The organism is Acinetobacter sp. GD03645, assembly GCF_029845285.1.
GTDB lineage: Bacteria > Pseudomonadota > Gammaproteobacteria > Pseudomonadales > Moraxellaceae > Acinetobacter > Acinetobacter corruptisaponis.
Map to the genome: position 1 here is coordinate 1 of NZ_JAOCLL010000020.1, position 57,671 is coordinate 57,671.

At 40.4% G+C, this 57,671-nt stretch carries 52 protein-coding genes, 1 tRNA gene and 1 pseudogene (1 of these 54 running past the window's edge); 45 read left to right on the top strand and 9 right to left on the bottom strand.

Annotated features, from left to right (window positions below; all coding sequences use genetic code 11):
• From N5J47_RS14795 to N5J47_RS14835, 9 genes and pseudogenes are all read left to right on the top strand, one after another.
• Positions 1 to 444: pseudogene (locus N5J47_RS14795) on the top strand (hypothetical protein); the annotation flags it as partial.
• The gene (locus N5J47_RS14800; protein WP_279960627.1) at positions 438 to 6,056 is read left to right on the top strand and encodes a BapA/Bap/LapF family large adhesin; all 5,619 of its coding nucleotides are present in this window, start codon (positions 438 to 440) and stop codon (positions 6,054 to 6,056) included. The pseudogene N5J47_RS14795 and the gene N5J47_RS14800, both read left to right, overlap by 7 nt.
• Positions 6,057 to 6,209: 153 nt before the next feature.
• Positions 6,210 to 7,865, top strand: coding sequence for a poly alpha-glucosyltransferase (locus N5J47_RS14805; protein WP_279960626.1), 1,656 nt, complete (start codon positions 6,210 to 6,212; stop codon positions 7,863 to 7,865).
• Positions 7,866 to 7,892: 27 nt separating this feature from the next.
• Complete coding sequence (locus N5J47_RS14810; protein WP_279960625.1) at positions 7,893 to 11,081, top strand: CapA family protein; 3,189 nt, start codon at positions 7,893 to 7,895, stop codon at positions 11,079 to 11,081.
• Between the two features lie 38 nt (positions 11,082 to 11,119).
• Positions 11,120 to 12,883 carry a hypothetical protein gene (locus tag N5J47_RS14815; RefSeq protein WP_279960624.1) on the top strand — a complete coding sequence of 588 codons (1,764 nt, stop codon included), beginning with the start codon at positions 11,120 to 11,122 and terminating at the stop codon, positions 12,881 to 12,883.
• Positions 12,880 to 13,245: a capsular biosynthesis protein gene (locus N5J47_RS14820; protein WP_279960623.1), complete on the top strand. Its 366-nt coding sequence runs from the start codon at positions 12,880 to 12,882 to the stop codon at positions 13,243 to 13,245. The genes N5J47_RS14815 and N5J47_RS14820 overlap by 4 nt, the downstream gene beginning before the upstream one ends.
• A gap of 10 nt (positions 13,246 to 13,255) precedes the next feature.
• Positions 13,256 to 13,966: a capsular biosynthesis protein gene (locus N5J47_RS14825; RefSeq protein WP_279960622.1), complete on the top strand. Its 711-nt coding sequence runs from the start codon at positions 13,256 to 13,258 to the stop codon at positions 13,964 to 13,966.
• 4 nt (positions 13,967 to 13,970) lie between these two features.
• Positions 13,971 to 15,545, top strand: a complete 1,575-nt coding sequence (locus N5J47_RS14830; protein ID WP_279960620.1) for a hypothetical protein — start codon at positions 13,971 to 13,973, stop codon at positions 15,543 to 15,545.
• Positions 15,546 to 15,629: 84 nt separating this feature from the next.
• A complete protein-coding gene (locus N5J47_RS14835; RefSeq protein ID WP_279960619.1) occupies positions 15,630 to 16,328 on the top strand; it encodes a hypothetical protein in 699 nt (232 codons plus the stop codon).
• A 35-nt stretch (positions 16,329 to 16,363) separates the two neighbouring features.
• Here the strand turns inward: N5J47_RS14835 and N5J47_RS14840 are convergent, their stop codons facing one another.
• The 6 genes from N5J47_RS14840 to tssH are packed head-to-tail and all read right to left on the bottom strand — an operon-like array spanning position 16,364 to position 23,894.
• Entirely contained in the window at positions 16,364 to 17,299 is a 936-nt protein-coding gene (locus N5J47_RS14840) for a M15 family metallopeptidase (RefSeq protein ID WP_279960618.1), read from the bottom strand.
• 3 nt (positions 17,300 to 17,302) lie between these two features.
• Positions 17,303 to 17,887: a hypothetical protein gene (locus N5J47_RS14845; protein WP_279960617.1), complete on the bottom strand. Its 585-nt coding sequence runs from the start codon at positions 17,885 to 17,887 to the stop codon at positions 17,303 to 17,305.
• Between the two features lie 10 nt (positions 17,888 to 17,897).
• Positions 17,898 to 18,707: a type IVB secretion system protein IcmH/DotU gene (gene icmH / locus N5J47_RS14850; protein ID WP_279960616.1), complete on the bottom strand. Its 810-nt coding sequence runs from the start codon at positions 18,705 to 18,707 to the stop codon at positions 17,898 to 17,900.
• A gap of 10 nt (positions 18,708 to 18,717) precedes the next feature.
• Complete coding sequence (gene tssK, locus N5J47_RS14855) at positions 18,718 to 20,082, bottom strand: type VI secretion system baseplate subunit TssK (protein ID WP_279960615.1); 1,365 nt, start codon at positions 20,080 to 20,082, stop codon at positions 18,718 to 18,720.
• Between the two features lie 16 nt (positions 20,083 to 20,098).
• Complete coding sequence (tssA, locus tag N5J47_RS14860; RefSeq protein WP_279960634.1) at positions 20,099 to 21,199, bottom strand: type VI secretion system protein TssA; 1,101 nt, start codon at positions 21,197 to 21,199, stop codon at positions 20,099 to 20,101.
• A 25-nt stretch (positions 21,200 to 21,224) separates the two neighbouring features.
• Entirely contained in the window at positions 21,225 to 23,894 is a 2,670-nt protein-coding gene (tssH, locus tag N5J47_RS14865) for a type VI secretion system ATPase TssH (protein ID WP_279960614.1), read from the bottom strand.
• Positions 23,895 to 24,268: 374 nt separating this feature from the next.
• Here tssH and N5J47_RS14870 point away from each other — a divergent pair, with 374 nt between their 5' ends.
• From N5J47_RS14870 to N5J47_RS14955, 18 genes are all read left to right on the top strand, one after another.
• On the top strand, positions 24,269 to 24,961 hold the full coding sequence (locus N5J47_RS14870) for a hypothetical protein (RefSeq protein ID WP_279960613.1): 693 nt from the start codon (positions 24,269 to 24,271) through the stop codon (positions 24,959 to 24,961).
• A 19-nt stretch (positions 24,962 to 24,980) separates the two neighbouring features.
• Positions 24,981 to 25,484, top strand: a complete 504-nt coding sequence (gene tssB, locus N5J47_RS14875) for a type VI secretion system contractile sheath small subunit (protein WP_279960612.1) — start codon at positions 24,981 to 24,983, stop codon at positions 25,482 to 25,484.
• Complete coding sequence (gene tssC / locus N5J47_RS14880) at positions 25,477 to 26,958, top strand: type VI secretion system contractile sheath large subunit (RefSeq protein ID WP_279960610.1); 1,482 nt, start codon at positions 25,477 to 25,479, stop codon at positions 26,956 to 26,958. Before tssB ends, tssC begins: the two co-directional genes overlap by 8 nt.
• Positions 26,959 to 27,056: 98 nt before the next feature.
• The gene (locus tag N5J47_RS14885; RefSeq protein WP_005015188.1) at positions 27,057 to 27,560 is read left to right on the top strand and encodes a type VI secretion system tube protein Hcp; all 504 of its coding nucleotides are present in this window, start codon (positions 27,057 to 27,059) and stop codon (positions 27,558 to 27,560) included.
• Positions 27,561 to 27,635: 75 nt separating this feature from the next.
• On the top strand, positions 27,636 to 28,112 hold the full coding sequence (gene tssE, locus N5J47_RS14890) for a type VI secretion system baseplate subunit TssE (protein ID WP_279960609.1): 477 nt from the start codon (positions 27,636 to 27,638) through the stop codon (positions 28,110 to 28,112).
• 12 nt (positions 28,113 to 28,124) lie between these two features.
• Positions 28,125 to 29,933, top strand: coding sequence for a type VI secretion system baseplate subunit TssF (gene tssF, locus N5J47_RS14895; RefSeq protein ID WP_279960608.1), 1,809 nt, complete (start codon positions 28,125 to 28,127; stop codon positions 29,931 to 29,933).
• Positions 29,897 to 30,892: a type VI secretion system baseplate subunit TssG gene (gene tssG / locus N5J47_RS14900; RefSeq protein ID WP_279960607.1), complete on the top strand. Its 996-nt coding sequence runs from the start codon at positions 29,897 to 29,899 to the stop codon at positions 30,890 to 30,892. Before tssF ends, tssG begins: the two co-directional genes overlap by 37 nt.
• Entirely contained in the window at positions 30,892 to 32,319 is a 1,428-nt protein-coding gene (locus N5J47_RS14905) for a hypothetical protein (RefSeq protein WP_279960606.1), read from the top strand. The genes tssG and N5J47_RS14905 overlap by 1 nt, the downstream gene beginning before the upstream one ends.
• A gap of 28 nt (positions 32,320 to 32,347) precedes the next feature.
• Complete coding sequence (gene tssM / locus N5J47_RS14910; protein WP_279960605.1) at positions 32,348 to 36,166, top strand: type VI secretion system membrane subunit TssM; 3,819 nt, start codon at positions 32,348 to 32,350, stop codon at positions 36,164 to 36,166.
• A 37-nt stretch (positions 36,167 to 36,203) separates the two neighbouring features.
• On the top strand, positions 36,204 to 37,163 hold the full coding sequence (gene tagF, locus N5J47_RS14915) for a type VI secretion system-associated protein TagF (RefSeq protein WP_279960604.1): 960 nt from the start codon (positions 36,204 to 36,206) through the stop codon (positions 37,161 to 37,163).
• Positions 37,160 to 37,933, top strand: a complete 774-nt coding sequence (locus N5J47_RS14920; protein ID WP_279960633.1) for an OmpA family protein — start codon at positions 37,160 to 37,162, stop codon at positions 37,931 to 37,933. The genes tagF and N5J47_RS14920 overlap by 4 nt, the downstream gene beginning before the upstream one ends.
• 27 nt (positions 37,934 to 37,960) lie before the next feature.
• Complete coding sequence (locus N5J47_RS14925; RefSeq protein ID WP_279960603.1) at positions 37,961 to 38,515, top strand: PAAR domain-containing protein; 555 nt, start codon at positions 37,961 to 37,963, stop codon at positions 38,513 to 38,515.
• An 11-nt stretch (positions 38,516 to 38,526) separates the two neighbouring features.
• Positions 38,527 to 39,141 carry a hypothetical protein gene (locus N5J47_RS14930; RefSeq protein ID WP_279960602.1) on the top strand — a complete coding sequence of 205 codons (615 nt, stop codon included), beginning with the start codon at positions 38,527 to 38,529 and terminating at the stop codon, positions 39,139 to 39,141.
• Positions 39,138 to 39,626 (top strand): hypothetical protein, encoded by a 489-nt coding sequence (locus N5J47_RS14935; RefSeq protein WP_279960601.1) that lies wholly within the window; start codon positions 39,138 to 39,140, stop codon positions 39,624 to 39,626. Before N5J47_RS14930 ends, N5J47_RS14935 begins: the two co-directional genes overlap by 4 nt.
• Positions 39,627 to 39,633: 7 nt before the next feature.
• Positions 39,634 to 39,849, top strand: coding sequence for a hypothetical protein (locus N5J47_RS14940; protein ID WP_279960600.1), 216 nt, complete (start codon positions 39,634 to 39,636; stop codon positions 39,847 to 39,849).
• Positions 39,850 to 39,869: 20 nt separating this feature from the next.
• The gene (locus tag N5J47_RS14945; protein WP_279960599.1) at positions 39,870 to 40,316 is read left to right on the top strand and encodes a hypothetical protein; all 447 of its coding nucleotides are present in this window, start codon (positions 39,870 to 39,872) and stop codon (positions 40,314 to 40,316) included.
• Positions 40,317 to 40,343: 27 nt separating this feature from the next.
• A complete protein-coding gene (locus N5J47_RS14950) occupies positions 40,344 to 40,790 on the top strand; it encodes a hypothetical protein (protein ID WP_279960598.1) in 447 nt (148 codons plus the stop codon).
• A gap of 492 nt (positions 40,791 to 41,282) precedes the next feature.
• A complete protein-coding gene (locus tag N5J47_RS14955; protein ID WP_279960597.1) occupies positions 41,283 to 41,693 on the top strand; it encodes an NF045616 family extracytoplasmic (lipo)protein in 411 nt (136 codons plus the stop codon).
• A gap of 187 nt (positions 41,694 to 41,880) precedes the next feature.
• On the opposite strand, the gene N5J47_RS14960 is transcribed toward N5J47_RS14955, so the two are convergent.
• Positions 41,881 to 42,324 (bottom strand): helix-turn-helix domain-containing protein, encoded by a 444-nt coding sequence (locus N5J47_RS14960; RefSeq protein WP_279960596.1) that lies wholly within the window; start codon positions 42,322 to 42,324, stop codon positions 41,881 to 41,883.
• Positions 42,325 to 42,492: 168 nt separating this feature from the next.
• Between N5J47_RS14960 and N5J47_RS14965 the strand changes: the two genes are divergently transcribed.
• From N5J47_RS14965 to N5J47_RS15000, 8 genes are all read left to right on the top strand, one after another.
• A complete protein-coding gene (locus N5J47_RS14965) occupies positions 42,493 to 43,359 on the top strand; it encodes a metal-dependent hydrolase (protein ID WP_279960595.1) in 867 nt (288 codons plus the stop codon).
• Between the two features lie 40 nt (positions 43,360 to 43,399).
• Complete coding sequence (locus tag N5J47_RS14970; RefSeq protein ID WP_267981078.1) at positions 43,400 to 43,834, top strand: PaaI family thioesterase; 435 nt, start codon at positions 43,400 to 43,402, stop codon at positions 43,832 to 43,834.
• A gap of 89 nt (positions 43,835 to 43,923) precedes the next feature.
• Positions 43,924 to 44,604 carry a glutathione S-transferase family protein gene (locus tag N5J47_RS14975; protein ID WP_279960594.1) on the top strand — a complete coding sequence of 227 codons (681 nt, stop codon included), beginning with the start codon at positions 43,924 to 43,926 and terminating at the stop codon, positions 44,602 to 44,604.
• The gene (locus tag N5J47_RS14980) at positions 44,601 to 45,374 is read left to right on the top strand and encodes an SDR family NAD(P)-dependent oxidoreductase (protein ID WP_279960593.1); all 774 of its coding nucleotides are present in this window, start codon (positions 44,601 to 44,603) and stop codon (positions 45,372 to 45,374) included. The genes N5J47_RS14975 and N5J47_RS14980 overlap by 4 nt, the downstream gene beginning before the upstream one ends.
• Before the next feature lies 1 nt (position 45,375).
• Positions 45,376 to 46,065 (top strand): oxidoreductase, encoded by a 690-nt coding sequence (locus tag N5J47_RS14985; RefSeq protein WP_279960592.1) that lies wholly within the window; start codon positions 45,376 to 45,378, stop codon positions 46,063 to 46,065.
• A 174-nt stretch (positions 46,066 to 46,239) separates the two neighbouring features.
• Positions 46,240 to 46,647, top strand: a complete 408-nt coding sequence (locus N5J47_RS14990) for a J517_1871 family lipoprotein (protein WP_347815013.1) — start codon at positions 46,240 to 46,242, stop codon at positions 46,645 to 46,647.
• Positions 46,648 to 46,699: 52 nt separating this feature from the next.
• Positions 46,700 to 47,323, top strand: a complete 624-nt coding sequence (locus tag N5J47_RS14995; protein ID WP_279960591.1) for a MarC family protein — start codon at positions 46,700 to 46,702, stop codon at positions 47,321 to 47,323.
• A gap of 218 nt (positions 47,324 to 47,541) precedes the next feature.
• A complete protein-coding gene (locus N5J47_RS15000) occupies positions 47,542 to 48,063 on the top strand; it encodes an acyl-CoA thioesterase (protein WP_279960590.1) in 522 nt (173 codons plus the stop codon).
• A 135-nt stretch (positions 48,064 to 48,198) separates the two neighbouring features.
• On the opposite strand, the gene N5J47_RS15005 is transcribed toward N5J47_RS15000, so the two are convergent.
• On the bottom strand, positions 48,199 to 48,399 hold the full coding sequence (locus N5J47_RS15005) for a hypothetical protein (protein ID WP_279960589.1): 201 nt from the start codon (positions 48,397 to 48,399) through the stop codon (positions 48,199 to 48,201).
• A 486-nt stretch (positions 48,400 to 48,885) separates the two neighbouring features.
• Here N5J47_RS15005 and N5J47_RS15010 point away from each other — a divergent pair, with 486 nt between their 5' ends.
• The 7 genes from N5J47_RS15010 to pgaD all read left to right on the top strand — a co-directional run bounded on the left by N5J47_RS15010 (position 48,886) and on the right by pgaD (position 55,622).
• Positions 48,886 to 49,887: a GTP-binding protein gene (locus N5J47_RS15010; protein ID WP_279960588.1), complete on the top strand. Its 1,002-nt coding sequence runs from the start codon at positions 48,886 to 48,888 to the stop codon at positions 49,885 to 49,887.
• Positions 49,888 to 49,975: 88 nt separating this feature from the next.
• The gene (locus tag N5J47_RS15015) at positions 49,976 to 50,506 is read left to right on the top strand and encodes a YaeQ family protein (protein WP_279960587.1); all 531 of its coding nucleotides are present in this window, start codon (positions 49,976 to 49,978) and stop codon (positions 50,504 to 50,506) included.
• A 30-nt stretch (positions 50,507 to 50,536) separates the two neighbouring features.
• Positions 50,537 to 50,878, top strand: coding sequence for an FKBP-type peptidyl-prolyl cis-trans isomerase (locus tag N5J47_RS15020; RefSeq protein WP_004674912.1), 342 nt, complete (start codon positions 50,537 to 50,539; stop codon positions 50,876 to 50,878).
• Positions 50,879 to 51,256: 378 nt separating this feature from the next.
• Complete coding sequence (locus N5J47_RS15025) at positions 51,257 to 51,658, top strand: hypothetical protein (RefSeq protein ID WP_004760963.1); 402 nt, start codon at positions 51,257 to 51,259, stop codon at positions 51,656 to 51,658.
• A gap of 247 nt (positions 51,659 to 51,905) precedes the next feature.
• Entirely contained in the window at positions 51,906 to 53,903 is a 1,998-nt protein-coding gene (pgaB, locus tag N5J47_RS15030; protein ID WP_279960629.1) for a poly-beta-1,6-N-acetyl-D-glucosamine N-deacetylase PgaB, read from the top strand.
• 13 nt (positions 53,904 to 53,916) lie between these two features.
• Entirely contained in the window at positions 53,917 to 55,173 is a 1,257-nt protein-coding gene (pgaC, locus tag N5J47_RS15035; protein WP_279960586.1) for a poly-beta-1,6-N-acetyl-D-glucosamine synthase, read from the top strand.
• Positions 55,174 to 55,205: 32 nt separating this feature from the next.
• Positions 55,206 to 55,622, top strand: a complete 417-nt coding sequence (pgaD, locus tag N5J47_RS15040; protein WP_279960585.1) for a poly-beta-1,6-N-acetyl-D-glucosamine biosynthesis protein PgaD — start codon at positions 55,206 to 55,208, stop codon at positions 55,620 to 55,622.
• Between the two features lie 137 nt (positions 55,623 to 55,759).
• Here the strand turns inward: pgaD and N5J47_RS15045 are convergent.
• Positions 55,760 to 55,845, bottom strand: a tRNA-Leu gene (locus N5J47_RS15045).
• Between the two features lie 364 nt (positions 55,846 to 56,209).
• Here N5J47_RS15045 and N5J47_RS15050 point away from each other — a divergent pair.
• The 3 genes in view from N5J47_RS15050 to N5J47_RS15060 are tightly spaced (at most 10 nt apart) and all read left to right on the top strand, a layout consistent with a single transcriptional unit that may run on beyond the window.
• Entirely contained in the window at positions 56,210 to 57,112 is a 903-nt protein-coding gene (locus N5J47_RS15050) for a WYL domain-containing protein (protein ID WP_279960584.1), read from the top strand.
• 10 nt (positions 57,113 to 57,122) lie between these two features.
• Entirely contained in the window at positions 57,123 to 57,305 is a 183-nt protein-coding gene (locus tag N5J47_RS15055; RefSeq protein ID WP_279960583.1) for a hypothetical protein, read from the top strand.
• 2 nt (positions 57,306 to 57,307) lie between these two features.
• Positions 57,308 to 57,671, top strand: the start of a protein-coding gene (locus N5J47_RS15060; protein WP_279960582.1) for an ATP-binding protein. Its footprint extends 707 nt past the window's final position; 364 of the gene's 1,071 nt are visible here — the first part of the coding sequence; it begins with the start codon at positions 57,308 to 57,310; its stop codon lies off the right edge, out of view.

The window sequence follows — 57,671 nt, forward strand, 5'->3', positions numbered from 1 at the left end:
CTGACTCAGACAGCGACTCCGACTCCGATAGCGACTCCGACTCAGACTCCGATTCAGATAGCGACAGTGATTCAGACTCCGACAGCGACTCAGATAGCGATTCAGATTCCGACAGTGACTCCGATTCCGATAGCGATAGCGACTCAGACAGTGATTCAGACTCAGACAGTGATTCAGACTCTGACAGTGACTCCGACTCTGACAGTGACTCAGATTCCGACAGCGACTCAGATAGCGACAGCGATTCCGACTCCGACTCAGATTCTGACAGTGACTCAGATTCAGACAGTGACTCCGATTCCGACAGCGATTCAGATTCCGACAGCGATTCAGATTCTGACAGTGACTCTGATTCCGACAGCGACTCCGATAGCGACTCAGACAGTGACTCAGACTCCGACAGTGATTCCGATTCCGACAGTGATTCCGATCATGACTTGCTAATTGACATCACGATTGATACTGATCTGAATGCCAATGGAACAATTACAGGACATGAACTCAATGGCAGTGCCAATGTTCAGACGCATATTGGACTTGGAGATGACGCTTATGAGGGAATGCAGGTTCAAGTGACCGTAACTGGTCCTGTAGCAGGTGGTACAATTACGATCAATCATACGGTTACAGCAACTGATCTTGCAAACAACTCATTCCCAATCACAATTCCAACGATTGGTAGTGGCGCAATTACAATTGGAGCAACAACAACCGATACAGATGGTCATACTGATACAGTAAATGCAGGTGTAATCGTTGCACCACAGGACATGATTACCAACATCACGGTGATTGATGATCTTGACCATAACAACCTGATCAATGCCGCTGAGCTTGGTTCAGATGGAACATTCAATGTTCAGGTTGGTTTGGGTGCCGATGCCTATGATGGCATGGTGGTAACGGTGAATGGTCAATCATATACAGTCAACTCAACCGATCTACAAAATGGCTATATCGTAGCCAGTATTGTCGGTGTCAATCAGTTGATGAATATCTCTGCACAGGCACATGATGTCTGGGGTAATCTTGACTCCGCAGCAACATGGATTGGTGTGGATACCATCCCACCAAGTACGGATGGCACAGTCATTACGATTGATCCAATCACTGGTGATGACATACTGGATGCACTTGAAGCAGGCGGCACAGTGACTGTGACAGGTACATTGACAGGTGTTACAGGAGAGGCTGCGAACTCGGCCAATACCCATGTGACTGTAACGATCAATGGTGTGGATTATGACGCGACCGTGAATTTCACGGGTACAAATGCAACATGGACTGTCAATGTTGATGGTGGTGATCTCGCACTTGATGATGATCTCACCGTTGATGCAACAGCAACCTTTACCGATGCGGCAGGTAATAGTAGTTCAATTACTACGGCACATGACTATGCGCTGGATGTTCAGGACCTGATCACTACGATTGATGTTGTGGCAGACCTCAATGGTGATGGTGTTATCAATCTGGATGAGCTTGGTACAGATGGCGTGTTCGATATCCATGTGAATCTGGGTGTTGATGCGGTTGATGGTACTGTGATTAATGTCAATGGTACGCTTTACACTGTCAATTCAGCAGATGTGGACAATGGTTATATCACCGTCAGTCTTCCAGCCTCTGCGGCGGTCAATGGTGTTGTGAACATTGTGGCAACGGCAACTGATGGATTTGGTCATATCGATACTGCAAATGCGCAGATCGGAATTGTGGTTGATCCATTATTGCAAATACATGCCTTTGACAATCTGGCAAACGCTTATATCGATGTTGTTCCACAACAACTGTTCGATAATGCCAATCTGGGTAGTCATGGTTATCTCGCAATGGTGGGCATCGCAAATCTTGATCTACAGGCATTAAGATCAGATGCGATCAACTTCAATGTTGCAGGTGGCACTGTAGATAACGTCACATTCAGTTATAGCTTGCCACTGGGTGCGGGTGTACTTGATGATGTCAAACTCGTGGTTCAAAAACTGGATGCGTCAGGGCATTGGGTAGCGGTGCAGGGCACAGGCGATGCTGACTTCCTGAATCTAGATGTACTGTCAGGCAACAGTGTCACACTGAACAACCTTGCTGCTGGTACATACCGTGCATTCCTGGCCCATGAAGGAGCAGTCATTGATGTAAGCTTGCTTGGAACATTGTCCGCAACCGCAGATGTTTATAGCACAACCCAAGTGAACTATGTGGTAACGGCCGCAACGGGCAATGTGATTGAAGATGTAGGCTTGCATGGTACAGAGGTTGATGTGCTTACCGCGACCACTGTTCTACAAAGTGTCACTTTCAATGGCACAACCACAGACATGACAAGTGCTGGCCTGACGATCGTCGGTCATTACGGTACGCTACAGATCGATGAGCATGGTGAATACACCTATACACCAAATGCAAATAGTGCAGGTCTAGGTCTGGTTGATCAGTTTACCTATACCTTGCATGACCCAGCGACTGGCATGAGTTCATCAGCAACCTTGTACTTCCATTTGGATAGTCATCAGGTGGATATGACATGGGGCGATGCAGATCACCCTGCACAACCTGCAACCATCGATTTCAACGCCGTTGATGATCTGGTGACCGCAGCGATTAACCCATCCTTGTTACAAGTTGGCGATGATGTGGACTTTGGTGGCCATAGTTACCTTGCACTGGTTGGTCTATCAGATCTTGACCTGTCATTGCTTGATAACGGCGACATTAACTTCACCGTGGCAGCAGGCGAAAGTGCCGATGTGACATTCTGTTACAGCGCTCTGGCAACTGTTGGTGTCCTCGGTGATGGCTATGGTGTCCTTGTCCAAAAATTCGATACAGCCACTAACCAGTGGGTCACTGTCAACAATGCGATGACAGATGGCTTCATCAGTCTTGAGTTGCTTGCCTCTGGACAGGTTGCTGCAACCATGCATGGCCTAGGTGAAGGTACATACCGTGCATTCATGACTTATGACAGTTCTCTTGGTGAGGTTGGCTTACTTGGTAACCTGACCGCAACAGCCGACATCTACGATCTGGATCAAATTGCCCAACCACAATATGCGGTGGCTGAACATGATGCGGTTCTTGGCAGTCATGGATACCTCGCTCTTGTTGGCTTGCTTGGTCTGAATGCTGCAATCATTGGTAGCAACAGTGTTGGCTTCAATGTCAATACCGCAACAGGTGATGTCACCTTAAGTTACAGCACCTTGATTGGTGCAGGCGCATTGAGTGATTACCAACTGGTGATTCAACATAAAGATGCATCAGGTAACTGGGTGGCATTGAATGGTTCTGGTCAATGGAATGTGCTGGATCTACAACTGCTCAACTCAGGTGCGGGTGTCACACTGACTGGTCTGGCAACAGGTGAATACCGTGCCGCGATGGTTTACACAGGCGTACTTGGTGGTGGTTTAGGAGGCACGTTGACCGCAACAGCCGACCTTTATGATCTAAACACCATTGTCAATGGCTACACCTCAGTGGCTGTTCATGGCAACGTGCTTGGTGATGTGGGTGTTACAGGACATAGTGATACCACCACACCATTTACAGTGGTCCATTCCGTGACTTATGGCGCGAATACTGTAGATATCGGAGCGAGTGGTGTCATCACCATCAACGGTCAATACGGTACATTGGTGATGTATGCAAATGGCAGCTATACCTATACACCAAATGCGGATAATGCTGGTCTAGGCCAGGTTGAACACTTCACCTATAACATTGTTGACCCAATAGGCAATGACTATCAGGCATCTGCCCAATTGATTATCCATATCGATAGCGATCTTGTGGATATGACTTGGGATCCGATGAATCCATTGGCACCTGCAACCGTTAATATCGCGGCTGATGCAGATGTTGCAGTGGCAGGAATCGACTCTGGTGCATTGCTGGTGGGCAATGACCTGATAATTGGTGAACAGGCCTATACTGCATTGATTGGTGTTGCTGGTATTAATTTACCAATCCTTGGAACACCAGCCATGAGTTTCACGGTAGCGGATGGACATACACAAAATATGACCTTTAGCTACAGTACGGCAGTCAGCCTAGGTATCTTGAATGATGACTATAAAGTTGTGGTTCAAAAACTGGTCAATGGCGAATGGGTGGCCGTAGCAGGTTCTAACACCAGTGGCATTATTAACCTTGATCTGCTTGCAAATGGTCAGGTTGTGGCTACTGTGAATAACCTCGATGCAGGTCAATACCGTGCATTCATGGCATACGATGGTGTTGGTGTAGGTCTGGCAGGTAAACTGACTGCAACAGCAGATGTATACGATCCAAGTCAGCATGCAGTTCTACCAGTGACAGGCAATGTTCTTGCAGATGACAGCGTGACTGTATTTACCAAAGTCACCAGTGTTGACTTCAATGGACAAAGTGTGGCTGTCAATGAAATGGGTGCGACCACCATTCACGGTCAATACGGTACATTGGTGATCTCTGCCAATGGTCACTACACCTATACACCGTACACAAATCTGGTAGGTCTAGGTCAGGTGGAAACATTCACTTATCATGTGACTGACCCAACAGGTATTGACTTTACTTCGTCAGCCACCTTAACCATCACCATCGCGGGACAGGATATGAATCCAGCCATCCTTGCGGTTGCAGACAACTTCGGTGCGGAACAGGGTAATGTGTTCAATGGTGGCTCAACCGATGACACCACACCGACTTTCTATGGCGTGGCAGAGGCAAACAGTACAGTGACCCTGTTTGCCAATGGTACGGAAGTGGGTACAACCACCGCAGGTGCCGATGGTAAATGGAGTCTCACTACAGCACCAATTACCAGCCTGGGTCAGTATATCTTTACTGTTGAAGCAACCAATACCGCAGGCCATACTTTCACCAGTGCTGAGTTTGATCTGGATATCATCGCTTCTGTAGGCCAACAAAAACCAGAGGTGGCATTAACCAATAATGCATTGTTGGGTCTCGTGGGTGCAGATGTGGCTGGCTTGATCACCCTGGATCAGCAACCACTCCTTGCAGTTGATGTCAACAACGACATTAAACGAGTTGAGATCGAATACAACTCAGGTATCGTTGGACTCAATGTCATTAACCTCTTAACAACATTGTTGGGCGGTAATGGCGTTGGATTCGCATACTCACAAGGTCTGGCAGCAGAGTTTGGCCTAAATGTGGATGTGACTGACAGATTGCAGGGTATCAGCCTCTTCGGCAGCGATTCGATGAAAATTATCATCACTGCTGCGGATAATGGAACCATTGACAATCAAAAACTAATGGAGTTCATGGCAACGATTCATGCAAGTAAGGATTTGGTACAGTTGAACCTTGCTGATAGCGTAACCGTCACTGCCTATGACAGCGTACATGCGCAACCGACAGTACAAAGCCTGGCTCAACTGCTTGATGTGGGTCTGTTAAGCAATCTACTGGGTCATGGTACAGCAAGCTATGTTGTTGAAGGTGGAGCGACTGCTGATGTGATTGATCAATCCGCAGTAACCGACCACAACGTGAGAATCTATGGTTATGATGGAGATGACACACTCACTGGTGGTCAATGCAACGACATCATTCGTGGTGGTGCAGGCAATGACAAACTGTTTGGCAATGCAGGCAATGACTACCTCGATGGTGGCACTGGCAATGATGAACTTCATGGTGGCGCAGGCAACGACATCCTCATTGGCGGAGCAGGCAATGATACCTTGGAGGGTGGAGCAGGTTCTGACACAGCGATCTACCAGTTACTCGTTGCAGGTGATGCAACAGGTGGCAACGGTACAGATACCTGGACTGACTTCCATGTGGGTCAGGTCGGTGTCGATGCCGAGGCTGACCGCATAGATGTCCGTGATTTGCTCAGTGGTTCTGGTGCAAATGCAGGCAATATTGAACAGTACCTATCTGTCCAATATGATGCAGATAACCATACAGCAACTGTGAAAATTGATCGAGATGGCACAGGTGGTGCGGATTCAACTAACTTGCTCATCCTGACCAATCAAACCAATGAAGTGACACTTGCTGAATTGTTGCATAATCAGCAAATCCTGTTCTAACCTAGTTTAATTAAAACCCCAAAAAACCGCCTCATGAAAACATGGGGCGGTTTTTCTTTTTCACAAAACATACAGTTTATTCATTTCAAAACAAAAGCATATACGATATAGTTTTTTAAAAATCCTTATAATGACTAGAAACGGAATAAATATATGCAGAGCTATAATGAATTACAGCATTTAAAATTACAGTTAACAAAATGGCTAGAAAATACGATTCAGGAAAAACAGGTTAATGAAAGTCAAATATGCATTTTTTTGTCCTATGGTCAAATTTCAAGTCGATGCCAGGTATGGAACAGCAGTGATGTGGAAAGTTCCAGGGTCATCAAGCGACTGATAAATTTTGTTGAAAAAACCTTTGAAAAGAACAAAAACCTATTGGAAATAATCAAGCTTGATATTGCTTACCAGATTCAAAAACAGCCCTGGAAAAATGTGGTCTATGAAGTATCACACCAACAGCACAATAATCATTACCGAAAGGGCTTAAGTCTGGATGAAAATTTTGAAGTCGCATTTCTGGAACAGGAGGTTTATGGTCGGGCAATTATCAAGGGACTAAAATATGATGAACCCAATTTTTTTGATGAGGCAAATTTTAATGCTGCTATTCAGAAAAAATATCCAAACATAAATAAAACCGTTGTATTGGATACACTTGAGCATATTTGGACATTTGAAACCTATGCTGCAATCTATGAAGATGGTCAATTTATTCCGCTACAAAGTGGTGGCTGTCAAAATGGAGTTCGTGAACTACAAGGCGATAAAAAAGAACATCTTAAACAACTGATTAAAAAAGATGCAGATTTCTTATATCGGCAAATCCATGACAATGGACGTTTTGTTTACGGTTATTTTCCTGCCTATGACCGAGAGCTAAAAGGCTATAACACCGTGCGTCACTGTACTTCTATCTATGCATTACTGGAAAGTTTTGAGGTAGAGGAAAACGACGAGTTTTGGCCCAAAATTCATAGCTCCATACAATATGCAATTGATACGTTCTACAGGGAAAAACAAGGCAAAGTTGCCTTTATGATTGATGGGGAAAAGAATCAGGAAATTAAGCTGGGTGCAAATGCAGCGGCAATTTTAATGTTTAGCAAATATCAGGAACTCACCAATGACAAGAAATACCTGAAATATGCTGAAGCAATTGCCAATGGTATTTTGGAAATGGTTGATGCCGAGGGACAAACCACCCATGTACTGCATTATCCAAGTTATGAGCTAAAAGAAAAGTTTCGCATTGTCTATTATGATGGTGAGGCTGCACTTGCCTTACTTCGCCTTTACCAACTCAATCATGATAAAAAACTTTTGGCGACAGTAAAGTTAATGTTTGAGCATTTTATAACGAAAAAATATGATAAATATCATGATCACTGGTTAAGTTACTGTACCAACGAACTTACCAAAATATGCCCAGAAGAAAAATATTTTCAGTTTGGCCTAAATAATTATCTACAGCATATGGACTTTATTAAAAATAGAAAAACGGTCTACGCCACCTTTCTGGAAATGCTGATGTCAGCATATAAAATGGTAAATCGCCTGAAAGAGCAGGGATATGAAGAACTTTACCAGCAAGCCAAGTTTGACAAACTGCAAGAATTGATTGAACTACGCAGTGAGTTTCAGCGTAATGGGTTCTTCTATCCTGAAGTGGCAATGTATATGGCGCGGCCAGACAAAATCTTAAATGCTTTCTATGTGCGACATGATCGATTCAGAACCCGAATTGATGACCAGGAACATAACTTGTCAGGCTATATTGCTTATGTGAATTATTTTAATAACTAATTTCTTGAAATTTATATGGTAAATAAAATGATTATAACAAAAGAAATAATAGAAAAAATAATGCCAGGAAAATGGTATATAGAACCTGAAAAAGAGTGGTCCGCTTACCATATTTCAGAAAATAAACTGAACTGTAAAAAAGGAGAAACATTATTTATAGCAATGGACAAGGAAACATGGTTAAAAGGAACCTCAAATAGTGGGGTATATGCAAACTGGGAAGATACACATAAATTAGTTCATAGTTTTTCAGAAAATATACAGGGGATTGTAGCCCAATATCCAATAGAGAATTTACCGAGAAAAATACCACAATATATTGTAGATAATTCTTATAACTTTATTAGCCAATGCGCTGAATATGTGCGAGATAAAATTCAAAGTAAAGTCATTTCAATCACAGGAACGGTAGGGAAAACCAGTACTAAGGATTATCTAAAATTATTATTAAAAGAGTTCGGCACAAGCTACGCGACTCATGGTAATCATAACTCTAGAACAGGTGTTAAACTTACCTTATCTAATGCAATATCTAACCCAGATTATTTGGTTCTAGAAACAGCCATGACTGCACTCACCATGAAAACTGGAGGAATTAGTCAGATATCGCGCCCAGATATTGCCATCATTACCCAAATAGGAGTAGGACAAAAAGGATATGATGAGGATCAAACTGCTGATTTCAAAAGTAGGATAGCTGATGGCTTAAAAAAAGATGGTGTGGTTATTATTAATCGGGATATTAGAATTTATGATCAATTATGTGACTATGTAAAACGTTATCATAATAATATTTTAAGTTATGGGAAGCACCCAAGTGCAGATGTCTGTTTTCAACGAAATGAGAAAGGTTTTAGTGTTACAACTAAAAAATATAAGTATGAGATTAATTTAGATAAATTTTTTGATGATGGCACATTAAGCAATATGGTTGCAGCAATTGCAACATTATCTTATTTAGATTTGGATATTGCAAAGGTACAGCATTTATTCAATACATTTTCTAATAAATCATCTACGTTGGAAGTTGACTATCTTGAAGAAAAACAGATTCATGTTATAGATGATACCTATAATGCAGAATATTTATCCATGGTAAATGCCTTTAAATATTGCAATGAAAGGTTTAAACAGAATCGCAAAGTTTTGATTATCGGAGATATTATCAATCTAGAAAAAAAGTCTAAACAGGTACATGAAGAGCTATTACAGCCTATTTTGGAAAATGAATTTTCATTGATTGCAACTTTTGGTAAAGATACGAATTATTTAAACCACTTACTGCCTAAAGAAAGAAATTTAGGGCATTATACGGATGAAAAAAATTGCATAGAGCGGGTTGGAAATCATCTTAAACCAGAAGACGTGATTCTAATTAAAGGTTCGCGCAGAAACTCAACCATTCACTTGATGCCCAAGCTATTAAAAGAAAAATTATTGAGTGCATCAAAATATAAGCCTGGACATCAGTATGTTGTCACATCACTCAATAATGCTGACTTTAGTGAAAATATTTGGTCTACTACAACTGAATATGGTATTGCACCACTCTTATTGACTTATTTGGCTCTTAGAAAATATGCATTGGATGAAATCCAGCTTGATACCCTATATAAAGTGACTCTGAATGTGAGTAAAGAAGGGCAGCATTCAAATAGTTTAGGTTTGTTAGAGGGCGAGCAATATAGTTTTATGCAGTTAATGCAATATACGATTTTAACACAGAAACCAGACTGTATCCTGGCTTTGGCTGAGCAGCTTTATCAGACAACCTCCCAAGCGCTTAGCTCTATTAAGAGTGAAGCGGAAAATCTAGGTATAGATCCTGAGAAAATTTTAAATGTGACGGGTCGTAACTATAAAGATCAAGTACAAAATAAAACATTTAGAGATATTTTCTCTATTGCAAGGAATATATTTAATCTACCTATCTACTTTAGAGAACCCTTTTTAGTTGCACTTGCATATTTCAAGGGTAAAGTTCTTGAACCAATTTCTCCTGTTGCCTATACTGGACTATTAAATGGTTTCTTGTTTATAGGAGACCAATATAGGCGAACCTATATTGCATATCGTGAGAAAGAACAACCACAAATCAGTATTTTTTCAATAACTAGTAATGAACAACGTATTGAATATTTACTGCCGTATTATCAAGTGTTTACAGATTTACCTAAAAGCAAAAGGTTGACTGCAAAAACTCCCATTATAAATATATTAGGTGATACTTATTTTGGTGAAGCTTATACCGAGGTCCGTGAAAAAAGAGGAGTAAAGGATGGATTACAACAATATGGCTATGGGCATTCATTTAAAAAAATAGCCAACTTCTTTAACCCTGATGATATTAATATCGTTAACTTCGAAGCTGTTTTCTATGATGGTAAACAGGTTTCACCACTGGATCAAATTAAACCCTTTATCTTGGGGGCGAATGCTAAAAAAACAATTGAAGAATTTAAGAGTAGAAATATTAATTGTGTCGTGTTAGCCAATAACCATTTGAAAGACTATGGTTCAGATTATTTAATTTCAACATTGGAACATTTTAATCGAGCAGATATAAAATATATTGGTGCAGGACGTGATCAAGAAGAAGCACATCATTTCTTCGAAGTGACCTGGCAGGATAAAACCTATGCTATTTTTAATGGTTATTGGCATCGGGATACTGCCTATAAAAAATTCGATTTCTATGCCTTAGGACATAGAGCTGGTGTTGCCTGTAGTCATGGTTTACTTTTAGGACAAATTCTACAATATAAAAGGCTTCATCCCCAAAATAAAATTATTGTAATTAACCACTGGGGGATTGATTTTAAACCTATTCATTCTGAACAGGAAAAGCTTGCCTATACACTGACTCAGCTAGGTGTAGACCTTATTATTGGGCATGGGCCTCACACTATACAGCCAATCAAGTATATTAATGGAAAACCTGTTATTTTTAGTATTGGTAATGGTATTTTCAATAGTAATGGAGAGTATGATAAACATCAGGCTATGCCATACGGATGTATTGTTAGACTGAATATTGACGAAATTAAGCTTAGAATTTATCCAATTTATACCAATAACCTGAAAACATTTTGGCAGCCGTATCTTGTGGGTGAAGAGCAGTTTAAACAGGTAAAAGAATATTTAACTGATTTAGTAGATAAGCAATTTATTTTTGGTAATGATAATTTAGGAAAATTTATAGAAATTTTATTTTGATAATGTAAGTTTTTTAGAAGAATAGAGTGGTGAATATTGTGAATAATGGAAATAGATTATGGGTTGTAATATGTGGAAATATTCGTGATGAGCTAGATTTTAAATTAACCTTGACCAGAATTCTTGAGCTAAGAAGTTTAGGAAAAGTTGATCATATCGTGTTCTCAACTTGGTTTGGAGAAATTGATAAATATGATGGATTAAGGGAGCAATTAAAAGCACTCCGAGTTTATGTGCTAGAGGGGGAAACCTTGACTCCAGAGGCAGAAAAAATACCTAGTAACTCTGTAAATTATTGGCGTCAGGCGAGGCAACTATTAAGTGCTCTAGATATCATACCTAAGACTGACTTTGTATTAAGAGTAAGAACAGATCGTAGCCTAAATTATATAAACTATATGGATAAACAGGGTGTATTTGAAAATTACAAAATAAAAGTAAAAAAGATTGGAAATTTTCCAAAAATATTAGATTGCCAAATCATTGTTTTTCGTCCTCGTACGGTTAGATTGTTTCAAATGACAGATTTTGTGCTGTTAGGACAAAATAAAGATTTACATAAACTTATAAATTTTGATTTTTATGATCTCTATTTTCAAAAAGGAGTGGTTGCAAATATTCAATGGTACGCTTATCCATTTTTTAAGGAATTTCCTGTACTAAGGGATTATATGCGTTTTACTCGATATACACAAATAGTTCCTATGCTCAAAGAGTATGTTGATAAAAACAAAGAAAAATCTATATTTCCAGAAATTTATTATAAAGTTTATGCGATATATTTACTTATTTTAAATAGTCATTTTAATATTATTAGCCATGAAGAATTTGGTGAAAAAAATCGTGACAATATAAGTTTTTATCACTTTTTTTCAGGAAGTCCTAATAAAGGGCTTAAATATCAAAGTTTAGGAACAATTATTATAGATAAAGAATTGGTAAGAATGGCTATTCACGGTGAGTTAATAAAAACGGATGCTTATGATAGTTTTCTAACTTATGTTAAAAGGGCAATTAATAATGATGAGAATGATGAAATTTTTGTGCTTACACATAAGGAATATAAAGAGATTGTAAGTTTTTTTGATAAAAACCTCTTTCAATGTTCACCAGAGTTGGTGTGGCTTAAAAAAATAAGAAGATATCCATTGGATATAAGTAAATTATATTGTTATGAGAATGTGAAAAGTGAAGATAAACTTAATTGTTTAAATGTAGATAAAAATGACTGGAAGAAATTGAGCTACACGGAGCTGATAGAAAATGATTTGTATAAATTATGGTTGAAATATGAAAATGTTGAAATTGAGACAACAGAGAAAATGTTATTACCAATTGCTAGAACAGGCAATGAATGTGCAATTTATATATTGATTGATATGCTTTATAATAAATTAATTTTAGCAATAAATTTTAATGAAATTATAAGAATTACTTTATTTTATCTCGATATCAGACTAGGTTCTAAGGTTGTAACGAATATTACTGTTTGTATTGTATTAGTCTTAATAAAACTTTATGATGAACAAAGAATTGAGTTGAAAAAAATTAATTTAATGGTTGGTACAGTGCTTTCTAAAACTATGAATGAAGAAGAAATAGAGAAAATACTTCTCCAGCAACAAGGTCAATATACAAAAAATATATATAATATTTTAATTTGTAAAGAAGAATTTATACATAAACTATGGGTGTCAGTTATAAATAATCAGAAACTAAATGGAAATATTTTAAGTAAGATCAAAGGTGATGAGCTTATTGTTGCAAATAAAAAATGGTTAAGAATAAAGGATACTATATGAAAAGATTGATATTGGATATAGATGATACAATTTGCACAACCGAAAATGGTGATTATATAAATGCAAGGCCTAATCTTGATATGATTGAAAAAATCAAACAATATCATAATGATGGTTTTGAGATATGTTTTTATACCAGTAGAAATGTAAGAACTTTTGAAAATAATGTTGGAAAAATCAATGCCCATACTTTACCTATTATTATTGATTGGTTAAAAAGGTATAATGTGCCATTTGATGAAATACATTCTGGAAAACCCTGGTGTGGTTTCGATGGTTTTTACGTGGATGACAAGGCAATAAGACCTAATGAATTTATCAATCTAAGCTATGAAGAAATTTGTCAGCTTATAAAAAAATAAAGAGAATATTATGATTGTGATTCCTATGGCTGGTTTTAGTTCTAGATTCTTTAATGCAGGTTATATCGTACCTAAATACATGCTTGACTTAAATAACCAGACTATATTCGAATGGTCACTTTCATCATTTAAGACCTATTATGAGAAAGACCTCTTTTTATTTATTATTTTTGATCATTATGATACCTATAATTTTGTTGAAGCAAAAATTAAAAAACTGGGTATAGCTAATTATAGAATAATAACCTTAAAGGATCGTACACTAGGGCAGGCAGATACGGTTTATCAAGGTGTAAAAAATATACAGTATGATGATGAAATTTATATTTTTAACATTGACTCAAGATTAGTGGAATTTAAAAAATTGGATAGTTTTCCTGAAAAGGATGGGTATTTAGAAGTCTTTAAGGGAGAGGGGGAACATTGGTCTTTTGTTCTACCTGGAATAGGAAATAAGGTACTCAAAACCACAGAAAAAGAAAGAATATCAAATCTATGTAGTAATGGATTGTACTATTTTAAATCTCTGAAGCTATATCAGGAATATTTTAAAAAAGAATTAAGTTTGAATTCTGGTAAAGAACTCTATATTGCACCAATGTATAACTTGTATATAAAAGATGGAAAAGAAATTCTTTATAAGCTTGTGGAGTTTTCAGATATTGAGTTTTGTGGTACACCACAAGAGTACATAGATACTTTAAACAAAATAAGAGTATAAGATTATGATTTTAATTACTTCTGGTGCATATGTGGCATCTGAGTTTCAGGTAGAGTTGGGACGTATTCCACCATGTTTATTACCTATCGCCAATAAGAAATTAATTGAGCTGCAAGTATCACAACTGAGATCAACTTTTGAAAATGAAGAGATTTTTCTCACTTTACCTGAAAGCTATCAATTGTCTAATGCAGAAACAAGAATTTTGTCCACTTTGGATGTAAATATCGTTTTTATTCCTGATAATTTCAAACTGACGGAATCAATCCTTTATGTACTGAATACTAATGAATGTCTACATAAGAATGAGGTTCTTTATTTGTTGCATGGTGATACTTATTTCCTAAATTTTAATGAACTTGTTCAAGCTGATATTCTTACCGTATCCAAATCATTTAATAGTTATAACTGGGAGGTTGTGCGAAGTAACAGCCAACATGCACTTGTTTGGAGTGGATTTTTTTCATTTTCTTCAATTAGTTATCTGCTCAAATCTTTAACCCTGAAAAAAGAGGGCTTTGTTGAGGCAATTAAGTTTTACAGTGAAAGTCATTATCTAAAACAATTGGAAGTACAAGACTGGTTTGATTTTGGCCATGCAAACACCTACTTCTCTTCAAGGGCAAACATTACCACCCAAAGGGCTTTTAATGATTTAAAAATACAGGATGGTGTTGTAAAAAAACAAGGAAAACCAAATATCAAGATTGAAGCAGAAGCATTATGGTATATCAATGTACCTAGACGGATAAGAAAATATATACCCGTGTTATTGGATTTTAATAACAAGAATTCTGATACTTACTACTGTTTAGAATATTTACCTTATATTCCATTGAATGAATTGTTTGTCCACGGTAAAAATGAGGTGTTACAATGGAATAAGATATTCGATAAAATATTTGAATATATAAAAGCCTCTAAAGCAGTAGATGGAGAAATTACTGATTTTTTACCTATTAATGAAAGTATTGTAAATTTATATACCCAAAAATCTAGAGATCGTTTTATCCAGTATTTGGAAAGTGAAAATATTAGTGTGGAAAAAGAGATTCTTTATAGAAATAAAAAGTTGCCAAAACTAAAAAATATATTGGAAGACTGTATAGCTAAAGTTATCAATCTCAAAATGATATATGGAGTAATGCATGGTGACCTATGCTTTAGTAATATGCTATTTGATTCAAGAGGGGATCGAATTAAGGTACTAGATCCAAGGGGACTGAATTATAAGAATGAGTTCTCTTTGTTTGGCGATCTGAAGTATGACTTTGCTAAATTAACTCATTCTATTGTGGGTTTTTATGATTTCATTATTTCTGGTTATTATAAAATTGAAGAGGAATCAAATGGTTCTATTCAAATAATTTTTGACATTGATGATCGTACTCAAGCAATATCTCAAAACTTTATCAATGATTTTATAATAGAAGAGATAACTGTTAAAGAAATAATGCCACTCGTTGTTTTACTTTTTTTATCAATGTTACCTTTGCACGATGATCGGCCTGATCGACAAAAGGCTATGTTTTATAATGCCTTAAGATTATATTTTGAGTATTGTGGTAAAACCTTGTAATAACTTGAATCGATTTTTGTGACTTTGGTGGAATTTTCAAGGTTATCATAATATGTAGGTGACCTGTGAAATTGGTGGGCTTTTATGAAAAGACATCTTTTGGGAGGTATGGTTGGCTTGTTAGCTGTATCTAATACCTTAGCAGTACAACCTTATGATGTTTTTGATCTACATTTTGTTATCATTACGCCAAACCCTTTAGCTCAGTCATTTGTTACCAAAGAGCAATTAAAAAAAGAAGTGGATATATTAAATACATATTTTGTTAAAGAAGATCGTTCTCCAATTATCAAGTTTAGATATAAAAGTGCATCTTTTTATCGAGATATTAAAAATTCAACCTGTTCTTTTGTTGCCTTAAATAGTGGCACAAAAGTATATGATTCCGAAGTATGGGCAACGTACTTCAATCAATGTATTGACCTAAAAGTAAAAGACCCTAATGCGATAAATGTTTATATTTATGATAGCTATACCTTGAAGCAGGGTTTCAAGAACCGTGATGGACATGGAAAAAGAAATGGAAATCAACCTTTTATTTTCTTGGATTGGGAAAGATTAAATCATAATGTTCAGGCACCTGAGGAACATGAAATGGGACATGCTTTTGGTCTTAATCATTTCTGTGCATTAGGTGCAAACCCTAACTCTTCAACTAATATTATGTCATCTTCTTGTATAGGTGGTTCTACAGGGAAACGAGATATGGGTTTTAATGCTGAACAGGTTAAGACTATTCTGCATAATGCATCCTTGATAAAGTCAAAATTGGCAAAGCAATAATACGATTCTAATTATTATAACCAATTGAATGATTTCTAAATCTCAGCAATCAACTGATCTGCCATTTCCCTAGTTTTTTTCAAACCTGGCATACGATATTCCGTATGACCATAGTCCTTGATTGATTTCCAGCGACCACCCCAGGTCAAACCCACTGATTCAGCAACCTGACCATATAACTCATAGCCTCGCATTGCCCAAGGGTCGCGTTCTGTGATCACAACTTTACCGTTGCGTTTAAAGGCAACATCAGCCGCCAGCCCAAACTGATGGTAACTTTGGTAACCTTTTGCACGAGTTGTATTGGGATTACCAGCCAACATATTTTGACGGTCAGGGCTACGATAACCCTCAAGTAAAACCAGCTCATAACCATGTTGCTCTTTCATGATCTTAAAAACCATGAGCAGACGTTGTTTATAACGTGGATTAATTTTGTCCCATTTACGATCAACTGAGGCGGTGTCTAGGCTACCATGCGTATGCATAGGTGGCACCTCAATCGGGGAAGCATTGATACTGGTATTATGCTGTGCCTGATAGGCCTGTTCCAGTCGGGTTGCTTCCACAATCGCATACTGAATCAGGGTTTCATCAACTTGAGGTGGTGGACTGAGCATTTCACCATTGAGCAAGGCATAAATTTGCGGATCAGTTTCTTTTAAATATTCAGCTTCAATCCGTGTTGAATTAATGGGACGGGTAAAAGCAAAAATCAGGATACTGGCAAATAGGAAAAAACCAGCAATCAATATCCACCATTGCTGTAAGTGCCAATGTGACTGTAACTTTTGAGGTGAGGCAGCCTGATACATATTCTCGGCAAATTGCATCACATGAGTGATTTTTCTCCGTCCGCTTGGAAGTACAGATTGTAGGAGTTGTGTGCATTTAAAGCGTAGTTCATAGGACATAAGCAGTCCAAGCCCTAGAGCAACAAAAACAAAGCAGGGAAAAATCAACCAAATCATGGATTATTTGAGTTCATTTACAGCAAAGGCTTTTTGGGTGATTTTAATCTGTACCACTGCGTCAGGTGTGTCCGCTTCAGGTTCTGCTTCTTTCGGTGTCACCACTTGTTTAGATGGTATGGCAGGTTTTACGGCCTTATTGGCAGGGGCGGCCTCATTTTTAGTATTTGAGTTTTTAGCTGCAACTGGCTGGGCTGGTTTAGCATTCGGTTCATTGGCAAAAGGAGAGACCCGTTGCTGTGAATGTGGTGCAGGAATGGGGGTGTGTTGGAAAAACTTGTTTAAATCACTGCTTTGTGGCTGGGCAAAATTATTGTCCTCAACAGTTTCAGTTGATTCCTGATGGGAGGTTTCTACTGTATAAACATCTTGGGCATTTTGTCTGCTTATGGGGGAAACAGGTTGTTCCTCTGGGCTTGTTATACTGTTTGAATCAGGATTTGCCTGTAACTTGGAAAATAGAAAGAAAGCAAATAGGCTGAATGCAATGCCTGAAATAAACCCAATCAACAAATAAATGGTAGGCGCTAACGCTTTCTTTTTATTGCGCTGTAATATGCGTAGAGAGGTTGGCTTTTCCTGAATCATGCTGTATCAACTAAGGTAAATGAATGGTGATATGCGCTTCTTCTGCTGGTGCAGAAATGATATTTTGATAAGCGGCCAAGGCATTTTGATTCTGTTGGGACAGCATAAACCTGAGTCCAGCAAAGGTGAGCGCACTAAACATCAATAAGAAGATCAGAATCCAGAAAAAGGGTAGTTCATGATGGATGATGTGTTTAATCTGGTCTGGAATGGCGGCAAAAGGTGAGAAAGCAGCTTTTTTACCTTTGAGATAGTCAATCTCATCGCCTACACGTGCAACCAGATGATTCAGGCTTTCAATCGATTCTATGCGGTATTTGCCCTGAAAACCCAAAAGTAGGCAGTAGTGAAACACTTCAAGTGAAGCCAAACGTTCCTTGCCACGGCTACGCAACTGTTCCAGCATTTCAAAAAAACGATATCCTGCAAGTTGCGAACCAAACAGGCTCAGTTGCAGTGGACTGATAAGCCAGTTATTTTGCAGGTTAAAATAGGCGGCATCCTGCTGGGTGGCAATAGTTTCGTCAATCAAGGCGCAAAATGCATATTTGGCATCATGAATGTCATCGGCAGAAAATTGTAGCCGTTTCGCCTGCTGCTCAAAGCGATTGAGTAGGTCCAGAATCTTTTCACGGAAATTGCTTGGGTTGGACGGAATGTAACGGTTGCGGATCAGGAACACCAGATAAAATCCATCGTGCATCAGGTCAATCAAGTTGACAGTTTGCGACTTATTTTGAGACTGATCGGTAATTGCCAGGCCTGAACCAATTTGTCCATCATCAAATAATGAGGGAATAGCTGTTGGATGCTGAGTCATTTTATTTCCCTTAACTATTCATTACGGCAATCAATTCAATACTAATGTCCTGAAAACCAGCAGGGACATAGACACAGATCGTTTCTGATTCAAGCATACGTTGATAGAGTTCGTGGTGGGGTTCGATCTCAAAATAACTCACACCCGAGCGCACAGGGATTGCGGTCGGCACCTGCATGAGATGGTGTAGGGGAACGGCGGGAAGTGCGGCAATCACACGCTGTTCCACATCAACGGTGCTGCCCACCTTAAAGCGTAATGGCACAATCTGAATAAGTTCGTGGGTTTGCATCATGCTGCTGGAGACTGCAATATAAAGACGCGTATCACGAGTGATTTTGTCCGATTCCAGACTACCGACCCAATACGATGGTCGAATTTCCTTGAGTGCAATACTGAAGTAACGACTGGAAATAATGGTATCCAGTAGTTCCCTTAAAATAAGGTCAAGCTGTTGAAAACTGTCCTGAAGCTGGTGATGCTTATAGTGAGGGAGATGATCAACATCATAGGCGGTTGAAAAGGTCAGCAATGAGCCCGTCAAACGTAATAATTCTGAAAATAGGCGTTCTGGATGAATCTGGGGATATTGCAATAAATGGTTTAGTCCCGCATAGGCAGTGTTCAATGCATTGATGAGCCAGAATGAGACAATATCACCCGAACGGAACTCGATAAGCTTTTGTTCATTTTCACGGTTGTTGCTTTGAATGGTTTTAATCTTGGCCTTAATCACGTTGAGGGTACGTTTTAAGTTGCCGATTAGAGACTCTGAAGCCGCAATATGCAAAATCGGTGGAATAAATTTCGCATCAAGTTCAAAACTGCCTGAACTTTGACGTTTTAATTTACCCACAGCCAAATACAGGAATCCATCCAGGTTTTGACTTGGTTGAATATGTGGTTCCAGTAACTTGAACTCTGCACGGCGTCGTAACAGGTTAAGCTCAGCAGGGCTGGCATCGGTAAATAAATCATGGGTTTCAGCCAGGTAATTATGGTAACGGCTGGAAAGGGAACGTATCTCATCAGCAATATTTTTCTTGTTGGCCTGTAAAATTGGCAAAGCAAGATAAACAATCATTTCACCTTTTAGGTTTAAGTCGTCCAGTAATAACGGTTCAGGCAAAAGGTCCTGGGCTGGCGCATGATAAATTTCACCATCCTGCCAGATGATTTCAACTTCCTCCAAAGCCAGAATATGGGTGGAAAGCTGAACCTCATCAAACCTTAATTTCTGTACCCCATAGGCATAGGGAATCATTGCCCGAACCGTATGGTTCAGTCGTTGTTCATGATAGGTATCCTGAATCTGGAAATGTTGCGGGCGTAGGAACAGCCCTTCTCCCCAAAGAATTTTCTCTGCTTTAAACATATTTATTTACCAGTCATTACTCATATTCATTCTTTGGCTGTACGCCCAGCATGTCCTGTAACATCTGTAATGGATGCTCATCCTTGATTACGTGCATCAACCATTCATGCAATGGCATCTGGCTCCATTTAATGGTTTTTTGCAGCATATAACTGACAGGACTGTGAGGCTCATTTTTCTCAAAATAGCTGGCAATGTCCTGTAGAACACGCATGGCCTGTTCCCGATTTTCAACATGCGATTGAACCTGTGGCTGAAAGGACAGTTGGTTTTGAGGAGGCATATGTGGAATGGTGGTTGACTGGATCACAGGGGAAATCGATGTGTCGATTTCCATCGTGTCAGAGGTTTGGGTTGACTGAACAAAGCGATCAGTTTCATAAATCTTTTTCAGGCTCAGGTGAATGTGGTCCAGACTGGAGTCAATTGCGGCAAAACTTGGTGAATCCAGCCCAAGTAAGCCATCCAGAACATTTTTCAGTACAGACCATTGCTGGAGAATGTCATTAAAATATTGATAGTTTTGATACTGAAAGTTTTTATCGGTCGTGGATAAGGCCTGTTCAAACTGTTCCAGTTCTGCTGACTGGTTACCACTTTCATAATCATCACTTTGTTTACGTCGAACATTCTCATGGTAGAGAAAATTGTCATAATCCAGCAAATGATAAAAAGGGGCGTGATTGATCAAGGGAACTTTCTTGATGAGTAACGGCAGTTGATTGATCAGACCCTGCAACAAGCCAATACGCTGGTCAAGGTCATCATCCTCAACTTCTGGATGAACCGTAAGCCAGTATTGTTCAAGCAAGCGATGGCTCAGCTCAAGACTTTTGCCAATCCCCTCAAAACCATACAGGTTTGCCCAGGCCTCAGAAAGCCAGGTGAGCAGGCGGATGTCCTTGGTTTTTGATTGCAGCAAGTCAATGGTGGTGGCTGCAACAAAATCCCAGTCGGCCTGTTTAGGCTCAGTGACCCAGTCCCCTTGGTCAAGTAGCACATCATCTTGGGTCTTCGCCTTTTTTATGGCATGAAATTCATTGGAAAATGAATAATCTTCTCCACAAGGTGATTGCTCATCAATGGGATGAAGTAATGAGGAAATATCCATATGCATCACGATTTTGGCTCAATCTTAAATTTTAAACTTCAGCTTTGGCTTTTTTACCTGAACGTTTTTTGCCTGCCTTTTCAGCAGGGTCGAGTTGATAAGTAATCTCATCATCCTGAGTGTCAATCATGATGCGCTTTGGCAATTTATGTTCAGCCAGCGCGATCAGGATTTCAGTGGCAAGGGACGGTAAAACGCTTGAGTTCAGGATATTGTCAACGTTGCGTGCGCCACTATCGACCTCGGTACAACGGTTTAACAGCAGTTCGATTAAATCCTCAGAATATTCAACCTGTGTTGCATATTGCTTTTTAATTCTGGCAACAATTTTTCCAAGCTTATGCTGAATGATTTGAACCAAAAGATCATCGTGTAGAGGGAGGTAGGGAACGATGCGCATACGTCCAATAAATGCAGGCTTGAACTGTTTGTATAAGCTCGGTTTTAACTGTTCAATCAGGTCTTCTGCGCTTGGCCATTGTTCTACTGGCTGGTTTAGGCATGCCTGCATGATGGCACTTGAACCTGTATTTGAGGTCAGCAGAATGGTGGTGTTTTTAAAATCAATCAGCCGTCCCTCACCATCCTCAAGCATGCCCTTGTCAAATACCTGATAGAACAATTCCTGCACATCGCTATGTGCCTTTTCAATTTCATCCAGTAACACAACGCTGTATGGATTGCGGCGCACGGCTTCGGTTAAAACCCCACCTTGACCATAACCCACATAGCCTGGAGGGGCACCCTTTAATGAGGAGACCGTATGTGCTTCCTGATATTCAGACATATTAATGGTAATGAGATGCTGTTCGCCGCCATATAGTTCGTTTGCCAGCGCAAGGGCGGTTTCGGTTTTGCCCACTCCACTTGGCCCAACCAGTAGAAACACTCCCTGCGGTTTATTCGGGTCTTCAAGTCTGGCCTTCGAGGTTTTAATGCCCTGTACCAGTTGCGAAAGGGCATAGTCCTGTCCCATAACCCGCTCAGCAAGCTTGTTCTCAAGGCTGAGGATCTGCCTGATTTCATCATTAACCATATTACCAACAGGAATACCTGTCCAGTCTGAAATAATTTCATTAATGATCTGGGCATTGACACGTTCAAAAACCAATGGAGCCTGACCTTGCAACTGTGCTAGATCAGCTCTTAATGAAGCAATTTTTGCCTGATGATCCTGTTCAGTTTCCGAACCCAGCTGCTGGATTTGTTGTACTAAGGCAAGCTCTTGTTGCCATCGGGTTTCAATATCCTGTATTTCTTTTTCTAATGCCGCAAGCTGTTGATTAATCTCTTCCAGACGTTGATGGTGAATCGGGAATTGTTGATGTTCATGGCTTAAAAGCTGTTGTTCAAGTTTCAGGTTATGTTGCTGTGCTTTAAGCTGATCCAGAACCACAGGCTGGGCATTTTGGGTCAGTGCCACGCGCGCGGCAGCGGTATCCAGTACACTAATGGCCTTGTCTGGAAGCTGGCGACCACTGATATAACGATGGGAGGCGTGAATTGCGGTAATAATTGCCTGATCATCAATATGCAGCTTGAAATGATTCTGCATGACAGGAATCATGGCGCGTAGCATATCAATGGCAACTTCCTCGGTTGGTTCCTCTACCTTGACCACCTGAAAGCGGCGGCTGAGGGCGGCATCTTTCTCAAAGTACTGCTTATATTCAGCCCAGGTGGTTGCTGCAATGGTTCTGAGTTCACCACGTGCCAATGCAGGTTTAAGCAGGTTGGCGGCATCATTCTGTCCAGCCTGACCACCTGCACCAATCAGGGTATGTGCTTCATCAATAAATAGAATGATGGGATGAGCAGAGGCCTGAACTTCCTGAATCACCTGTTTTAAACGATTTTCAAACTCACCCTTAACACTGGCTCCCGCCTGCAACAGTCCCATGTCCAGAACATGCAGTTGCACATTTCTTAAGGCCTCAGGAACCAGACCCTGCGAAATTTTTAACGCCAAACCCTCAACAACAGCGGTTTTACCCACCCCAGGTTCACCTGTCAGGATGGGATTGTTCTGACGGCGACGCATCAGGATATCCAGCATCAGGCGAATTTCAAACTCCCGCCCAATTACAGGGTCAATCTGCCCATTTTTAGCTTTTTCAGTCAGGTTAATGGTGTATTGATCCAGTGCTGGCGTTTTTACTGTTGTTGTGGCAACTGCTGGAGTTTGATTCGATGTTAAAACGGACGTTACATAATTTTCAGTAGCTGGTTGCTCACTACTTTTTCCACAAATATCCAGAAACTTATGCTTCATGGTATCAATTGGAAATAATTCAAATAAACTTGATGCCCTAAACGCAATTTGCTGTAAATCAGGTGCAGTTAACAAAGCAATAAATAAATGACTACTACGAATAATCGGGTTTTGCTCTGCCGATGCCAATAACCATGCCTGCTCAAATAATCGGACAATGGATTTTGTAAATATTGGAGTACGGGTATTTCCTTTAGGTAAAGCATTAATACTTTCTTTTAAATCATTTATTAAAGCTTCAAAAGAGATATTATTTTTTCTTAATAAAATGAGTAAGTCATTCGCAGGATTTTGTTGTAATAACTCGACAAATAGGTGCTCAATCTCAATTTCGTAATTTAGCTGGTTAATACAGTAGTTTGCAGATTTTTCTAATGCAGCACGAGTAGGAGGTGATAGTTTTGTAATTAAAACCTTTAAATTACCCATTTATGACTCACAATAACTTTGAAATATCAAGACCGAATAAGTGGTTTTTGCCTGATAGGGTTGTTGTTTCTTTGTTTTATTTTTTGAATAAAATCAAAAACTTGTTTTAACTCTAAAAGAGTGTACAGATTATTCTACACCAAAAATTGTCACTTTTAAACAAAAATTGCACCTGATATTGAAAAAATTTTTATTCAGAAAAAATTACAAAACCTGATTAATGTTAATAAACGTAACTGGTATTGACTTTGTGTGTGATTTTTTTGTTAAATGCGCCAAAATGATCTAAATGTATAAGAATTGACGAGTAAGAGGGTTTTTTAACAATAATTGTCAGCTCTTCAATTATAAGTTAAATAATGACGAGGCATATTTTGAAAAAAGGTATTTTAATATCAATTCTTTGTATAACTACAAGTTTGATGGGGAGTTTGGTTTATGCAAATGATCAAGAAATAAAACCAATTAAATTAAAAAGTAAATGTATTAAAAAAAATCCATTGGTTGCCAATCAAACTGATCCTGAATTATTAGGAATATATCAGCAGGTATGTGATAAACAGAATGCCGAGCATGTAAATGATTTATTGGCTCAGGCTGCAATGAGAATGTATGAGCTAAAACAACCCTTGAATGCCTTACAGCTGGCAACCCAGTTGCAACAGCAAAATGTGCGTGGCGCTGCCCTAACTGATGTGACCTTTCTTGCCAGTGTGGCGATTGCAAATGGTGCGCTACAGCACATGCGTACTGATGAGATGCGTTATTTGAGCAATGAACTGACTTATCCACCAGCAAAGCAGTTGAGTGATGATATCCGTGTAGCACTGCCAGCACCTGACACCTCAAATATCAAGGCGGTTACAGAAGAGTCGTTAAAAAAAGAAGCCCATAGTTCAGTGACGAATACGCGACGAGTGGCAACCCGACCAAAAGTACGGCCGCAGCCTGTTCGAAATATAGCGGCCCAGACTGCAAAGCGCCCAGCTGCCGCCGCACCAGCGATCGCTAAACAATCACCAACTGTTCAAAAAACAGGGGCGAATCCATTTGATTCGTTGAAATAATAATCAAGGGTATACAATTATGGCAAAAAGAGAAAGCGTACAGAAAAAACTGCAACGCATTCGTCCTCCTCGTGTCCAGCTCACTTATGATGTTGAGGTGGGAGATGGTAAGGAATCAAAAGAGCTTCCATTTGTTGTTGGGGTGATGGGTGATTTCTCCGCTGCCTCTGAGTTGGAAAAGACCAAGTTAAAGGATAAGAAATTCATCAATGTCGATCTGGACAATATTGATGAAGTTATGGAGTCTCTGGCCCCACGGGCAGCTTTTCAGGTTGAAAACACCCTGACGGAAGAGGGTGGTCGTATGTCGGTTGACCTGACGTTCAACTCAATGGAGGATTTTCGACCAGAACAGGTAGTTCAGCAGGTTGACCCACTGCGTAAGCTGGTTGCAGCCCGTGAACGTCTAACTGATCTCCGCAATAAAATTTCCAACAGCGAGCGTTTGGAAGATTTACTGGATGAGGTATTAAAAAATACAGATCAGGTTCGTCAGCTGAGTGTGGAGGCGGAAAATGAATAATTTACAAGCCTTGGCAGTGAATGGTGTTGAAGCTGAATCAGCAAATTTACTGGATTCGATTGTTGAACAAAGCCGTATTGCCCGCAATGATGATGAGCATGTCCGTGCAAAAAGCTTGATTGGTGAGCTTGCCAAAGAGGTGATGGCGGGAACAATTACAGTTTCTGAAAACATGACCTTGTCGATTGACAAACGTATTGCGGAAATTGATGCACTGATATCAAGGCAGCTTAGCCAGATTATGCATCATGAGCAATTCCAGAAAATCGAGTCAACCTGGCGGGGACTGTACTATTTCTGTCAGGAAACACCGTCCAACCCAATGATTAAGATTCGTATGCTGAATACGACCAAGAAAGAGTTGGTGAAGGATTTTCAGGGTGCGACTGATTTTGACCAAAGTACCCTGTTTAAAAAGATTTATGAAGAGGAATATGGTTCATTTGGTGGCGCACCTTACGCAGCCCTAATCGGTGACTTTGAGTTTGACCGCACCCCATCTGATATGTATTTGTTAGAACAGGTGTCGCATGTGGCGGCAGCGGCCCATGCACCTTTCATTGCAGCCGCAAGCCCAAGTATTCTGGGACTTGAGTCATTTACCGATATTGACCGTCCGCGTGATGTTTCAAAAATCTTTGAAACCGCAGAATATGTGCAGTGGCGCTCTTTCCGCGATAGTGAGGATTCACGTTATGTCGCACTGACCATGCCGCATGTCTTGGGCCGTCTGCCATATCATCCGAAAGAGGGAACCGCAACCGAGGGCTTTAATTTCATTGAGGATGTTTCTGGTGAGAACCATGATGACTATCTGTGGATGAATGCTGCCTATGCCTTTGGCACACGTCTGACCAATGCATTTGACTCTCATGGCTGGTGTGCCGCAATTCGTGGTGTTGAGGGCGGTGGTCTGGTTGAGGGTTTACCTGTACATACCTTTAAGACATCGGATGGTGAGGTGGTGTTTAAGTGCCCAACTGAAATTGCCATTACGGATCGCCGTGAAAAGGAACTCAGTGACCTTGGCTTTATTCCGTTGGTGCACTGTAAAAATACTGATTATGCCGCTTTCTTTGGGGCGCAGTCTGCGCAAAAGCCGAAGAAATATGACAGCGATACCGCAAATGCCAACTCCGCGCTTTCAAGTCAGATCCAGTACATCATGGCGGTTTCACGTATTGCCCATTACCTAAAGGCGATGATGCGTGACAAGGTGGGAAGCTTCGCATCGGCAGGCAATGTTGAAGCCTTTTTGAATGAATGGCTTTCCCAGTATGTGTTGCTTGATGATGGTGCATCTCAGGAAGCGAAAGCACAATATCCGCTTCGTGAGGCATCGGTAAAAGTTGTAGAAGACCCTGCTCAACCAGGCCACTACAAGTCCGTGGTTTTCTTAAGACCACATTTCCAGCTGGATGAGTTGTCCGTTTCTTTGCGACTCGTGACTGAATTACCACAGTCCTCAAATTAAAAAATGAGATCAGCTAAAGGGACTGTTGATATTTCACAGATGCATGGCTGAAATGTAAATAGCCCCTAATAACTTTAATAAATAGAGGTAAGTTTTAAATGAAAGATATATATATTGAGTTTCGTGGTAAATACAAGGTAGATGGGGAATCTCGCGATTCTGAACACAAGGGGTGGCTTGAAGTCAACTCTTGGTCCCACAACATCCGTCAGCCTAAATCTGCGACCTCAAGTAGTGTTGGTGGCCATACCGCTGAGCGTGTTGAACACTCAGACATGATCTTTGTTAAGGATCTGGACGCAACCAGTCCAAAACTTTGGGAAGCATGTTCTGCGGGTTATACCTTTGATGAAGTGCAGATCGATTTTTACCGTGCCAATGGTGACAAGCGTATCAAGTACCTGCAAATCAAGCTGAAACATGTTCTGGTTTCAAGTGTGACACCCACTGTAAATGAAGAGGGTGTACCAACTGAAGCATTTGGCCTGAAATATGCCGCGGTTGAGTGGACCTATAACCAGCAGGACATCAACGGCACTGCGAAAGGCGCTGTTACCAAGAAATGGTCACTGTCTAACAACACAGCTTCATACGCTGCGTAATAGAGGCTGTGATTTTCAAATAGGGGTTAATGAAGTTATTAATCCCTATTTTTTCCCAATCCTGTTTTTATAAAAATGAATTTAGATCAACTTTATCCCTATGGATTTCGGTCAACCTTGTTTGACCGTCTGGTACCTGAACATGAAGACTATTTAAGGGGATTGTCCATTCAGCAATTACGGAAGTCCGTGGCCCGCGATCTGGAGGATCTGCTCAATAGCCGAATCGTGCAGTTTGATGGGGATATGGATGAATACCCTCTGGCAAAGAAGTCAATTTTGCAGTTTGGAATCATTGATTTTGTGGGGCTTTCGACAGCCAATCCATTGGATCGGGACAAAATCTGCCAATCCATCGAGCAGTCAATTGCCGCCCATGAACCACGATTGAGGCAGATAAAGGTTGAGATGTTACTGGATGGCCACAATATGGGGGCGCTCTGTTTAAGCATTCAGGCCTACTTCAACATCCATCCTTTGTATGAACCTGTTTTTTTTGACGCTTTACTCAAGCCAACAACACAACAATATGTTATTTCTGCAAGAACCTAGTGTGAGCGAACTGTGATAGAGCAACTTTTACCGTATTATGAAAAACAACTACAAGAATTCGGTCAACAATCTCGAGAGTTTGCGCAGAAATACCCAAAGATTGCGCAACGACTGTCATTGAATCAGGAACAGATTGATGACCCACATATTGAACGGTTAATTCAGGCTTTTTCACTGATTGCTGCGCGTATTGATAAAAAACTGGCAGACAGCTACGACATTTTTACCCATTCCCTATTTGAGGTGATGTTTCCTCAATATCTACGCCATTTTCCTGCCTGTACAGTGGTCAGTTTTGAGGATGTCAACAAGCTGAAACAACTTGGCTCTGTACATACGATTCCCCAGAAAACCACCTTGAAGTCTCGCAGTTTTAAAGGGGTGCAGTGTGAGTTTAACACCAGAAATGAGGTTCGGTTATTACCGATTTCCCTGACCAAGCTAGAGTTTCAAACCTCACCAAGTACCCATATGCACTTAAACCAGAATGCAACCTTGAGTTTGAAGTTTGAAATTTTTAATGATGCGCAAAAATGGATACTGGATGAGAAACTGCCGATTTATTTAGATGCGATTTCCAACTTTCCGTTACAGGTTCTGGACTGTATCTTTCGTAGCGAAACAGGTTTTTCTTTGCGTATGGGGCAACATGTTTTTGAGATTAACAATCCCTTTGCAGTGATGGGTTTTACTGAACAGGAAAGCCTATTGCCGATTGATCAACACACCCATCATGCCTACCGTTTATTGATGGAGTATTTCTGCTTTCCTGAAAAGTTCAATTACCTGAATCTTGATCTCAGTTGTTTGAAAGGAAAGCTTCAGCAACAGAATACATTCGAGATTCTGATCCATCTCAAACTGAACTTAAATGATCAGGCTGTGGTTCGAAATTACTCTGAACTGAATGTCGCAAACTTCAAGTTATTTACCACGCCAGCCATCAACCTATTTGAAAAACAGGCTGAACCACAGAAAGTTTCGCATACGCAGTTGCAATATCCACTGGTGACTGATGCACATCATCCAGAGCTTTATCAGGTTTATTCAGTGGTTGAAATGAATATGGTGCGGGAGAAAACCAATCAGGAACAAACTCATCTTCCTGTTTTACCTTTTTTTGCAATGAGCCATTATCACAATGACAAAGTGCAGTTTTTCTATTCTCTGAATTATTTGCCATCACCAACCAAAACCATGCAAATGGGCTATTCGATTGTTTCGAAGCATCTAAAACCCTATGAAATCAAATCGGATTTTATTAGTACCGCCTTGTTATGCTCCAATGGTGATTTACCCCATGAGGCCTTGAGTCAAAGCAACAATATCCTGAACCTGAATGACAGCAGTCTGGCGAGACGCGCACTGATTTTAAAACGCCCAACCTCACCATTCTATTTTGACAGGAATAAAAATGAGCAGTGGCGCATTATTTCCCATCTTTCACTGAATACTTTGGCGTTGATGAAAGGCGATGCCTTGAGCCATGTCAAGGAGCTTTTGGCTTTATATAACCTGCCGCATTCAAAGGAAAATATTTTACTGATCGATGCGCTGAAACAGCTCAGTTTTTCCACCACCAATAAATTGATGAACTCCAAACCATTTCCGATGTTTATTCGTGGTGTACGGGCTGAACTTACCGTTAACAGCAGTGTATTCAGGGGGCACAGCCTCTATATTTTTAGCCAGTTGCTCAGCCACATTTTTAACCTGAAAGTTCAAATTAATAGTTTTGTCGATATTGTGGTGAAAGACAGCCTTAACCAACAGGAGATATACCAATGCGTTCAGAACGTTGGTGGCAAGACGCTTCTGTAGTCGACCAGCTTTTCAAGAAGCCAGGCTCATTTGAATTTATTCAGTCGACACGGTTATTACGACATCTACCTACGCCATCTCCGCAGCAGGACTGGTCTGAGGATTTCGAGTTTGGAACGTCTTTTAGTTTAAGTTTTCCTGCGACTGAAATCGAGGAGCTGAGCTATCAGGATGAGCGTATTCATTTAACCAATTTGGTGGTGGGGCTAACGGGTACGCAGGGTGCGTTGCCTTATACCTATACCAATAAGCTCAAGCATGGGACTCGGCAGCAACGTGCTGAGGTTAAGGCATTTCTGGGCTTGTTTAACCATAAACTCACCAGCAAATATGTCGATGCCAGCATTGCCTATAACCTGCCAGTCCGTTATGAAATAGAAGCTGACAACCATTATTTAGATATTCTGCATGCCTTAAATGGCTACATTCGCTCCCAGCATGACCAGCACGATTTAGATGAATATTTTGCCGAATTTTCTGGATTGATGCAGGGACAGAACAATACTGCCCATGCCTTAAAAACTGTTTTATCGTGTGTGTTTAATGAGCAGGTGCATATTCAGGAATTTGTGAAAGAAAAATTCCAGCTGGGAGATGAACAGAAAACCACTTTGGGCGGAAAAAATCCAAGCTTATTGGGAGTCAATACATTCTGTGGAGACACGGTCCAGCAGGTTGATGGAAAGATTGAAATCCAGATTGGTCCATTATGCCGTGAACGATATTTGGCTTTTTTACCTCATCAACCATTAAATAAAAAATTAAAGCACCTGATCCAGACATGGTGCAGCCCGACCTTGTTTATTGATGTTCGACTGATCCTTGATAAAGATGAAGTGAATCCAATCCGTCTGGATTCCACCCATGAAATTGGTTTGGGGCAAGGGGCATTTTTAATGCCGTCCATACAACTACAACATAACACTGAAACACGTTATGCACTTTTAGGAGCCGCATAATGGTCAAGAAAATTCTGGCGACCCTGATCAGTTGCTTTATCCTGACTGGATTGGTTGTGGTCTATTATTGGCGGGATATCCAGTATCAGCCTGAATCTGCGGATCTAATCAATTATTTCTTGATTCTGCCAATGGTTATTACATTGATTCTGCTTTCGCCTTGGTTGATTTATAAGGCTTATCAAGCCTATAAACAGAACAAACAGCAGGCTTTGGAAAGTGGGCAAAATCAGGAAAATGGAACAACAGGGCAGCAGGGTGTTGTGCCAGAAAGTAAATGGCTGAAACTCAATCTATATGCGGCAGGTGCCTATAGTGCATTGGGTGAAAATGAGGCAATTCTGGACGGAATCAAGGCATTTACCAGTCCGCAGCTGGATCGCAATTTATTGAACTTTCAGGGTCTGCCAATTTTATCCTACCGTATTGAAGACCTGGACCAGCAGTTGGGAGATGAGCAGGATGAGGACTCATTTCTATCCGTGCGTCAGCAACGGATTATGGCGCTGATTCAGCATCAAATTGGACAACATACTGAACTTTTACTTTCCATTGCAGACCATCTCAAGCGGTCTAGCCTGTTTTATGAAAGCCAGAATCTGCATGAATATCGTATGCATCCCGCATGGATTGACCCAGCCTTTTCGGGGAATGAGGACGAAGCTGAATCAACCCAGCAGATTGAGCAGGTGTACCGTTTGGACAAGCTGAACCTGCATATTCTGTTGCCTGAAGATGTGGTGCATACCTGGAATGATACGAGTAGTAATGAAAGTATCCAGACGATTTTTTATGACCTTGGATTCATTCCTCAAAAATTTCATATTGAATACCACTTCATGAGTGAGGCATCCACAGACCAGCTTTTAGTTGAATTACTGCAACGTATCCACAATCAGCCTCATGAGATTTCTCTGTTGGTTGCTGCTGACTCAGAAATTGACCAGGAAATGATGGATGAAAAGTTTTTGGGAGCCAATACTTATATTCCAGCTGAATATGTGGGTAGTAGCTGTCTGGCTCATCCAGCACTCCAGCTTGAACAGCTACAACCATTAAAGACCCTAAAGCTGGTTGCCCATCAAAATAACTTAAAGCAAATCTTCAAAGAACTGGATATTCATGATCTACCACAATATCAAGATGAAGATCCTTTTGTGCTGGTGCTTGAAGATGCCACTAACATCAAGATGGTAAAAGGGCTTGAGCAGTTTTTCGCCCACAGTCCTGTGGAGCAGCACCATTATTTGTATTGTAAGCCAACTGTTGGGCATACCCAGAATATGGCAAAAATTTTTGGGCTGATGTTGGGGGCACATCTTCCAGACCCACAGGTTGCCTTTGTTTATAGCCAGGATTTGAAAGCGTTTATCCAGCCTTTTCCTGAAACCACACCCGATCATGAAAATGCGGCAATTGCTGATTGATTAACTTTATTAAGAATTCGAGAACTCAATGTACATCATTTTAGGTTATCTGTGGCGGTACATTACGAATCCTAAGGCCATTATTGCTTTGTCCTTGTTCGTGGCACTGATGTCTTCATACTCTTCCATCCCACGTCATATTTTTTGGGTGTTGGCTGCAACCTATGCCTTGGGGCTGATTGCCTATGGGATTTACTGGCTGGTGCAAAGAAAGCGTCATGCCGCTCAGGGGGAGGAGCTTGCCAATGCCATTGAGCAGGACAGCAAGGCGGAATACGGCAACCAAAAGGATAAGGCCGAATTACAGCTAATCCATCAGCAGATGAAAGAATCCATCCAGTTGATTCGTAAATCCAAGTTGGGGGATAAAAAGGGCAATGCGGCTTTATATGAATTGCCGTGGTATATGGTGATTGGTAATCCCGCCGCTGGAAAAAGCTCTGCGATTTACAACTCTGGCCTGAAATTCCCATTTGAGAAAACCCATCAAAAGATGGTGTCTGCTGGATTGAGTGGTACACGCAACTGTGACTGGTTCTTTTCAACAGAAGGCATTCTGCTGGATACCGCAGGGCGTTATTCTGTGTATTCAGAAGACCATTCTGAGTGGCTGGGCTTTTTAAATATCCTCAAAAAAAACCGTTCCAAAGCGCCAGTGAATGGCTTGATTGTGATTGTCAGTATTGCGGAGCTGATCAGTCACAGTCCTGAAAGTTCATTAAAATTAGCCAAAAACCTGCGTGCCCGAATTCAGGACCTCACTGAAAGACTGGAAGTGGTGGTGCCTGTTTATCTGGTGTTTTCTAAAATGGACCTGATTGCAGGTTTTACTGAGTTCTTCGATTGTTATGAATCGCAGGAATACAATCAAGCATGGGGCGCAACATTACCCTATGAACAAAATTCGTCGCAGAATGCAGTGGAATTATTCGAAAAACATTACAACCTGCTCTATGACGGTTTAAAGAGCGTCAGCACCACACATTTAAGCCGACGTCATTCGCAGAATATTTCTCCAAGTGTCATGACATTTCCTCTGGAATTCAAGACGCTGAAACCAGCGTTGAAAAGCTTTATTGGCACCTTGTTTGAAGACAATCCGTACCAGTTTCAGCCTGTGTTCCGTGGCTTTTATTTTACCAGTGCCTTGCAGGAAGGCATTATTGAAAGCCCAATGACAGAGAATATTGCACAAGAATTCCAGCTTGAGCAAATCCAGAATAATGGACAGGAAAATGTAAATGCATCGCTTGCACCAAATCATGGTTATTTCTTGCAGGGCCTGTTTTCCAATGTGATTTTGCGGGATAAAGATCTCGTCAAGCAGCATATCAATCCAGTGAAAAAGCGTCAGCGTTATATTGGTTTTATTGCCGCGTTGATAGGTGTTTCCTTGGTGCTGGGAGTGTGGGTCTGGTCATACCGTAACAACCAGCAACTGATTGCGGATGTACAGGCCGATTTGGATAAGGTTGTTCACTTGGAGAAAACTTCTGGACAGCAACTATCGACACAGCTTGAAGCTTTGCTAATTTTACAGGAACGTTTGCAGCAACTGGATGAGTTTAATGAACATCGTCCACTTAAGTTCAGTTTTGGTTTATATCAGGGCAATCAATTACGTGACAGTTTAAAAGCAGAATATTTAAAGGGGATCAAGCAAATCGTTCTGACCCCGACACAGCAAAATATTGCCCAATATCTACAACGGGTTAAAAATAATGAAGCAACGCTAAAAGCCAATCATGTCAATGTTGAAATCAAGCAGGTCGCCAAAACACAACAATATTTAGAGCCATCTGATAGTAACCCTCAAGATGCTTATAACGCCCTGAAAGCGTACCTGATGATGAGCAATCCTGAATATATGGATAGCAGCCATTTAAGTGATCAGGTTTCACGTTTCTGGCGTTCGTGGCTGGATACCAACCGTGGGCAAATGCCGCGTGGTGAGATGATTCAGGATGCGGAAAAAATCCTTTCTTATGCCATGACCTTGGCCAATCAGGATGGTTTCCCGATTCTGGAAACCGATGCGCAGGTGGTGGATCAAACCCGTCAGGTCCTTTTATCTGTTATTCGTGGCATGCCAGCACGCGATCGTGTCTACAACGAAATCAAGATGCGTGCGGCAGTGCGTTTCCCAGCGGTGACTGTTGGGCAAATTGTCGGTGAGCAAAACCGTAATATCGTTTTAGGCAGCTATGCATTGCCAGGTGTGTTTACCCAAAAGGCCTGGGATGAATATGTTGAAAAGGCCATTGATGATGCTGCAAATAAACCAACTGACAGTAAGGACTGGGTATTGAATAGCCGTCAGTCTGATGATCTGACTTTCTCAGGTAGCCCAGAACAGATTCGTAAACAACTAGTGGCTCTGTATAAGCAGGAATATGTGACTGAATGGAAGAAGTTCCTGAACGGTATTTATTATGCCAAGGCGGACCAGTTTAACCAGCAGGTAAAAAATATTGATGTCCTGGGTGAACCACAAAACTCACCAATCCGTACCTTATTGCAGCGCATTGCGATTGAAACCAACTGGGATAATCCAATTGTACAGGCTGAACTGGCTGTGCCTGAAAAGGGCTTTGTGGCCTGGTTTAAGCGTAAGGTGCTGAACAATACCGATGATAAAGCCGCAGCTCAGGCAGTGAACAAGGCGCAGGGAGCGATTTCTCAGGAATACCAAATGTTCTACCAACTGGTGCGTAAACGTGATGATCTACAGGACAAGTCACTGTTTGATGAGTATATGAACAACCTTGCACAGGTGCGCAGTAAGTTTAATGACCTGAAAACAGCAGGGGAGATTGGCCCAAGTGCGATGGCTCTGGTTAAACAAACCATCAATGATCAAACTTCAGTATTCAATGTCACCCAGAAATATGTGGATGAGAAAATGATGGTGGGCCTCAAGGATACTGACCAGCAGTTATTACAAAAACTCCTGATGAGTCCATTGACCCAATCCTTTGCCAGCCTGATTGTGCCAACCCAGGATGAGCTAAACAAGTTGTGGGGAATTCAGGCCTATCAGCCATTCCAAACCAACCTCAGCCAGAAGTATCCATTTAATTCAGGTGTGACCTTGCAGGCAACCAGCAATGAAATAGGCCAAATCTTTGGTGAGACAGGCAGCATTGCCCGTTTTGTAAAAGAGGCACTGGATCCATTTGTGATCCGCCGTGGCTATGTATTGACTTCTAAAACATGGAAAGATTTAGGTATTAGCCTGAATCCACAATTTGTTGTGGCTTTCCAGCAATATGTGGCGCCAGTCAATGGTATAGCAACAGGGAGTCTTGATCAGCCTGCGGTTGCACCAGTGTCCAATCAGTCGAATTTCCAGTTCTATCCATTACAGAATCCACAGTTCCTGTCCTATACCATTGATATTGATGGTCAGCGTATGGTCTACGAAAATGGAATCCAGCAATGGGTGAACTTTGTTTGGCCAAATCAGGGGGCAATTCCAGGGGCGCGTATTACCGCCATCGACCTGGAGGGTAAAACCCATACCATTTTTGAGGAACCAGGTGAATATGGAATTAACCGCTTGATTGATGCAGCACAGCGTAAGGAACAAAATGGCAGCTTTGAAATGACCTGGACCAGCAAAACTGAGCCATCTTTAGCCCTAAAAGTGAACTTTAGGCTCATTAGTGGCAATAGCTCAGGCAATATCGGTTCAAGCCGTGGTTATGCAGGCTTGCAGCTAGTGGATAAAGTGGTGACAGAAAAGGCGGTACGTGTGGTTTCAGCTCAGGCGACACCCGCAGGTGCAGCCGTTCCACCAGCACAGCCAACTACATCTGCACCAGCTCAGGCGGGAGGCACACCATAATGATAGGGATAGTCACGGGATATGGAGAGATGCCTGTATGCAACACGTAAAAACCACGCCACTGTATTATGGAAAGACGCCCGCCCGTGGCGATTTCCTCAAGACCAAGGGGCAGTATGCATTGATTCAGGTACTTGACCAATGGATTACCGAAGCCCTTGAACATGCCATGCGTGTAGCTGACTTTAAACAGCGTTACGAAACATTGCCTGCACTGGATTTCTTTATTGCAAACCCTGCTGAGCCAATGTTTTTGGCTGCAAACCTGATTGCAAGTCAGGACAGCTCAGGGCGGGCTTTTCCAATGGTGCTGAGTCAGTTGCTGGAAGTTGAGCAGCCATATCAAAATCTATTACTGGCGCCTTATTTTTATAAGTCTGTGTTGGTGGATTTATTTCAAAAGAATCGGGTATTACGCAGTATTCGTGATACCAATATCATGCTGGAGAAGCTTAACAATTTACCAAATTCAGTGCAGATTTTTACGGCTACGGAATGCAATGCTTTCTATGAAAACCATACCATGCATTCATTTGCCCAATTGATGAAAATCAATGTTTACGAATTAGCACAGAGCATGATTGGACTGGGGCTTTTACTACAACCGATCTTAAAAAATGGCACCAGCCGCTTAAACAAGGTTCTGATTCTACCCATCAATAACCCAATGTATTGCTATGAAATTGCCGCTTTTTGGGTGGGAATGATCGGACGTTTTCTGGGAACCAGCAATACTGAAATCCTGATAGGTATTCTACGTCGTGATGAACCGATTCTGTTTATTGGTTTTCAGGGTGCCGACATCATGGTGCTGAGCGATATCTTTACCCAGAACATGCAGAGTGAGCACTGGGTTTCACTCATTCAGGTACAGTGGATTGATGCTTATCTTGAGCAGAACGCAGGCCTTGCCACACTTGAACAATCACTTTGTCAGCGTCAGTTAAGTCTTAATCAGGGCTTAAAGCTATTTCGACAAACTTTTTTAGATGAATAAATATGAGAAATAATTCGAAATCTGTATGGGTAGGGATACTATTTGGTTTGATTGCCCTGACTCAAGGCAATATTGTCCATGCAGCGCCCATAGTGGTTGAGGGTGTCGTTCCGAACGAGGCAAGCAAACAGGCAATTTTGCTCAAGATGCAGTCTGTATATGGTGCCGATCAAGTGGTTGATAAAATTCAGATTGGTCCAGTGTCCGCACCAAATGGCTGGAGTGATTCAGTGACTCGGGTTATTACTCCTGATCTTAAAAAGATTAAACAGGGGCAGTTGCGTGTCAGGGGAACGCAAGTTGATTTAACTGGCAAAATGAGTGATCCAAATGCAATTCAACCCACCACGGATAGTTTCCAGACTTTGGTGCAGCAGCCTTATCGCTTGAATGCGCAACTTTCGGTGAACCAGACTGAACAAAAAATTATTGATGATGCGTTGAAGAACCGAATTATTGAATTTGAATCGGGGAGTGCCATTCTGACGGATGCGGGTCAAAAGATTCTGGATGAAATGGCGGTTGCCTTAAACAAGGTGGGCAGTAAGAAAGTCAAGATTATTGGGCATACCGATAGTTCAGGCGATGCCAATAAAAATACAGTCCTTAGTCAGGAACGTGCGGTGGCGGTACAAACCTATTTGGTCAGTAAGAGTATTACAGCTGAGCGTCTAAGTACGGAAGGCAAAGGCTCCAGTCAACCTGTTGCAGACAATACCACCGCAGATGGCCGCAGGAAAAATCGTCGGATTGAATTTGAAGTACTTTAATGATTCTGAATTAAGAGGGATGTGAGTATGGCAACACCCTATATTGTCATTGGCTGTTCAACGACAGGTGGAGGTCAGGTAATTACAGGCAATAATAGCTTTCTGGTTGAGGGCATCCCGATTGCCTGTGTTGGCGACAAGGCGACTTGTCCAAAGCACCAGACCGTTTCGACCATTATTGTGGGTGACCCAAATATGCAGGTGATGGGAAAGGCGGCTGCGCGGGTGAATGATGCCTTGTCCTGTGGATGTAAGCTATTGCCAAAGCAGAATTTGGTTGTTCAGGATAATGGTAGAAGCATAGGTAGCAGCCAAAGCTTTGCTCTTGCCATGGCTCCAACTCAAGATAGCTTTGTAAAGGACAAACCAAATAAAGAATATGGAATACAATTCCAATTAAAGGATGAGCAGACACAGAAAACGTTTAGTGAAATTCCATATTCGATCATCTACAAAAAGAATGGAAAAGTAGAAACTGGGTGGACTGATGAAGATGGTAAAACTCACATCATAAATGCAAACTCGCCAGATGAAGTTGAGTTTCAAACAATTGATGCCTCAAAACCTCTACCCCCGTTATAAGGATTCTAATAATGGCACAAGATAGAATATTTTCGCCTACTCTAATTCCCTCGTTAGATAATGAAGTAAAAGTCTGCCATGCAGATGAATTATTAGACCCCTTACTTTGTAATAGTATCGTTAAAGTACTTAACTATCATACAACGGTGCCTTACACTTTTATGATGAATCAGGCTCAATGGGATTGGGTAAAACAGAAATATCCCTTTGAGCATGATTTAGCTATTCGCTTCGGACTTGAGTATGATTTGCGCCAATTTGGCGATACAGTATTGGAGCGTTATTCTTTTCATACAATGATGTATTTAAAGTTTACTTTGTATGCACAAAAGCATTCAAGAAATAAAGGTGCGGAAATGATCTTGGAATTAGCAAAAGATACTTTTTCTGCTCGAATGGCGATTGCTAAGAAAAATTTTGGTGAAGTAATTGATTTAGCATTATCTAATGCAAGCAAGCCTGTCCTTGCAGCAAATGCTTTGGCAATGTTTACCAATAATGGCCCTTTTGGAATCAATGAATATATGTATCAGAATGTCTTCGGACGTCCATATGATAGAGCAACAGTTTCTCAATATATTCAAAACTACAACTATACCCCACCTAAAAACCGCTTTTCACTATGAAAATGAAATTAATCCCCGTACTAGCTATTTCATGTTTATTCTTAACATCTTGTAAGGCATCATCTGATAAAGATGACATAGATCAATTTGTAAAAGTAGATTTGAAAAACTATGCAACTGATAACTACAGAGTTTTTATCGAAGCCAATAAAAACTTCTCTAATGAACCTGCATTAAAAGAGACACTGTTTAATAATACTTACGTTAAGCTGGAAACAGCCCGTAGTCTTTTAAGTGATGAATATTCTGATTGGATAGAAGGCCTAGATCGTAATGGTTTTGATTATGCAGATCTCAATACGATATGTTGGATGATGGTCTATATGGAAAACTATGTAGGGAATATTGGTGAGAAATATAGGAAAGATCTTAAAGTTGAAACTCTAAGTGATGTACATCGACTCTATGAAGAAAGAAAAAGGGTAATCAAATTAAGAGATACTAAAGATCAAACTGCTAAAAATTTTGTTGAAGTGTGTTCTTAGTTTTCAAATGGTCCAATATGCAAAGCATAAAGTTATTTTAAAAAGATTTCTAGATTATAATTTAGAGTCTCAGGCAGAAATTTTTTCAGATTACTGGGTTTTGGTTAATAATAAAAACTTAGCGCTAATAAAAAGTGAGAACAAGAGAAATAATATTGATGGATATTCTATGCGAGATATCTTGAATATTTATAAAGATAAGGTAAATCAAGTAGTTGGTTAATTGGCTGGTGAGTATTTGAAATGAATAAAATAAGAATGCTGATTTTTCTTATATTAATTGTAGTTTTGATATTTTTTTCTTGGATTAAGTTTAATCAAGATAAGTTTCTACTCAGTGCTTCTGTTGATGGTGATAATTTAATTTTTAATCTTTCTAAAAATAAAATCCATGTTTTTGGATATGAAATAAATAACTTAGAGGAAATGGATGAGAGTGGAGTATATAAAAACATATATGAATTTAGAGATCTAAATAAAGAGATTAAAAAAATAAAAGTTGTAAACTATAAGGAGAAAAATATATTACCTAATCATGCTTATTATTTTTCTTTTTCTCATGCTGGTGGTAAAGGGGAGTCTGGGGTTGTTCTTAAATATTTTAATTTTTGTGTTAAAAATCAAAGTATTATTAGTAAGGTAGATGTAAGTGATAGAGATTTTATTGATGAGTGTCATAAAGAAAATTAATACATTAAAGCATATAATAGAGTATTTATGTTTAAAATTACTATAATATTTTTTCTTCCTTTACTTTTAGGTTGTAAAGAAAAGAAAGTAGAAGATTTTAAGTATGAATTTTATGATAGTAAGCTTTGTGCTCTGAAAACAAGTGATATGAGAGTGGCTAATGATTTCGGACTATTAGATAGTTCATTTAAGTATAAGGAAAATATTTTTGATGAAAAATTATCAGTTGATATATATGAAAAAAGTTTAAAGAATTTATCTGATAAACAGACTCAGTATATCTTCTGTTTTGATCCATTGGAGGTGAAATATAATGGTCTAGAGACACAGATTAGATTAGAGATTAAAAAAGGTAAATATCTGAGACAATATGAATTTATAAATTACTCATGTGTATATAAAGATGATTTTAGGTTAAATTTATCAAAAAATCAATTTGTTAAATGCAATTTAAATGAAGATAATGCTGATTAGTGATAGAAGCTAGTTCTTCTTTAGTCTAAAATAGTTCTTGATTTTATCTGGATCTAAATAAATTCTAATTTTCTATATTGATTGTAGTTTTGATATTTTTTCTTGGATTAAGTTCAATCACGTTAAGTTTCTACTCAGTGCTTCTATTGATGGTGATAATTTAATTTTTAATATTTCTAAAATAAAACCCATATTTTTGGATATAAAATAAATAACTTAGAGGAAATGGATGAGAGTGGAGTGTATAAAAATATATGAATTTAGAGATATAAATAAAGAGATTAAAAATAAAAGCTGTAAACTATAAGGAGAAAAATATATTGTCTGATCATGCTTTTTCTTTTTCTCATGTTGGCGGTAAAGGGGTGTCTGGGATTGTCCTTAAATCTTTTAATTTTTGTATAAAAATCAAAGTATTGTTAGTAGGTGGATGTAAATGATAGAGAATTTATTTTGAACTCCTATGATAAATCATTATTGCCGAGATATTAAATGATAAAAAAATTACAGTTCCTATTTTTATTAATAATAGCATTATCAACAGCTGCTTGTAGTCAAGGTCCGCGCCCATTAGAAGCTACGATCCATAATGACCATTTATGTGTATTTACCAATACTTCTAAAACTTATTATGGTGTTGATAATACATTTTTGATTTATTTAGGAAAGATCGACTACACTAAAGAATTTAGAAGTACTTATGAAAAACTATATAGCAATGTTCTTCTCCCTATAGACGAAAAAAATTGCGTTCTAATACCTTTAAAAGAAATTGAAAAGAATATTGCTTACGAAATCATTTTAGATACAAATAAAAGTTTCCATACCAGTCTTTGCGTCATAGATAAAAGTAATGAGCTGGAAGTTAGATATATTGAGCCTGGGAAATCAACTTGTGATTAATTCAGGATTTATTCAAAGCAAAAAATATTTATTCAACCCTGGAATTGGTTAAATTGATTTAATGGGATATACAAAAGTTATAGCGGGAGAGTACCAAAGTAAATATAGGAGACATTTATTTTAATCTCCATAAATATTTATTGAGGATTAAAAAAGTACTATTTTTCAATATTCATTTTCTTCAACTCTATTGGTACACAGGCCTCATCTCTTTAGCATGCAGTTCTTGACCACAACAATCACAGGTTAGCTTCGGTTGGGTGACATGACCACAGCTTTTATGCAGATAGCGTAATTCCTGAAACTGCTTGTTCTCATTTTGCCAAATATTTCCCCACGTACTCATAGAGATAATAATTGGATAAAGTGCCAGCCCTTTTTCCGTCAATTTATATTCATAACGTTTTGGGGCTTCATGATAAAGCACTTTCTCAAAAATATTATTTTCAACCAGTCGATTAATACGCTCAGTTAATAAATGACGGGTAATACCTAACTGCTTTTGAAAATCATCAAAACGACGGGTTGCCATAAATGCATTACGGATGATCAACAAAGTCCAGCGATCACCAAAGATCGACAGGCTTCGCGCAATTGGGCAATTCATTTCGCCAAGTTCATGCCATTTCATCGCATACTCCATCAATTTATCTTTATAGGAAGACGGCTGTCATTTTAGGACAATATTGGTCGTCACGTCATCAACTAGATTGACAACTTATTTGGGTCTAGCTATTTTAAATCATATAAGTTCCTTTTTGGAACTTTGAATTTTAAAAATGAATCCTTGAGGTGAATTATGTCTATGTCTGCGGTGAAAGAAAAATCAAAGCAAAAAATGCCTGCATCATTTCCTGTGCGTCGTATGGATTATGAATTTCAGGGTATGCCGAAGTATTGGTGTAATAATGAATCAACATTTACCCACTATTTTACAGGACTTTCTACACTTTTCCCTGAGGGAGAATCCTACTTTGTCCGTTCAGTTCGTGCATTGCGCGAGAACATTAAAAATAATCCACAACTCGATCGGGATATTGGTGCATTTATTGGACAGGAAGCCATGCATTCCAAAGAGCATCATGCTTTTCATGTGAGTGCCCAGCAATATGGTCTAGACCCTGAATCATTGGAAAAGGCAACAGGGATTATACTGAAAGCGATTGAACGTACTTTTCCAAAGAAATGGAATTTATTGGTTACGGTGGGACTGGAACATTACACCGCTGTGCTGGTGGTGGAAATGATGAAAAATGTCAATCAGTTAATGACGGATAAAACTATTCGTGATTTATGGTTATGGCATAGTGTTGAAGAAACAGAACATAAGGCTGTTGCCTATGATATGTATGAATATCTCTATGGCAGGGGATTGGATGCCTATATTCCCCGTGTCGCAATTTTTACCTTTAGTCTGGTCTTGATTACCCTGATTTCCAATAGCTATCAGCTTGTATTAATGTCAAGGAATAGACAATTGCTCAATCTAAAATCCTGGGCAAAATTTGCTGGGTTTACGCTACAAGCCTATCGTAAATTAGTGCCTCAGTTTTTCTCCTATTATCGTTTTGATTTTCATCCCAATGATACAGATGAATCTGAAATTGTGGCCCAGACAAAAGTCAAAATTGGTTTAGCTCCTGAACAATCAACTTTTATTCATTAAACATCTTAATACGTTTTATTCATCACATAGGAAAAATAGTATGAATCCATTAAATATGACGGGTTTGGAAATTATGCAGGCTTTTCAGAAAGGACTGGTACCTGCGCCAGGGATTGCAAAAACCATGGGGATGGAGGCTGGTGAGGTTGAATATGGCCGTGTTGTATTTATTGCGACTGCTGATGAACGGCATACCAATCCGCTGGGTGGGGTACATGGTGGTTTCGCCGCTACTGTACTTGATTCCGTGACAGGGTGTGCCACCCATACTGTATTGGCTGCGGGTGAGGGGTATGGAACAACCGATCTTGCAATTAAAATGTGCCGTCCTATGCCATTTAATAAAAAACTAATTGCGGAAGGAAAGGTCATCAATATTGGTAAAAATTTGGTGATTTCGGAGGGCTATCTCCGTGATGAGGATGGGAAGCTGTATGCGCATGCGACAGCAACCAACATGATTATCCGTCGTTAAATCACCAAATATCTGTATGATGGGCTTGATCAGTAATTGACTGATGGACTGTTATACAGATCAATGAATAAAAAGATGGGAATATAAAAATGAGTTCAGTTGTTTTACATCAATGGGAAATTTCACCTTTCTGCCAAAAAGTGGCAAGGATGCTGCAATTCAAGGGAATTCCTTATCAAACTGTGAACTATAACGGTGTATTGGGAGCAAAGGTTCCCATGCTTAGTAAGGCTGGAAAGGTTCCTGTACTGGATATTGATGGTAAACGCATTCAGGACAGTACGCGTATTGCACGTTATCTTGATGAGGCCTATCCAGATTTACCTCTTTTATATCCAGGCGATCCCATGCAAAAGGCCTATGTCGAACTTTGGGAAGATTGGGCCGATGAGTTGCTCTATTTTTACGAGATTCATTTTCGGGTCAGTGATGCTGATGCACTGAATCATGCCGTTGCCATCAGTGCTGAAGGCCGTCCCAAGCATGAGCTGGTTTTGATGAAGCCGTTGCTGAAATCAGCGCTGACCTTGCAACTTAAGATGCAGGGTACGGGACGTATGGCAAAGGCAGATATTGAGGCTGAGTTTATTCGTCATCTGGAACGCATCGAACTGGTATTGGGTCAAACAGGCTGGCTGGTTGGCGAAAGCAAAACATTGGCAGATATTGCAGTGGGTTCACAACTTTTGGAGATTGTAAGAACCAGCAAGGTGTGGGGCGCAAAAATTAAGAGTTATCCCCATATTGCCCAATGGATCAGTTTATTATGAATACGTCTGCGCTAAGCTCGACAGCTCCTGAAAAGGTTGCTTGTGTTGTGGTGGTGGGCGTGGGCGCTGAACAGGGAATTGGTGCGGCAGTCTGTCGGCGTTTTGCCCAGGAAAAATTAAAAGTATATGTGGTCGGACGTACCTTAAAGAAAGTCGAGACTGTGGCTGCGGCAATCAATGTCAAGGGTGGCCACGCTGTAGCCTATGGTCTGGATGCCGAAGATGAACAGCAGGTTCAGGCACTGTTTGACCGTATTTCCCATCAACAGGAACAGCTTTCTGCGGTCATCCATAATGTAGGTGGCAATATTCCCTCCATATTCTTGCAGACCTCTCTCCAGTTCTTTAACCAGATGTGGCGTTCGACTTTTTTATCTGCCGTTTTGGTATCTCAAAGTAGCCTGAAAATCTTCCAGCGGCAACAGCAGGGGACTTTGATTTTTACGGGTGCAAGTGCCTCGTTGCGTGGCAAACCTTTTTTTGCCGCATTTACCATGGGAAAATCAGCATTGCGGGCTTATGCACTCAATCTTGCGCAACGATGCCGCCCTCAAAATATCCATGTTGCCCATGTGGTTGTAGATGGAATGGTGGATGGTGACCGTGTAAATAAGGCTTTATTGGGATTGGGGCGTTTAGTCAGGCTGACACGTGGTGGTGGCGGTTTAAACATTGAGGCGATTGCCGAGAATTACTGGATGCTTTATCAACAAGGCCGTGATTTATGGACATATGAACTGGACTTACGTCCTTATCAGGAGAATTTCTAATATGAATCGCCTGATTCCTCAGTTATTCAGATCGAAACAGAAAGTAAAGCACTGTGTCATCGTCGTTGGAAATGATATAGATCAGCTTGCTCAGACATTTGCTGAGCAGTCGGAAAAAAGCCAAATGCATGTGTATCAGGTTGAGCATGACCCTGCACAACAGAAGATTCAGATTGAGCATTTACATTCAGGTCTCACCAAGCTTCGCCTGAATTTAATCAATTCTGCTGCTGTAAAAGATTTAATCAAACAGATTCATCATGCAGGTCACCTGATCGACCTATGTGTATTTCAGCCTGATTTTACAAGGTTAGTTGAAAGTAATCCTTTATCAGCCCAACAGATAGAGTTTCAGTGGCAAAATACAGGTTTAAGCGCGGTTAGCATTTCACAAGCCATGATTCGGCAGATGCTTCGCAAAGGTAAAGGCACATTAATTTTTTTAGGTATGCAACAGAACCTGGCTGTCGAAAATGACCTACTTAGCCAAAGTTTGTTTGCTAGTATCCGCGCATTGGCCCAGTCCTTGGCAAGGGAGTTTCATCCAAAAGGGATTCATATTACTTATTGTATGTTGCCCTATTGGAAAAATCAGAACCTTGAGTTGATGCACTCCATTCAACAGGTTTGCTGGCATGTTTATCAGCAACCAGCTTCTAGCTGGACTCAGGAACTCAGTCTGTTTCAATAAGCAAATGTGCTGTTCAAATCCATTAACAAATAAATAACAGCATAAGCTAAATTTTTAAATAAAGCTTTTTTACATTCGTACTACGACTTATATACATGGCTTGCGGATTAAACTGCATCTCAATATGTGAAAATTATAAGAATTATTTGATTTTTCTAATTTTAGGTGGCGGTTGTGAAAAAAGTTCTTTTGTCTGGTGCTCTTGCGCTTGGTCTGCTGGGATGTACTTCAATGACAACAATGACCCCAGCCCAGTTTAATCAATTGACTCCGACTCAAATCCCATTCTCTGGCTATTGGTCAGGCACAACGGGTACTGCCATTTCCACATTGAGGCTTGACCGTCAAGGCCGAGGCCAGCTTTGTATGGATAACCGTCAGGACTTGATGAGCTATAAGGTTAAGCTACTGGATAATGAGCTTTATACCGATCAGGGTATTAAGTTCAAGGTAAAAGAATTAAACCAGCAAACGGCAGTTATGCAGATGAGCCTACTGGGGGTGGGGGCAACTTTCAACATGGGCAAGGATGATCAGCTCAAGCAGGCCAGTGCACGTTGCCAGCAGGTTCTCAATCGATAATGAATTAAATTCCTTATAAAAGATTCCATTTGCGACATTAAAGAGAGTTGTTATGTTTTCTCATTATATTCATGCATTTGCATTGTTTTTTTCATTGCTGAATCCTTTCCTGATGAGTGTCTATATGGTGGGGATGATTCGTAATACAGAAGTAAAGGTGTTTAATAAGGCACTGATTCAGGGCAGCCTGATTGCCTTTGGTGTATTTGTCTTATTTGCATGGGGTGGAGAGAATATTTTTAGCCGTTATCTTAATGTGCGTTTTGAGTCATTCCAGATTTTCGGTGGCCTGATCTTTCTGGTGATTGGATACCGCTATGTGTTTCAGGGTGCTGAAACCATTGGTGAAATGCGTGGTGCACCTGAACATCTGGCTGGAACCATTGCCATGCCGTTCATGATTGGACCAGGCACCATTAGCGCAGCCGTTGTGACAGGGGTAACCGTGCCATTTACAGGTGCCATGGCAGTGATTGCGCTGACGCTTTTTTTGACCTGTAGCATCCTCATTCTCATGAAATATGGGCATGATCATCTGCGTTATAAACATGCCAAATATATAGACCGTTACTTTGACATTGTAGGTCGCCTGTCCGCATTGCTGATTGGTACCATTGCCGTGGATATGATCGTCAATGGTGTGACAGGTCTGATTCGTTCGGCAAACCTCGGTTGATCCATGAATATCATTTTCAAATATGGAAAATATTTTTTCTCAAAATAAACAATCCATATTTGAGGTGGAATTTTATAGAAATGCCTTAAATGTAATCATTGTGAAATAATAAATGAAACATCATCAAAAAGTTTGATGATGTTTTATGCGTTTATGCGTATTTTTAAAAGGCTGAATCAACGATAATACTATAGTTGTATTCCCAATGAGTTCTCCCCATGTCTCCATTAGATCAATTGAACCATGCACCTGATGACCAGTCAGAACTAACCATGTCAGTTTTAATGACTCCTGACATGGCTAATTTTTCAGGCAATGTGCATGGTGGGGCAATTTTAAAGCTGCTTGACCAAGTGGCATATGCCTGTGCAAGCCGTTATTCAGGCAGTTATGTTGTGACATTGTCGGTAGACAAGGTGAATTTTAAAGAGCCTATTTATGTGGGCGAACTGGTGACATTCCTTGCCAGTGTCAATCATGTTGGACGTACTTCAATGGAAGTGGGAATACGTGTGGAGGCACAGAATATCCAGAAACGTACCATTCGCCATACCAACACCTGTTATTTCACGATGGTTGCGGTTGATGAGGAACGTAAGCCGAAAGAAGTTCCATCATTAAAGCTGGATACTGACTGGAAGCGTTGCCGTTTTGAAGCCGCGGAACAGCGTAAGGAGATGCGTCTACAGGAAGTCCATCAGCCCTCATGCAGCATTTTTAAGAAATCAACGCAGTGCTGATTGATAAAGATTAAAAAAGTTCTCCAATAAAAAAGATCGAACCGCAGCATGGCTCGATCTTTAACATTTGTAATGAAATAAATTTAAGTCATTACAAATGTTGGTCTAAAGGTCTGGAGGAACCTTAAGATCAGTTTAGTTGCTTGCTGGTGTAGATGCTGGAGCAGCTTCAGTCGCTGTTGCATCAGTTGTTGCAGCTTGAGTTTCTGGTTGTTCCTGAGTTGAAACAACGACTCTTTCTTCAGTTTCAGTTTTGGCTTCTTTGGTTGGTGCAGCAAATGTTGAAGCGGCAGCAAGAGTAAGTGTTGTAGCAAGAAGTGTCTTAATAAGTTTCATGTTTGGCATCCTTATTTCGTTTAAAATAACAGCCTCAATATGGAATTCGATTTATCCAAACTCCTCATTTCGGCATGAAGTTCATGCTATGTGTCAAATCTATTTGCAGCAATATTCTTAACAATCTATTACGTTGTTCTTAACAATCTGAATCATTTTGGCCGTCTGTGTAATGTATTTGTAAAAACAATAGGTGATATTTCGATGTGAAATGTATGTAAATATGTTGGGTTGATTAAAAAATAATCTTGTGGTTTACGGATGAATAACATTCATCCTTTGTTTAAGAAATATCCATAATTGGATATTCCATTTAAAAATGAGCTTAAATGGAAAAAATGAAGATATTTTTGTGACTTGGTTTATATTTTTAAAAATAATTGTCGGTTATGTTTGTTTTGTGGTAAATCACCATAAAATCTCTAAAGTTCCTTTTTGATGGGCAACTTTGCCGTTAGAATAAATCTTTTGCACCTGTCAGACACTGTGAAATTTATTGCACCTCAACCTGTTCCAACCCATATTATTTCTGGCTTTTTAGGGGCGGGTAAAACCACGCTACTACAACATTTACTGAGCCAAAAGCCTGAACATGAGGTGTGGGCGGTATTGATGAATGAATTTGGTCAAATCGGTGTTGACCAGCAATTGATTAGTCAACAACAGGGCTATGCTGTCAAAGAACTGCTGGGTGGCTGTTTATGCTGTAGTAGTCAACTGCCTATGCAAATTGCGCTTGCGCGTCTTTTAAGTGAAAGCAAACCAGACCGACTATTTATAGAACCCACAGGTTTAGGGCATCCCGCACAATTACTGGAACAACTGACAGAACCACATTGGCAAAGCAGTCTGGCAATGCGTGCCTTGGTGGTTGTGGTGGATGGCAGCCGTTTGCATGATCATGATTGGGTACAGCAGAACTTATATACCGATCAGTTGAAAGCGGCACAAATCGTGGTCATCTCACATATTGATTTGATGAATGAGGCTGACCACCAGGCTTATCTGGCGTTAAAACAGGAATACCAGACCTATGTGCAACATTGGTTTGAGACTGAGCAGGGGCAGGTCGAGCTTGAAAAAATTGATATTGCCCAACAGCCTGTACAACGTAAAATTCAGCCCTTATTAAAGTTGCAAAAAACACAGGCCGCCGTTCAGGAACAGGAAATCAAGCAGCTTCCTTACCACTATGTTGAGACTGCCCAGGGATTCACAGTGACAGGCTGGAAATTACCGAAGCGCTGGCAGTTTAATTTTTATGAGTTGTTAGACCTGTTGTGTGCCCAGCAAGACTGGGTGCGTATCAAGGGAATTTTTAATACCGATCAGGGCTGGAAAAGCTTTAATTTTAATCCCCAACAGTTTAACTATAAGTCGGCGGAAGAAAGTATTGATAACCGAATAGAAATCATTACCCAAGTCCAGCAGGATTGGTTGGCATTTGAAACGCAGTTGTTGGCGTGTCGTATCAATAGAGATGGATAACCAGTTGGTCAAATTGGCTCATGTTGTCCTATAAAATAGAGTATGCTTAGCGCCAAATTTGAACACACTATATTTAAGAGCACCGTTTATGGCGTTAAAAGCAACAATATATAAGGCAGACCTGAATATTGCCAATATGGATGAGCATATCTATGCGGACTACCAGTTGACGCTGGCATTGCATCCATCAGAAACCATTGAACGTTTAATGGTGCGGATTCTAGCCTATGCGCGTTATGCGGATGAGCAACTGGAATTCACCAAAGACCTGTTTGAAACCGATGAACCTGCGTTATGGCAGAAAGACCTGACGGGTTTGCTGGAAAAATGGATTGAAGTTGGGTGTCCATCGGAAGATAAAGTAAAGAAAGCTAGTGCGCGTTGCAGGAAGGTTGCCGTGATTGCCTATGGTTCGCAGGCAGATGACTGGTGGCAGAAAAATACCAAGATCAAGACACTCAGCAATGTCGAGGTTTGGCAACTGGCTCCGCAAACCACCCAGGCACTTGAAAAGTTGTGTGAACGTACCATGCAGTTGCAACTGAATATCATGGATGGTGAATGGACCTTGCTCAGTGACAAGGGACAGGTCGACATCCAGTGGCAACAATTGCAATAATGTTGAACTGAAAGAAATTTGGAGAGAGCGATGAGTGCGGAATTACAGATTATTGACTTGAAAGTGGGTGAGGGTAAAGAGGCCGTAAAAGGTGCCTTGATTACCACCCATTATACAGGCTGGTTGGAAGATGGAACCAAGTTTGACTCTTCAATAGACCGTGGGAATTATTTTGAAACCGTGATTGGCACTGGACGAGTGATCAAGGGCTGGGACCAGGGCATTATGGGGATGCGGGTTGGTGGCAAGCGCAAACTGATCGTTCCTGCACACTTGGCTTACGGGGAACGTAAGATGGGAAAAATTATTCCTGCCAATTCAAACCTAACCTTTGAAATTGAGCTTTTTGATGTCAAGACACGCGACGAATAGACCGTTCTTTGTAGAAACAATAAAGTGGTTTAGGCTTGAATTTATGCTAAATCACTTTAAAATCAGCTATATAAAACATTATTAATAATTATATAATAACTTTTTGATTTTAAATGACTTTCTTTTTATCTGATTTTTTTCATAGTCTGGGAAAAAATGGTTGATTCTCTATACAGTCCTGTATATCTTTGAGTTCAAAGAGCAATTTCCCTGTAAATGACAATGTGCTGAATAAAAAATCATATTTTAAAATTTGGGAAATTTGCTTATAAGGTCACTATAGAGTTGTGCTTGGTCACGTATGATAGTTGCTTAAATATAAAAATGCTGTAATTGCCTCAGGCAAGCGATAAAAATTTGAATGAGTAGAGGTATGATATGAATGATTATTTGGATATCACTGCATCAGAGTTGTTAAAAGAGCTGGACCATTTTTTCCTGATTGATACGCATGATGGGGCGCAAACAGGATTTTGGGTCAATGAACAGGCGCTTATGGATCGGCATTACTGGATTGATGGCGATTATAAAGTTGAAATCGTAAGGGCCTTGCAACCTGCTCACCAGCATGCACCTCATAATTATAAGATTACCCGTCTGGCCTCATCCGAAGATGACCGCAATGTTGTGCTGCTGGAATATGATGGTATCCATAAAAAAATATTGACGTTCCGCCGTGGTGAGTGGGTCAACCGTTTATGTAAATATTTCTACCAGAAAGAGCGTTACTATTTACAGCAGTTATCGGAAAATCCAAATTTCCAAAGTATTGAATATTAATCTCTATAACGTTTTACACTCCTAACCTTATTAAAGGTTAGGAGTGTGATTGTATTTCCATCATATCTATTGTTTTACGATAAATTTCATAATATATACTTTTAAGATTATTTTCAGTTTGCAAAATTATAAATACAATCCTTACTTCCAGCTGACACGCTAGAACGCTTATGATTTTGCCTAAATCCTAAGACCATTCATGCCTGCTTCGTCCCCAGCGACTTTCCTGTATCGAGACAATATCTCTATGACAACACGTTTAGTGTCTCCGACCTTAAAAACATTTTTGGGTCTTGTATTCGGTGTGGTTGCAACCACCACCATTTTTGCGGCAAATCCAAAAATTGATGCGACAACGTTAACCGTCATTGGTTATCATGAAATCACAGAGCATAAAGATGCACTGATCCCAAGTTATGCGGTTACTGCACAGCAGTTTAGTCAGCATATTGACTGGTTAAAGAATAATGGCTTCCATTTTATTAATGTGGATCAACTGATCAAGGCCCATCAAGGCCAGTATAAATTGCCTAGTAAACCTGTATTGCTGACGGTGGATGATGGCTATCAATCTTTCTATCAAAATGCCTATCCCGTAATTCGCGCCAAAAAAATCCCTGTGGTTTTGGCTGTGGTCGGTTCATGGCTGGAACCGAAAGAGAACCAGAATGTGGATTTTGGTGGGGAAAGCATCGCAAGGAACAAAATCTTGAGCTGGGACGAGCTTAAGGAGATGCAGAATAGTGGCTTGGTGGAGATTGCCAGTCATAGTTATCATTTGCATCAGGGAATTAATGCAAATCCACAGGGTAATCTGGAGCCTGCCGCCATTACCCGCATTTATGATACTAAAAGCAAAAGTTATGAAAATGATGCCGATTATCAGGCACGTGTCTATCAGGACCTAAAAAAGAACAATGACCTGTTAAAGGCACATGGTCTGCGTTCACCTCGTGTGATGGTCTGGCCTTATGGCCGCTACAACATGCAGTTGGTCAAAACCGCCAAGCAACTGGGCATGCCGATCACCATTACCTTGGATGATGGGGCAGACCACGCCAAACAATCCATTCAGAATATGAGCCGTATCTTGATTCAGGGCAATATGTCGACCAGTGCGCTCGCGCAGGAAATCAAGAATCGTGAGTTAAATCTCGGTGACAATAATCGTCCGCAAAAAATCATGCATGTCGATTTAGACTATATCTATGATCCTGATCCGCAGCAGCAGGAACGTAATCTGGGACATTTACTGGATCGAATTAATGGTATGGGCGTAAACACCGTTTATCTACAGGCCTTTTCTGACCCCGATGCCAATGGTTCAGCGGACATGGTGTATTTCCCGAACCGTCATATCCCGATGCGTGCAGACCTGTTTAACCGTGTGGCCTGGCAAATTCAGACCAGAACACAGGTACAGCGCTTATATGCGTGGATGCCGTTACTGGCGTGGGAATTACCAAAAAAAGACCCTGTTGCAGATGAGCTGGTTGAAACCCAGCAGGCCAAATCAGGTGAGCATTTAAATATGGGCTATATCCGTTTAAGTCCATTCTCGCCAGAAGCTCGGCAGACCATTAAGGAAATTTATCAGGACCTGGCGAAATCCACCCCATTTGATGGCCTGCTGTTCCATGATGATGTCACTTTGTCTGATTATGAGGATGCCCGCCCAGAAGCATTGGCAGCCTATGCAAAACAGGGTTTGCCAACCGACCTTGCAAAAATACGCAACAATGATGCTGACCTGCAAAAATGGACGGCCTTTAAAACCCGTTATCTGGATGACTTTGCAATGGAGCTTGCAGGCGAGGTACGTCAATATCAGCCTTATTTAATGACTGCACGGAATCTGTATGCACAGGTTGCCCTGAATCCGTATGCGGAAAACTGGTATGCACAGTCTCTGGAGGAATCGCTTAACCGTTATGATTTCACCGCCATTATGGCGATGCCCTATATGGAACAGGTGAAAAATCCAGACAAGTTCTACACTGATATCTTAAATCGGGTCAAGAAATATCCGAATGGCATTAAGAAAACGGTGATGGAACTACAGGCAACCAACTGGCGCAATGACCAGAAAGTTCCCTCAGAAGAGATGGCGGCAACCATCAAGTCACTGTATGAACAAGGCGCCATGCATATTGCTTATTATCCAGATGACCCGATTCAGGATCATCCAGATGTAAAAACCATGCATAATGCATTTGGGCTAAAATCATCTCAGCTTGTCCCATAATGGAGTCATATCAATGAGTTGGATTGCTTTATTATGGTCATCAGCCATTAAGTTTGTGTTCTATTATCCATTGTTCATGTCATACCTATGGATGATTGGGGCACTGATTTTTTACTGGAAAGAGCGTCAGGACCCACCTTACCAGCAACCAGCCGCATTGCCACGCTACCCTAAAGTTGCGGTGCTGATTCCCTGCTTTAATGAGGGGGAGAATGCAGATGAAACTATTCGCCATGCCTTGCAACTGGACTATCCAGATTTTGAGGTGATTGCGATCAATGATGGCAGTTCCGACAACACGGGCGAGGTGCTAGACCGTCTGGCAAGCCAGTATGAAAAATTGCGGGTGGTGCATTTGGCCCAGAATCAGGGTAAGGCGATGGGTTTGCAGGCAGGCAGCCTAATGACCGATGCTGAATTCCTGATTGGTATTGATGGCGATGCCTTGCTTGACCCACATGCCGCCAAGTGGATGATACGACATTTTCTTGAAGATTCGACTGTGGCGGCGGTAACGGGAAATCCACGTATCCGTACCCGTTCAACCCTGTTAGGGCGGATTCAGGTTGGAGAGTTTTCTTCAATTGTGGGCATGATTAAACGTGCCCAGCGCACCTTTGGACGCTTGTTCACGGTATCGGGTGTGATTACCGCATTCCGTAAAAGTGCGGTACATCAGGTCGATTACTGGTCTCCAAATATGTTGACTGAAGATATTGATATCACCTGGAAATTGCAGCGCGCAGGCTGGGATGTCCGTTTTGAACCAAATGCACTGGTGTGGATTTTAATGCCAGAAACCATGAACGGTTTATGGAAACAGCGTTTACGCTGGGCGATGGGTGGGGCACAGGTGCTGGTCAAGAATATTGACGTGTTCTTCAAGCCTAAGTTGAACTTTTTATGGCCGTTAATGCTGGAACTTTGTTTGACATTAGTCTGGTCATACTTGATGTTAATCATGGCGGTGATGTGGCTACTGCATTTTATTCTGCCAATTCCTGCACTCACTGTCGTCAGCTCGCCTTTCTTGCCTTATGGCAGCGGAATTTTATTGGGCGCTACCTGTTTAATTCAGTTTGCTTTAAGCAAATGGATGGATAGTCGTTATGAACCAAGCTTAGGGAAAAATTATTATTGGATGATTTGGTACCCATTTGTATTTTGGTTAATCACGATTACTGCTACAATCGTCGCCTTTCCGAAAGTGCTGCTACGCAATGATGGAAAACGTGCCCGCTGGATCAGTCCTGATCGTGGTATTCGTTGAATCTAAAGATTCATTTTGCTGAGTAAAGAGCAATGAAAGCAAACAGTTTGATTATTGATTTACGTCGCCAGCTCCCATGGCATAAACGTTATGCATCAACAACAACGACAGCAATGATGTGGGCAGGCTGGTTGCTGCTATGGCGACCATTTATTCTGGTTTGGGTCTTGGTGGAAATTAAGAAAACCTACCTGGCACAACGTCTGATTGAAGCCTTTGGTGATGGCATTGAGCAGGGAGTAACAGCCTTGGTGGTGTGTGCTGTTGCCTTGTTGCTATGGGGTTTTTTACCTGCAAAACGTGTGCATAAAACGCATGTGGTGGAAAAATCACTGCCTGATTATGCGCGCTATTTTGAATTGCCTGAACAGGAAATCCAGGTGGGGCGTCAGAACAAAGTCACCACCGTACACCACGATGAAAATGGTAAAATTATCCGTGTGGAATAATTTTATTGTTTGAGCCTGAAAATAATATTGAATGCCTTGGTTTTTTAATTAAGGCATTTTTTTATATTCCTAAATTTCAGGTATAAAAAAACCAGCATTAAGCTGGAATTTTTAGCACCATTTCATTTGCTGAAAAATGGTGCCCGAGGCCAGACTCGAACTGGCACGCTTTGTGGGCGGGGGATTTTAAATCCCCTGTGTCTACCGATTTCACCACTCGGGCATGAGCGCAATAATAGAGGACACTTGAAAACTTGGCAAGAGTAAAACCACGTATTTGCTTTCTTTTCAGTCAATTCATGTGGTTATTTATGGGGACTAAGTTTCTAGGCAATCATTTTAACTATTTTGTCATTAACTGACTTTAATTTTAACTTTCTAATAAAAATGTAAGTTAGAAATAAAAAAAGAAAAATTTTTAAATTTTAGTTATTTAACTCATATAATGATCTGTATGGTGAATATGTGTTTTATCTATAGAAAAAGTGATAAAAAATTTCTTATATTTCCATTTTTCATGACATAACCTGTCATAGTAGTGTGAATAATAAGTATGTAACAACAGAATAAAATGAATTTGGTGGGGAATGGCAAAAAATTCTGAAAGAAGCGAGAAGTTAGCTGACCGATTAGCAACTATGTTGGTGATGCTCGACAATGGTGAAAGTCTTAACCTTAAAGAGTTGGCAATCAAATTCGAAGTGAGTGAGCGAACACTTGCTAGAGATATTAGTCGTTTAAAATCGGCGAAGTCGGATTTGGGGCTGGTTTCAGATCTTGAGGGGGAGCAAAAGTATCGTACAACGAATAAAGTATTCAAACTCAAAGATATTCAAAAATTTGCAAAAATCTCTGGAGCTTATGGAGTATACCCTGAATTAAAACCATCATTTTTAAAAAAATTATTGGCAGATGATCAGCAAGGTGTTTATGAAGCCAAAGGTCATGCCCATGAGAATGCTAAAACTTTAAGTAAATCGCTGTCCATGCTTTCAGAAGCGATTGAAAAATGCCAAACAATCCAGTTTTTATATAACGGTCAACTGCGTGAAGTTGAGCCATATCGTTTGATTCATCATCATGGTAGTTGGTATTTGGCTGCGGTAAGAAAGGGAAAGCTTCTTACTTATCGGGTGAGTCGTATAGCCCGTTCTTATCAACAGCATGAGCTTTCAACATTCGAACCGAATCCAGATATTTTAAAACAATTAGAAGATGAAGACAGTATTTGGTTTGGACAGGAAAAAAGTGAAGTGATTTTAAAAGTTCATGCCGATGTGGTATTGCATTTTATGCAACGCCAACTTTTACCTGGGCAAGAGCTGGTTAAGACATTGGAAGATGGTGGGATATTGGTATCCAGCAAAATTAGCCATGCCATGCAGCTTTTACCTTTGGTCAGATATTGGATTCCGCATGTGGAAATTATTAGTCCTGAGCATTTACAGGATGAGTTGGAGACAGGGTTGAAAGGGTATTTGGAGCGTTAGGGAGATAACAATGGCATGGAAACCGAAACCAATGCAAGTTCAGTGTCCACAATGTAAAGCAACAGATATTTTTACTCCATCGAGAGACATAATTGCGTTTTTTCCTCGATGTAATAAATGTGGGGTAGAAATGGTTGTTTTGGGGCAGGTGGATTTGCTGGGCTGGATAACAAATTTAAAAAATTGGTTTTAAAAATGAAAAAACTTATCAAGGAATTGAAAAAAATGGGTCATCGAGAAAGTAAACTATCTGCAACAATCAACGAGAAATTTGATTTAGAAAAAGCACGTCAACGTTTACAGCAGTTTCAGGTAGAACGAGAACGTGATGAGCAGAATAAGGAGCGAAATTTAGGTATTGTTGAGCCTTTAGCTCAAGATCAGCAGAATTATATGGTTGTTAAACCAACAGTTACTTTAGACGATGATGTCATTTTATCAACAGCTACCCGTGTGCAGTTAGATGAGGGAATGGCTAAATTACGCTTTCATAAGACGATCTATGAAGACTGGAATTTTGGTTCTGTAGATAAGCAAGGGCGCAGTGTTATTCTAAATT

What these genes read in the sequence shown, in the direction of transcription:
- N5J47_RS14805 (WP_279960626.1), top strand. Translation starts at nt 6,210, where the DNA reads ATGCAGAGCTATAATGAATTACAGCATTTAAAATTACAGTTAACAAAA.
- N5J47_RS14810 (WP_279960625.1), top strand. Translation starts at nt 7,893, where the DNA reads ATGATTATAACAAAAGAAATAATAGAAAAAATAATGCCAGGAAAATGG.
- N5J47_RS14820 (WP_279960623.1), top strand. Translation starts at nt 12,880, where the DNA reads ATGAAAAGATTGATATTGGATATAGATGATACAATTTGCACAACCGAA.
- N5J47_RS14825 (WP_279960622.1), top strand. Translation starts at nt 13,256, where the DNA reads ATGATTGTGATTCCTATGGCTGGTTTTAGTTCTAGATTCTTTAATGCA.
- N5J47_RS14830 (WP_279960620.1), top strand. Translation starts at nt 13,971, where the DNA reads ATGATTTTAATTACTTCTGGTGCATATGTGGCATCTGAGTTTCAGGTA.
- N5J47_RS14835 (WP_279960619.1), top strand. Translation starts at nt 15,630, where the DNA reads ATGAAAAGACATCTTTTGGGAGGTATGGTTGGCTTGTTAGCTGTATCT.
- N5J47_RS14840 (WP_279960618.1), bottom strand. Translation starts at nt 17,299, where the DNA reads ATGATTTGGTTGATTTTTCCCTGCTTTGTTTTTGTTGCTCTAGGGCTT.
- N5J47_RS14845 (WP_279960617.1), bottom strand. Translation starts at nt 17,887, where the DNA reads ATGATTCAGGAAAAGCCAACCTCTCTACGCATATTACAGCGCAATAAA.
- icmH (WP_279960616.1), bottom strand. Translation starts at nt 18,707, where the DNA reads ATGACTCAGCATCCAACAGCTATTCCCTCATTATTTGATGATGGACAA.
- tssK (WP_279960615.1), bottom strand. Translation starts at nt 20,082, where the DNA reads ATGTTTAAAGCAGAGAAAATTCTTTGGGGAGAAGGGCTGTTCCTACGC.
- tssA (WP_279960634.1), bottom strand. Translation starts at nt 21,199, where the DNA reads ATGCATATGGATATTTCCTCATTACTTCATCCCATTGATGAGCAATCA.
- tssH (WP_279960614.1), bottom strand. Translation starts at nt 23,894, where the DNA reads ATGGGTAATTTAAAGGTTTTAATTACAAAACTATCACCTCCTACTCGT.
- tssB (WP_279960612.1), top strand. Translation starts at nt 24,981, where the DNA reads ATGGCAAAAAGAGAAAGCGTACAGAAAAAACTGCAACGCATTCGTCCT.
- tssC (WP_279960610.1), top strand. Translation starts at nt 25,477, where the DNA reads ATGAATAATTTACAAGCCTTGGCAGTGAATGGTGTTGAAGCTGAATCA.
- N5J47_RS14885 (WP_005015188.1), top strand. Translation starts at nt 27,057, where the DNA reads ATGAAAGATATATATATTGAGTTTCGTGGTAAATACAAGGTAGATGGG.
- tssE (WP_279960609.1), top strand. Translation starts at nt 27,636, where the DNA reads ATGAATTTAGATCAACTTTATCCCTATGGATTTCGGTCAACCTTGTTT.
- tssG (WP_279960607.1), top strand. Translation starts at nt 29,897, where the DNA reads ATGCGTTCAGAACGTTGGTGGCAAGACGCTTCTGTAGTCGACCAGCTT.
- N5J47_RS14905 (WP_279960606.1), top strand. Translation starts at nt 30,892, where the DNA reads ATGGTCAAGAAAATTCTGGCGACCCTGATCAGTTGCTTTATCCTGACT.
- tssM (WP_279960605.1), top strand. Translation starts at nt 32,348, where the DNA reads ATGTACATCATTTTAGGTTATCTGTGGCGGTACATTACGAATCCTAAG.
- tagF (WP_279960604.1), top strand. Translation starts at nt 36,204, where the DNA reads ATGCAACACGTAAAAACCACGCCACTGTATTATGGAAAGACGCCCGCC.
- N5J47_RS14925 (WP_279960603.1), top strand. Translation starts at nt 37,961, where the DNA reads ATGGCAACACCCTATATTGTCATTGGCTGTTCAACGACAGGTGGAGGT.
- N5J47_RS14930 (WP_279960602.1), top strand. Translation starts at nt 38,527, where the DNA reads ATGGCACAAGATAGAATATTTTCGCCTACTCTAATTCCCTCGTTAGAT.
- N5J47_RS14935 (WP_279960601.1), top strand. Translation starts at nt 39,138, where the DNA reads ATGAAAATGAAATTAATCCCCGTACTAGCTATTTCATGTTTATTCTTA.
- N5J47_RS14940 (WP_279960600.1), top strand. Translation starts at nt 39,634, where the DNA reads ATGGTCCAATATGCAAAGCATAAAGTTATTTTAAAAAGATTTCTAGAT.
- N5J47_RS14945 (WP_279960599.1), top strand. Translation starts at nt 39,870, where the DNA reads ATGAATAAAATAAGAATGCTGATTTTTCTTATATTAATTGTAGTTTTG.
- N5J47_RS14950 (WP_279960598.1), top strand. Translation starts at nt 40,344, where the DNA reads ATGTTTAAAATTACTATAATATTTTTTCTTCCTTTACTTTTAGGTTGT.
- N5J47_RS14955 (WP_279960597.1), top strand. Translation starts at nt 41,283, where the DNA reads ATGATAAAAAAATTACAGTTCCTATTTTTATTAATAATAGCATTATCA.
- N5J47_RS14960 (WP_279960596.1), bottom strand. Translation starts at nt 42,324, where the DNA reads ATGAAATGGCATGAACTTGGCGAAATGAATTGCCCAATTGCGCGAAGC.
- N5J47_RS14965 (WP_279960595.1), top strand. Translation starts at nt 42,493, where the DNA reads ATGTCTATGTCTGCGGTGAAAGAAAAATCAAAGCAAAAAATGCCTGCA.
- N5J47_RS14970 (WP_267981078.1), top strand. Translation starts at nt 43,400, where the DNA reads ATGAATCCATTAAATATGACGGGTTTGGAAATTATGCAGGCTTTTCAG.
- N5J47_RS14975 (WP_279960594.1), top strand. Translation starts at nt 43,924, where the DNA reads ATGAGTTCAGTTGTTTTACATCAATGGGAAATTTCACCTTTCTGCCAA.
- N5J47_RS14980 (WP_279960593.1), top strand. Translation starts at nt 44,601, where the DNA reads ATGAATACGTCTGCGCTAAGCTCGACAGCTCCTGAAAAGGTTGCTTGT.
- N5J47_RS14985 (WP_279960592.1), top strand. Translation starts at nt 45,376, where the DNA reads ATGAATCGCCTGATTCCTCAGTTATTCAGATCGAAACAGAAAGTAAAG.
- N5J47_RS14995 (WP_279960591.1), top strand. Translation starts at nt 46,700, where the DNA reads ATGTTTTCTCATTATATTCATGCATTTGCATTGTTTTTTTCATTGCTG.
- N5J47_RS15000 (WP_279960590.1), top strand. Translation starts at nt 47,542, where the DNA reads ATGTCTCCATTAGATCAATTGAACCATGCACCTGATGACCAGTCAGAA.
- N5J47_RS15005 (WP_279960589.1), bottom strand. Translation starts at nt 48,399, where the DNA reads ATGAAACTTATTAAGACACTTCTTGCTACAACACTTACTCTTGCTGCC.
- N5J47_RS15015 (WP_279960587.1), top strand. Translation starts at nt 49,976, where the DNA reads ATGGCGTTAAAAGCAACAATATATAAGGCAGACCTGAATATTGCCAAT.
- N5J47_RS15020 (WP_004674912.1), top strand. Translation starts at nt 50,537, where the DNA reads ATGAGTGCGGAATTACAGATTATTGACTTGAAAGTGGGTGAGGGTAAA.
- N5J47_RS15025 (WP_004760963.1), top strand. Translation starts at nt 51,257, where the DNA reads ATGAATGATTATTTGGATATCACTGCATCAGAGTTGTTAAAAGAGCTG.
- pgaB (WP_279960629.1), top strand. Translation starts at nt 51,906, where the DNA reads ATGACAACACGTTTAGTGTCTCCGACCTTAAAAACATTTTTGGGTCTT.
- pgaC (WP_279960586.1), top strand. Translation starts at nt 53,917, where the DNA reads ATGAGTTGGATTGCTTTATTATGGTCATCAGCCATTAAGTTTGTGTTC.
- pgaD (WP_279960585.1), top strand. Translation starts at nt 55,206, where the DNA reads ATGAAAGCAAACAGTTTGATTATTGATTTACGTCGCCAGCTCCCATGG.
- N5J47_RS15050 (WP_279960584.1), top strand. Translation starts at nt 56,210, where the DNA reads ATGGCAAAAAATTCTGAAAGAAGCGAGAAGTTAGCTGACCGATTAGCA.
- N5J47_RS15055 (WP_279960583.1), top strand. Translation starts at nt 57,123, where the DNA reads ATGGCATGGAAACCGAAACCAATGCAAGTTCAGTGTCCACAATGTAAA.